The sequence below is a fragment of the Zobellella denitrificans genome (genome assembly GCF_002237365.1).
GTDB classification, from domain to species: Bacteria; Pseudomonadota; Gammaproteobacteria; order Enterobacterales; family Aeromonadaceae; genus Oceanimonas; species Oceanimonas denitrificans.
The window spans coordinates 1-41399 of record NZ_NMUO01000027.1 but is presented as its reverse complement, the minus strand read 5'-3'; the positions used below and the strand labels follow the sequence as shown (position 1 = coordinate 41399).

Genomic DNA, 41399 nt, shown 5'->3' with positions numbered 1-41399 from the left:
GACTTGCATGTGTTAGGCCTGCCGCCAGCGTTCAATCTGAGCCATGATCAAACTCTTCAATTTAAGTTTGATGCTCAATGAATTACTGAAGTGTTTGTGCACTTCGACAATCATTGAAAAACAATATCTTTTTTGTTTCCCAACCACTGCGAGTGCCCACACAGTTTGCTTGATAAATTGTTAAAGAGCGTTGACCGTTAGCGGGTCAGGGCTGCGTATTCTACGCCGTCCGTTTGATTCGTCAAGCAGTTTCAACCGAAGTTGTTAGTGCTTGTGACCACCGGCGTGTTCCGCCGTGTCAGTGAGGGCGCATTATAGGGAGCCGCGCTTTTTGCGCAAGGGCTTTTTTGTGAAAAACATCACTTTTACCACCAAGCGCCGATTAACCCAGCAATAGCACAGGTTAATCACAGACTTACCCACACCTCAGTGCATCTGATGCCCTTTGGGATTGATATTTTCCAACGTCAGCTCCTCGAACTTCAGTACCTGTCCACCAAACTTACTGGCGAATCGTTCAGCCACCGCCTGCTCACCAAAGCTGGCCAGGGTCGGTCCCATGGCGCCGGTCTGGGTCGAGCCCGCCACATACCAGGCAAGTTCCGCATCGATAAAATGCTCGTCATCCGGCTTGTCCCAGGGAGTCTGGCCCATGTCGTGTACCCAGATCTGCTGGCGGGCATGCCGATTTTCCGGATCCAACGCCCAGTTCAGCAGATCCCGGGTAGAGCAAAACTTGCGGATTTCCTCCGCACCTTGCTCGTAGGCCTCGCCCTTCGGGCCGGGAAAGCGACTGATCACCATGCCACACAGATGGCACTCGTCCCCCTGCTCTATCGCCACCGCCTGCCTGATCTGGGCCTCGACATGACGTTCACCACAACCGGCCAGCAGCAGCACCGAGAATAAAAGACCGTATAAACGCATGAGTTAAATCCTTAGCAGAGAACGTTGAAACAGGAACCGGGCCAGCCCCATCATGCAGCCGAGCCATAGCAGCAGCCCCGCCAGCAAGCCGGCCGATCCCAACCCCAGGCTGCTGCCGGCCGCCATCACTCCGGTTTTGACTTCCGCCGACGACAGCAGGCCGAGGTTAAAGATGCGGAAAATATCGGCCGGATTGAGCAGCATCAGGTAGGGCAAGGACGCGAAGTCCAGTCGTTCTGGCAACCCGATCAGCAATCCCAGCATCAGCAGGTCGAACACCACCACGAAGAAAAACCAGAGTATCAGCGAGGCGCCGGCCGCCTTGGCCTTTTCATTTACCCAGCCACTCAGGGCATAGGCCATGGCGAGAAAAGTCCAGCCAAGCAGTACGGCCGACAGGATCAGGGCGGCAAAGAGGTACAGCACCACTCCGGCGTCGAGCGCCGGGGTCAGCAGCAGCAGGGTCAGGGCGGCACTGCCGAAGCCCAGCGCGGTGGCTGCCGCCAGCATCAGTGCCTGACCGATGAACTTGCCCAGCAGCAGTTGCCCGGGTGTGATGGGATAGGTCAGCAACAGCAGCAGGGTGCCCCGTTCGGCCTCGCCGATCAGGGCATCATGGCCCAGCATCAACGCAATCAACGGCAGTATCACCACCGCCAGACTGGCCAGGCTGGCCAGGGTCGACTCTATGCTGGTAAAGCCGACCAGCCCCGAGGCGACACCACCGAAATAGGCCAGACCGACGGCCAACCCCCACAATATGAGGGCAATCGCCAGGATCCAGCGATTGCGGATGCCATCCAGCCACTCCTTACGAGCAATAGTCAGTAGTATGGCCATCGGCGGCTCCGTAACAGATATGTTGGTACAACTCGGGCAGGTTGGGCTGTTGCCAGTGGAAATGCTCCACCCCGGGCAAGCAGCAGATCAGCTCCGCCAGCACTCTTTGCTGTTCGGGCCGGGCCTGCAGCCTGATATGCCCGGCCCCCGCCTGTTGGACCAGACACCGGTATTGCTCGGGCAGGGCCGCCTGCAGATTGGAGCCGTGCAGGGTCAGGGTCACCGGCAGTTGCGACTGGGCCCTCAGGGTGGCGAGATCGCCGGCCGCCAGTACCCGTCCCTGCCCCATCACCGCGACCCGATCGAGATAAGGCTCAACCCCCGCCAGCACATGGGAGCAGAGAATGACGGCGCAACCCCGTTGGCGCAGTTCCTCGATCTGCTGGTAAAAATGCTGGGTTGCCAACGGATCCAGGCCGACCGTCGGCTCGTCCAGCAACAGGACTCGCGGCTCCCCCAGCAATGCCTGGGCCAGTCCCAGCCGTTGCCGCATGCCCTTGGAATAGGTCTTGACCCGTCGCCCGGCGGCCTCCTTCAACCCCAGTTGCTCGAGCAAGGTCATGCCTTGCAAGGGGGGCATGCCCTTCAAGCGGGCCAGGTAGCCGATCACTTCGGCGCCGGTCAGCTGGTCATAGAAGCTGACGTTTTCCTGCAGGAAACCGATATGCCTGCGCTGTCCGCGAAAGGCGGGCCTGGCCGGGTCCTGCCCCATCACCCGCACCTCGCCGCCGTCGGGCCGGAGCAGTCCCAATATCAGCTTGATGGTGGTGGTCTTGCCGGCCCCATTATGGCCGAGCAGCCCCAGCACCTCGCCTTCGGCCACCTCCAGCGATATCCCGTCCAGGGCAATCTTGCCGGCAAACTGCTTACTGAGCTGCCGCAGATGAATGATACTCATGGCTCCTCCTCGCTTCGGGCAGGCTCATCAGCGGAAACGAGTCCCGCACGCCAGGCCCCTTGAACACCGGAAACTGCTGCTGAACCCAGCGCAGCAGGCTGACCACGGGCGCATTCATCAGCCAGCGGGCCGCCGGGTACTGCCACAGCACCCGGTCCATGCCGTCATTGGGTTCGTAGGCGATATCGCCCAGGCCGTCCTGATTCAGATCCCAGCCCTGGTAATCCCCCCAGTAATTGCCGCGGCCATCCTGGGACCACTCCTGGGGCCGGTTGGAGACATAACGAACCTGGGTACGGTTGCCGACCAGGGCATTGCCGAAGATCCGGTTCTGCTCCGAGCCCGCCGTCATGTGGATGCCCAGATCGCTGTGGCCCAGCCAGTTGCCGCTGATCTCGTTGCCCACCGCATGGTAGGCGAACATCGCCTTGCCCTCGGCGCCCCGCGGGTTGAGCAGATGGCTGTTGGCCCTGACGCCCTCCACCCTGTTGTGGCTGATGGTGGAGTAGGTGATGTAATTCATCAGGATGCCGTAGTTCTCATCCTGCTCGGAAAGGTTGTCGACCACGGTGAGGAAGCGGGACTGCATCAGGGCATAGCCGGTGCGAGTCGCGCGGGTGACGTTGGCCACCACCTCATTGTGATTGGAATACATATAGTGAATGCCATAACGCAGCTCGCTCAGGTGGTTGCCGGCCAGCCGGTTATGGTTGCTGTAATCGATATAGATGCCGTCGCGGGTATGGCGGATCCGGTTGCCCACGATTTCACTGTCGCTGACATTGAACAGATGGATACCATTGCCCCTGTCCTGGGAGCGCAGCCGATGGTCTCCCTCGATGTCGTTAGCGTACAGCTGGATGCGGCTGACCCTGTCGGCCCAGATGCCGAAACCCGGGCCGCGCAGGCGCAGATGGGCAACTTCGGTACCGTCGGCGTTGTCGCTGATAAAAACCCCCGCGTCCAGCGTGCCCAAATCCTTACCCCAGTTGCGGATTTCAAGATGGGAAACCTGGATGCCGGGGGCATCCAGATAGAGGCCATGGCCTTGGCCACCGGCGTCGATCACCGCCCCCGGCTCGCCCAGCAGGGTCAGGGGCTGCCCGATGCGCAACGCCGGATAGATGCCGGGAGCCAAGCGCACGGTTTCCCCCGCCGGCACCTCCGCCAGCCCGGCCACGGAGGCCGGCGTCAGCCGGACCTCCGCCGCCAGCGGCCAGGCGAACAACAGCAAGAAAAGCCATAGCCTGTTCATGCCACTCCTTATGCCGGTTCGACGAACATGCGGCCCACCATCTCCATGTGCAGGGCGTGGCAGAACCAGTTGCAGTAATACCAGTGCACCCCGGGCTTGTCGGCAACGAAGGTGATGGAAGAGGTCTGCTGGGGACTGATCTCCATGCTGACGCCATGGTTGACCATGCAGAAGCCGTGGGTCACGTCCTCGATCATGTCCAGGTTGGTCACCACCACGGTCACCTCGTCGCCCTGCTTGACGGTGAACTCCTGGATGCCGAAGGTGGGCGCCACCGAGGTCATGTAGACCCGTACCTTGTTGCCATCGCGGATCACCTTGTTGTCCCGCTCCAGGGTCACGCCATCCCGGGCCGCCATGGCCACGGTCTCGGCGAAGAAGGGGTCCTGGCGGTCCCAGATCTTCTTGGGGTTGAGCATGTTGCGCTTGATCAGGATGCAGTCGTGGGGTTCGGCGAAGGTGGGGCCGTCGTGCACCAGCTTCATTTCCTCGCCGGAAATGTCGATCAACTGATCGTTTTCCGCGTGCAAGGGCCCCACCGGCAGGAAGCGATCCTTGGAGAACTTGCACAGCACGATCAGCCACTTGCCGTCCGCATCCCGGGCCTCGGTGTGGGAAGCGTGGTTATGACCGGGCTGGTACTGCACGTCCAGCTTCTGGCGGATATAGTTGACGTCTTCGCCGTTGTAGGCACGCACCGCGTCGGCCAGGTTCCATTTCACCACCTGGCTGTCGATAAAGAGGGTGGTGTAGCCGTTGCCGCGGCCATCGAAGGTGGTGTGCAGCGGCCCCAGGCCCAATTCGGGCTCGGCGGCGATCACCGCCCGGGGATCCTCGAACTTGTCGTCGAACAGCTCGTCCAGCTTGGCAATCTCGATCATGGACACCGTCGGCGACAGCTTGCCGTTGGCGATGAAGTACTTGCCGTCGGGCGAGGTATTGAGGCCGTGGGGGTTCTTCGGCACCGGAATGTACCGGGTCAGGGGAGAACCCTTGCGGCCGTCCAGCACCGGCACCTTGGCGTCACCCAGGGTGGTGAAGTTGCCCGCCTGGATCGCCGCCTCGATGCGCGGAATGTTGAACACCGTCACCCAGTCCCGTTCGTTGCGCATCATGCCGCCCAGATCGGTGGCACCTTCCGAGTTGTAGCAGGTGGAAGCGGCATACTTGCCGGTGTAGCAGGCATCGCAGTTGTCCAGGTTGCCGTCCACGATGACCTGGAAGGCCACTTCCATGGTTTCGGCGTCCACCGCGTTGAACATGGTGAACTTCTCGGCAGCATCCAGGTTTTTCAGGTTACTGCCGTCATTGGGATGGGGGATGATGAACTCGGCGTTGCAGAACACGTACTTGGTATGGGGCACCTTCTGCAGCCGCAGCCCGTGGATAGCCTGCACATTGGGGATGGTGACCATCTTGTCGCACTTCATGATATCCAGCCGGATACGCGCCACCCGGCTGTTGGCCTTGTCGTTGATAAACAGGTACTTGCCGTCGTAGTGGCCGTCGGTCATGGAGATATGGGGATGGTGGCAGTCGCCGTTGAGGTACTTGCTGCTCTCCCCCAGAACCCGCTTGCTCTCATCGGTCAGGCCCCAGCCGGTGGCCGAGTCCACGTTGAACACCGGGATGCGCATCAGCTCGCGCATGGAGGGCACACCCAGCACCCGCACTTCGCCCTGATGGCCGCCACTCCAGAAACCGTAGTATTCATCCAGCTCGCCGGGGGCCACGTGGCCATTCTGCGCCGCCGCCGCGGCCAGCGCCGGGGATGAAGCCAGACTCAGGCCACCACCCGCCGCCGCCGTGGCCAGCAGGGCGGAGGATCCCCCCAAAAACAGCCGTCGGCTCAGTTTGACGTGTTCGCTCAACTCTTCATGCTTGCTCATTAGACTCTCCTTGTAGTCCGGGGGTATCCACATTGGTCACTTTGATCCTGGCCGCGTCCCGTTCCAGCTCGCGCTGGCGGCGTTTCTTGGCCTTCATCACCAGAGGCGGACATTTACGGTGGTTGTAGTAGGTGATCTGGCAATCCAGACAGTGGTGGCATTCGTTGGCGTTGATGCGCCCGTCGGGATGAATGGCCTGCACCTCGCATTCCTTGGCGCAAAGCTGACAGGGCGTGCCGCATTCCTGCCGGCGCTTGAGCCAGTCGAACAACCGGAGCCGGGCCGGTACGGCGAGTGCGGCGCCCAGGGGGCAGATGTAACGGCAGTAGGCCTTGCGTACGAACAGCGACAGCACCACCCAGCCGAGGGCATAGGCTACATAGCCCCATTCGCGCATAAAGCGCAGCGTCACCGCCGTCTTGAACGGTTCCACTTCCGCCGCCTGCTCCGCAAGAGCCAGGGACTGCAACGACAGTCCGAACAGCCCCAACAAAATCAGATACTTGAGTGCCCACATCCGCTCGTGCAGGGCAAAAGGCACCGTGAACTGTGTTATTTTCAGCTTGCGCGCCGCTTCGTTGACCAGCTCCTGCAGGGCGCCGAAGGGACAGAGCCAGCCGCAGAAGATGCCCCGCCCCCACAGCAGCAGGGTCAGGGCGACGAAGCTCCACAGGATGAACATCATGGGATCGAGCAGGAAGGATGACCACTGGAAGCCGGTAAAGAGGGCGTGCAGAAAGGTGAACACATTGACGATCGACAGCTGGGCCAGGCTGTACCAGCCGATAAAGAAGAGCGTGTAGCAGAGATAGCCGATACGCAGCCGGTGCAGCAGGGTCGGATGCTGTACCAGCCAGTCCTGCAGGAACAGGATGATCACCAGCACCACCAGGCCCACGCCCAGCACGGCAATCTGCACCGCCTTGTGCTGCCAGACGCTCACCCACAGCGGGGCCTCGTCTTCTTCCCAGCCCACTTGCGCGCTTTCCATCAGGCTCGGCAGGTTCAGGTAGGCATCGGGCAATTGGTAATCGGCATAGAAGCTGGCAAATTCGCTGTCCAACGCCCCTACCTGGCGGCGCACCATCAGCTCGAATTGCCAGGGCCGGGTCAGGTCCAGGCTGTCTTCCCGGGCGATGAAAATGGCCAGCTCGCCAAATTCGGGCGTATCTTCGGCCAGCAGATCCGAGGGTGCCAGGCGCTGGTAGTCCATGTCGCGGAAAGCGATCTCCTCTGCATCCTGCCACAGCCGGATACGATCGAAGATGCCACCGCGCACGAAGCCGTTGCCGCGGAAGCTGTAGTCGCCGTTGGCCACCACCAGCACCGGCTGATCGCCAGGCGCCAGGCTCGCCATCAGGCGATCATACTGTTGCTGGCCCAGCAGGTTGATGCCGGCGTCCGCCATGCCCAGGGGCGCGAAATAAAGCTCCATGAACGCCTGCTCCGGATCGGCCGGCGGTGTACGCGAAGCCGCACGGGTACCGGCAAAGGCCTGTTCCACTTCCCCCTGAGTCAGGCGCAGCGAGCGGATTAACTGGCGTTCGTTCAGCGAGGTCCAGCCGCGCGGCTGCCACTGGTTGTTCAGGGTTGCTGCGGCGTCCGCCGATTCGGAGGTGGACGGTCCCTCGCCTTCGGCCAGGGCCGCCTGGGCCCCGCGCAGCGCCCGCATGATGGTCTGGTTGATCACCATGACGGTCACGGTGGCCCCGGTGACGCCATCCACCGAATGAATGTCGTCGCGCCGGGACAGACCGACCTGTACCCGCTCACGGGCATCGATGCCCCGGTACTGGTCGACGAATTCGGTCAGCTTGATCTCGGGAATGCCGATCAGCAGTATCGGCTCATGGTGCTCGACCACCAGGCTGTGCTCAAGCCGACCACGTCCGTCCATCGCCAGCAGCAGCTCCACCGGCTTGCCGGAATAGGCGGGGATATCGGCGAACTGACGGGAAAGAAAGGCGTATCGGGGCACCTTGTCGCCGGGGATAATGCGCCAACCGCTCAGGGGCGCATCGATGGGCTCAATGGCCGCCTGAGGATACCAGTCGGCCAGCAGCCCGGGCACATCGGCTCGGGGATCGGCATTGGCGGTGCCGTTCAACACCACCAACAGCAGCAGGGAAGCAAGCAGCAGTACCCGCGACATAGAGGAAAGCCATAATTGTCATTTCAGTTGCACAATATAATGTTAAAAAATGGCAACGATCGGATTGATCCAGATCAGTGGGAGGGAGAGAAGCCGGAAATAAACAACAAGGCGGGGAAATGCGGGACCAGGAAAAGAAAAAGCCGGGCTGGGCCCGGCTTTTGGTTTTTATTCTTCAGAAGCAACTGCTTCAGTGGCCTCGACGTCGCGACCTACCAGCTCGATATAAGCCATAGGGGCGTTGTCGCCGGCGCGGAAACCGCACTTCAGGATGCGGGTGTAACCACCCGGGCGCTCCTGGTAGCGGGGTCCCAGTTCGTTGAACAGTTTGCCAACCACTTCGCTGTCGCGAGTACGGGCAAATGCCAGGCGACGGTTAGCAACGCTGTCGCTCTTGGCCAGTGTGATCAGAGGTTCAACCACACGACGCAGCTCTTTAGCCTTGGGCAGAGTCGTCTTGATAACTTCATGACGAACCAAGGAGCTGGCCATGTTACGGAACATGGCCTGACGATGGCTGCTGTTCCGGTTCAGTTGACGACCACTCTTACGATGGCGCATGACCTAATCCTTCCTAACTAAATCTGTAAAACCCGTGATCCGGTTTATTCATCAGCGATGCTGGCAGGCGGCCAGTTCTCCAGGCGCATGCCCAGAGACAAACCACGAGACGCCAACACGTCTTTAATCTCGGTAAGAGATTTTTTACCCAGGTTGGGAGTCTTCAGCAGCTCCACCTCGGTACGCTGTACCAGATCACCAATGTAATGGATCGCTTCTGCCTTCAGACAGTTCGCAGAGCGAACGGTCAGTTCCAGATCGTCGACAGGACGCAGCAGGATAGGATCGAACTCAGGCTTGTCTTCTTTCTCTTCCGGTTCGCTCACGTCACGCAGATCCACGAAGGCTTCCAGCTGTTCGGCCATGATGGTGGCCGCACGACGGATGGCTTCTTCCGGATCCAGAGTGCCGTTGGTTTCCATGTCGATAACCAGCTTGTCCAAATCGGTACGCTGTTCGACACGGGCCGCCTCAACATTGTAGGCGATACGAACCACGGGGCTGTAGGCCGCATCCAGCAGCAGGCGTCCGATGGGACGCTCGTCGTCTTCGGTGTGGGCGCGGGCGGCGGCGGGAATATAGCCGCGGCCACGCTGCACCTTAAGACGCATGCTGATTTCGGCCTCGTCCCCTGTCAGATGACAGATGACGTGGTCTGGGTTAACGATCTCGACGTCATCACCGTGGGTGATGTCGCCTGCAGTTACGGGACCTGCACCAGTTTTGGTCAGAGACAGGGTCACTTCGTCCTTGCCTTCCAGCTTGACAGCAACCTCTTTGAGGTTCAGCAGGATTTCCAGGATATCTTCCTGGATACCTTCCTTGCTGCTGTACTCGTGCAGCACACCGTCGAGTTCGACTTCGGTGATGGCACAACCCGGCATGGAAGAAAGCAGAATACGACGCAGCGCATTACCCAATGTATGACCAAAGCCACGCTCCAGCGGCTCGAGAGTCACTTTGGCATGAGTCGGGCTGATCTGTTCGATATCAACCAGACGCGGCTTAAGAAAATCTGTTACAGAACCCTGCATTGTGTCCTCTCTTAGAAGCTAGCTTTACTTGGAGTAAAGCTCGACGATCAGCTGTTCGTTAATCTCGGCAGACAGGTCGCTACGCTCAGGCAGACGCTTGTAAACGCCTTGCATGTTGGTAGCGTCAACTTCTACCCAGGTCGGCTTTTCACGTTGACCGGACACTTCCAGAGCGGCTTTGATCCGGGCTTGTTTCTTAGCCTTCTCACGAACGCTGACTACGTCCTCGGGAGAAACTTGGAAGGAAGGAATGTTCACAACCTTACCGTTCACCAGGATAGCCTTGTGGCTGACCAGCTGACGGGACTCGGCGCGGGTGGCACCAAAACCCATACGGTAAACAACGTTGTCCAGACGACCTTCCAGCAGCTGCAGCAGGTTCTCACCAGTGTTGCCTTTCAGGCGGGCAGCTTCTTTATAGTAGTTGCGGAATTGCTTTTCCAGTACGCCGTAGATGCGACGAACTTTCTGCTTTTCACGCAGCTGTACACCGTAGTCGGACAGGCGCGGCTTGCGGGCGCCATGTTGACCGGGTGCGGTATCAATTTTACATTTTGAATCGATCGCGCGAACGCCTGACTTCAGGAAGAGGTCAGTGCCCTCACGACGGCTCAGTTTGAGCTTGGGACCCAGATATCTTGCCATGTTCTTTCTCCAACTATCCTACAAGAAGGGTTATACGCGACGCTTCTTGGGAGGACGACAACCGTTGTGCGGGATGGGAGTCACATCGGTGATGTTGGTGATGCGGAAACCTGCCGCATTCAACGCACGGATGGATGACTCACGGCCCGGACCCGGACCCTTCACCATTACTTCCAGGTTCTTAACACCGTATTCCTTGGCAATTTCACCAGCGCGCTCGGCAGCTACCTGAGCAGCGAACGGGGTGGACTTGCGGGAACCACGGAAACCTGAACCGCCGGCGGTTGCCCAAGACAGAGCATTACCCTGACGATCGGTAATAGTTACTATGGTGTTGTTGAAAGATGCATGAACGTGGGCAATGCCATCGCTCACCTGCTTTTTGATGCGCTTGCGTGCACTACGAGCCGGAGTTTTAGCCATGATCTACCTTCCCGTTATTTCTTGATCGGTTTACGAGGACCTTTACGCGTGCGGGCGTTGGTCTTGGTGCGCTGACCGCGAACGGGTAGGCTGCGACGATGACGCAGACCTCGGTAACAACCCAGGTCCATCAGACGCTTGATGTTCATGGATACTTCGCGGCGCAGGTCACCTTCTACGGTGAACTTGGCCACTTGTTCACGCAGAAGTTCGATCTGCGCTTCATCCAATTCTTTAATTTTCACATCCTCAGCGATACCGGCTGCAGCACAAATGGCTTTAGAGCGGGTACGGCCGACGCCATAAATAGCAGTCAAAGCGATGACGGCGTGTTTATGGTCAGGAATGTTAATGCCAGCGATACGGGCCACTATGCACTCCTACAAAATAACAAATAATAAGCCATTACAAAGCCCGTCTAGGATACGTAATGACTACACATACACCCAACAAAGGTGGCTGGCTACTTTAGCCAGCCTGCCTTCAACTTTCAAGTTAAACCGTAACTTTTTTAGCCTTGGCGCTGTTTGTGCTTGGGCTCAGAGCAGATCACCCGCACCACACCGTGGCGCTTGATGATCTTGCAGTTACGGCAGATTGCCTTAACGGAAGCACGGACTTTCATTGCTTAACTCCGTAAATAACCGAACCTTAACGGTTGTAGCCTTTCAGGTTCGCTTTTCTCAGGACATCGCCATACTGGTGGGACATCATGTGGGTTTGCACCTGAGCCATGAAATCCATGATGACGACCACAATAATCAACAGCGAGGTACCACCAAAGTAGAACTGGACGTTCCAGGCTGTCATCAAAAACTGTGGAACCAAACAGACAAAGGTAATGTACAGGGCACCGACCAGGGTCAGGCGAGTCATCACTTTGTCGATATAGCGCGCTGTTTGCTCACCCGGACGGATCCCCGGGATGAAAGCACCACTCTTCTTCAGGTTGTCTGCCGTTTCGCGCGGATTGAACACCAGCGCGGTGTAGAAGAAACAGAAGAAGATGATGGCAGCGGCATACAACATCACGTACAGCGGCTGGCCGGGTTGCAGCGTGAGCGACAGCTCCTGCAGCAGGTTGGCAAACCACCCCTGCCCCTGACCGAACCAAGAGGCTACGGTACCCGGAAACAGGATGATGCTGGATGCAAAAATTGCCGGAATAACCCCCGCCATGTTCACTTTCAAGGGCAGGTGTGTACTCTGTGCCGCAAATACCTGGCGACCCTGTTGACGCTTGGCGTAGTTCACCACGATGCGGCGCTGGCCACGCTCAACAAAGACCACGAAATAGGTTACCGCAAACACAATCACGGCCAGCAGCAACAGCAACAGAATGTGCAATTCCCCCTGACGCGCCTGCTCTGCCGTGGCACCAATGGCCGATGGCAGACCGGCAACAATACCCACGAAGATAATCAACGAGATACCATTGCCAATGCCTCGCTCGGTAATCTGCTCACCCAACCACATCAGGAACATGGTACCGGTGACCAGGCTCACCACCGCCGTGAAATAGAAACCGAAACCCGGGTTTACCACGAGTCCCGGCATCATGTTCGGCAGACCGGTGGCGATACCGATGGCCTGGATGGTGCCCAGAACAAGGGTGCCATACCGGGTGTACTGACTGATCTTGCGACGGCCTGATTCACCTTCCTTCTTGAGCTCGGCCAAGGCGGGGTGAACCACAGTCAGCAGCTGGATGATGATGGATGCCGAAATATACGGCATTATCCCCAGCGCCAGTATGGACGCTCGTTCCAGGGCGCCACCACTGAACATGTTGAACATTTCAATGATGGTGCCCTGTTGTTGCTGGAACAAGTCGGCAAGTACGGCGGCGTCAATCCCAGGAATAGGCACGTAGGAGCCGGCACGGAACACGATGATCGCGATCAGAACGAAAAGCAGACGGCTTTTCAGTTCACTCAGCCCGCCCTGTGCGTTTTTAGCATCTAATCCTGGTTTCTTGGCCATAGTACTTATTATTCCTCGATTTTTCCGCCGGCGGCTTCGATGGCAGCACGGGCACCCTTGGTGACGCCCAGACCAACCACAGTCACTTGACGGTCAATGGTGCCAGACAGAACCACTTTGGCAAACTGGATGTTCTTGGTGATCACGCCAGCTTGCTTCAGGGTGTTCAGGTCCACCACTTCGCCTTCAACTTTCGCCAGTTCGCTCAGACGTACTTCTGCACTGACCAGGCCTTTGCGCGAAGTAAAACCAAACTTCGGCAGACGCTGTTTCAGCGGCATCTGACCGCCTTCGAAACCGTTACGAACCTTGCCACCGGAACGGGACTTCTGACCCTTGTGGCCACGGCCACCGGTCTTGCCCAGGCCAGAACCGATACCACGGCCTACGCGCTTGGCAGAAGGCTTGGATCCGGCGGCAGGAGACAGAGTATTCAAACGCATGCGATTACTCCTCAACCTTAACCATGTAGTAAACCTGGTTGATCATACCGCGTACGCAAGCTGTGTCTTCCAGCTCGACGGTGTGACCAATGCGACGCAGACCCAGGCCACGCAGCGTTGCCTTGTGCTTAGGCAGACGGCCGATGGAGCTACGAGTCTGAGTTACTTTTACAGTCTTGTTAGCCATGGCGCATTACCCCAGAATCTGTTCAACAGTCAGGCCACGCTTGGCAGCGACTTGCTCGGGCGACTTCATATGAGTCAGAGCGTCGATGGTAGCGCGAACTACGTTGTTCGGGTTGGTGGAACCGTAGGTTTTGGCCAGTACGTTGTGTACACCGGCCACTTCCAGCACGGCGCGCATGGCGCCACCGGCGATGATACCGGTACCTTCGGAAGCGGGCTGCATAAACACGTTGGAACCAGAGTGACGGCCCTTCACCGGATGGAACAGGGTGCCGTGATTCAGTTCAACTTTACGCATGTTACGACGAGCCTGTTCCATCGCCTTTTGAATGGCGGCAGGAACTTCACGGGCTTTACCGTAACCAAAACCAATACGACCGTTACCGTCACCTACCACAGTCAATGCGGTGAAGGAGAAGATACGACCACCCTTAACTACTTTTGATACACGGTTAACTGCAATCAGCTTTTCTTGCAGTTCACCGGCTTGAGCTTCGATTTTTGCCATTTTCGACTCCACCCTTAGAACTGAAGACCAGCTTCACGAGCAGCGGCTGCCAGAGCGGCAACGCGACCGTGATATTGGAAACCGGAACGGTCAAAAGCGACGATGGTCACGCCTTTCTCAAGCGCGCGCTCAGCGATGGCTTTACCGACGACTGCGGCGGCCTCAACATTACCGGTATATTTCACTTGTTCACGAATTGACTTCTCCACGGTAGACGCGGAAGCCAGAACGGCTGAACTGTTCGGTGCAATAACCTGTGCATAGATGTGGCGCGGAGTACGGTGAACCACCAGGCGAGTCGCACCCAGTTCCAGCATCTTTTTGCGTGCTTTGGTAGCACGGCGGATACGAGCTGCTTTTTTGTCCATAGTGTTACCTTACTTCTTCTTGGCCTCTTTACTGCGCACCTGCTCGCCAAAGTAGCGAACACCTTTGCCCTTGTAGGGCTCGGGCTTGCGGTACGCACGAATATCGGCAGCAACCTGACCGATCAGCTGTTTGTCGGCAGACTTGAGAACGATCTCGGTCTGGGAAGGACATTCAGCGGTCACGCCGTCAGGCAGTGCATGCTCAACCGGGTGAGAGAAACCCAGAGACAGGGCAACGGCGTTGCCTTTCATCTGGGCGCGATAACCTACACCAACCAGCTGCAGCTTGCGTTCGAAGCCTTGGGTAACACCCACAACCATGTTGTTGACCAGGGCACGGGCGGTACCGGCCTGGGCGTCGGCGCCGGCGGCATTGCCACGGGGCACGAACTTCAACAGGTTGTCTTCCTGGCTGATTTCAACAGCAGCATTGATGGTACGATTCAGAGTACCCTTGCCACCCTTGACGGTGATTTCCTGACCGTTCAACGTCACTTCTACGCCGGCAGGAATTTCGATAGGTGCCTTAGCAACGCGAGACATATCCTACTCCTTAAGCAACGTAGCAGATGATCTCACCACCCATACCGGCTTTACGCGCGGCACGGTCGGTCATCACACCCTTGGACGTGGAAACGATGGCAACACCCATACCTGCCATAACCTTCGGCAGCTCGTCGCGCTTCTTGTAGATGCGCAGACCAGGGCGGCTGACGCGCTGCAGGGTTTCCACCACCGGCTGGCCCTGGAAGTACTTCAGGGTCACTTCCAGCTCGGCTTTGGTTTCACCAGCAACATTAAAGTCAGCAATGTAACCTTCTTCTTTCAGGACTTTGGCGATAGCCACTTTGACCTTGGAAGAAGGCATGGTGACAGCAACTTTGTTGGCTGCCTGACCGTTGCGGATGCGGGTCAGCATATCCGCGATCGGATCTTGCATGCTCATTGTGTATTACTCCCGTGTTCGCTTACCAAGAAGCCTTCTTCAGGCCCGGAATTTCACCCTTCATCATCAGTTCGCGCACCTTAATGCGGCTCAGACCGAACTTCCGCAGGAAACCGTGCGGACGACCGGTGATGTTGCAGCGGTTACGCTGACGAGAGGGACTTGCGTCACGGGGCAGTTGCTGCAGTTTCAGCACTGCATCCCAACGCGCTTCGTCAGAAGTTTTCACGTCAGAAATGATGTCTTTCAGTGCTTGACGCTTGGCTGCGTACTTGTCAGCCAGCTTTGCGCGCTTGACTTCGCGAGCTTTCATTGATTGTTTTGCCATAACCCTACACCTTACTTACGGAATGGGAAGTCAAAGGCAGCCAGCAGAGCACGACCTTCTTCGTCTGACTGGGCAGTGGTGGTGATGGTGATGTCCAGACCACGCACACGATCTACCTTGTCATAATCGATTTCAGGGAAAATGATTTGCTCGCGTACACCCATGGAGTAGTTACCACGGCCATCGAACGATTTCGGGTTCAGGCCACGGAAGTCACGGATCCGGGGGATAGAGATGCAAATCAGACGCTCCAGGAACTCCCACATGCGCTCGCCGCGCAGAGTTACTTTACAACCAATGGGGTAGCCTTCACGGATCTTGAAGCCAGCAACGGATTTACGAGCTTTGGTGATCAACGGCTTTTGACCGGAAATGGCGGCCAGATCGGCAGCGGCATTGTCCAGGATCTTTTTATCAGCCAGGGCTTCACCCACACCCATGTTCAGGGTGATTTTCTCAATCCGAGGGACTTGCATGATAGTCTTGTACCCGAACTGGCTTGTCAGTTCTTTTACTACATTTTCGTTGTAGTAATCATGCAGTTTCGCCATCGTATAAACTCCAATTACTTCACAAGTTCGCCGGTGGATTTGAAGAAACGGACTTTTTTGCCGTCTTCAATCCGGAAACCAACGCGATCAGCCTTGCCGGAGGCAGGGTTGAACAGCGCTACGTTAGACACGTCGATCGGTGCTTCCAGGTCGATGATACCGCCAGCCTGACCCAGTTGGGGCACGGGCTTCTGGTGTTTCTTGACCAGGTTGATACCTGCGACGATAACCTTACCTTCTTGAGTCAGGACTTTGGTGACGGTGCCACGCTTGCCTTTGTCTTTGCCGGTAAGAATGATGACTTCGTCATCGCGACGGATTTTTGCTGCCATCGTTGACTCCTTACAGTACTTCAGGTGCCAGTGAAACAATCTTCATGAACTTCTCAGAGCGAAGTTCACGAGTCACCGGTCCAAAAATACGAGTACCGATCGGCTGGTGATTGTTGTTCAAAATCACGGCCGCATTACGGTCGAAACGGATGACAGAGCCGTCCGGACGACGAACGCCTTTACGAGTGCGTACGACCACCGCGTTCATTACATCACCTTTCTTAACCTTACCGCGCGGAATCGCTTCCTTGACGGTAACCTTGATGATGTCGCCGATGCCGGCGTAACGGCGGTGCGAACCACCCAGGACCTTAATACACATTACGCTGCGCGCACCGGAATTGTCGGCCACGTCCAGCATACTTTGCATTTGGATCATGTTAGTGCTCCGCTAAAGTGACTACTTTAAAACCCTTTTCGGGATGTTGGCTGCCAAAGAAGGCGCGGCATTATATCACCATGAATCCGGAAAAGGTAGGGTAAAAAACAAACGGCCCATCGCTGGGCCGTTTGCGTGGCAAGTATACCAGAGATCGTCAGGCTTTCACCGGACGCTCAATGATTTTTACCAGGGTCCAAGACTTGGTCTTGGAGATCGGACGACACTCGCGGATGGTCACGACGTCGCCGGTCTTGCACTCGTTGTTCTCGTCATGAACGTGCAGCTTGGTAGTGCGCTTGATGTACTTCCCGTAGATCGGGTGCTTCACGAAGCGGTTGATAGCCACAGTGATGGACTTGTCCATCTTGTCGCTCACTACACGGCCCTGCAGAGTACGAATGTTTTGTTCGCTCATCTTAGGCACCTGCCTTTTGGTTCAGAACAGTCTTCACACGCGCGATGTCGCGACGTACCTTTTTGAGGTTGTGGGTCTGAGCCAGCTGACCGGTGCTTGCTTGCATGCGCAGGTTGAACTGCTCGCGCAGCAGGCCCAGCAGCTCCTGGTTCAGTTCTTCAACACTCTTTTCACGCAGATCTTGTGCTTTCATCACATCACCGTCCGAGTTACGAAAGTGGTCCTAACGGGCAGCTTGGCAGCCGCCAGTGCAAAGGCTTCGCGAGCCAGTGACTCAGGTACACCGTCCATCTCGTACAGGACACGACCCGGCTGGATCTGGGCGACCCAGTACTCCACGTTACCCTTACCTTTACCCATACGTACTTCGAGGGGCTTTTCGGTGATGGGCTTGTCCGGGAAAATACGGATCCAGATCTTGCCTTGACGTTTAACGTGACGAGTCATCGCACGACGGGCTGCTTCGATCTGACGAGCAGTGATACGTCCACGAGTAGTCGCCTTCAGACCAAAGGAACCAAAGGAAATCTGGTTGCCTGAGGTCGCCACACCGCGGTTACGGCCTTTGTGGACTTTACGGAATTTCGTACGTTTTGGTTGCAACATGTCCGAGTCTCCTTACTTACCGCGGCCTTTGCGCTTGGGCTTGGCCGGGGCTTGCGGCTCCTGGGCAACGGCCTGCAGGCCACCCAGTACCTCACCCTTGAAGATCCAAACCTTTACGCCGATGATGCCGTAAGTGGTAGATGCTTCAGAAGTTGCGTAGTCGATGTCGGCACGCAGGGTGTGCAGAGGCACACGACCTTCACGGTACCATTCGGTACGCGCGATTTCAGCGCCGCCCAGACGACCGCTCACTTCCACCTTGATGCCTTTGGCGCCGATGCGCATGGCGTTTTGAACGGCGCGCTTCATGGCACGACGGAACATCACGCGGCGCTCCAGCTGGGAGGCGATAGAATCGGCTACCAGCTGACCGTCCAGCTCAGGCTTACGCACTTCGGAAATGTTGATCTGAGCAGGCACACCAGCCAGGTTGGCTACGTGCTTGCGCAGTTTTTCCACGTCTTCGCCTTTCTTGCCGATCACGACGCCGGGACGAGCGGTGTGGATGGTCACACGGATGCTCTTCGCCGGACGCTCGATCACGATCCGAGAAACGGAGGCGTTTTTCAGTTCCTTGTTCAGGTACTGACGTACTTGAAAATCGCTGTGCAGGTTGTCAGCGAAGTCCTTGGTATTCGCAAACCAGGTCGAGTTAAAAGGCTTGGTGATCCCTAAGCGAATACCATTCGGGTGTACTTTCTGGCCCATTGCTTATCTCCTAGCCTCTTAGCGGTCGGACACAACCACAGTGATGTGGCTGGTACGCTTCATGATACGGTCCGCGCGGCCCTTGGCACGAGGACGAATACGCTTCATGGTGGGACCTTCGTCAACGAAGATCTTGGCCACTTTCAGCTCATCGATATCCGCACCTTCATTGTGCTCGGCATTGGCAATGGCAGATTCCAGAACTTTCTTCACCAGAACGGCAGCCTTTTTCGGGCTGAAAGCCAGGACATTCAGTGCCTTGTCTACGGACAGACCGCGAACTTGATCGGCTACCAGGCGCGCCTTCTGGGCAGAAGTACGAGCAAAGCGGTGTTTAGCTATAGCTTCCATCTGTTACCCCTTAACGCTTCTTGGCCTTCTTATCGGCGGCATGGCCACGATAAGTACGAGTCGGTGCAAATTCACCCAGCTTGTGACCGATCATTTCATCGGAAACGTAGACAGGTACGTGCTGACGACCATTATGGACAGCGATGGTCAAACCGATCATGTTCGGAATGATCATTGAACGACGGGACCAAGTTTTGATTGGCTTTTTATCCCCGCTTTCCACCGCTTTCTCTACCTTCTTCAGCAAGTGCAGGTCGATAAACGGACCTTTCTTGAGAGAACGTGGCATGGTGATACCTCTAAAAAACTATTACTTGTTACGGTGACGTACCACGAACTTGTCGGTACGCTTGTTTTTACGGGTCTTGGCGCCCTTGGTCGGTTTACCCCAAGGAGTAACCGGGTGACGGCCACCAGAGGTACGACCCTCACCACCACCGTGCGGGTGGTCTACCGGGTTCATCGCCACACCACGTACGGTCGGGCGAACACCACGCCAGCGCTGAGCACCGGCTTTACCCAATTGACGCAGCATGTGCTCGGCGTTGCCCACTTCACCCAGGGTAGCGCGGCACTCGGCCAGTACTTTACGTACTTCGCCGGAACGCAGACGCAGGGTGACGTAGTTACCTTCACGCGCCAGGATCTGGGCGTAGGTACCGGCGGAGCGAGCGATTTGCGCGCCTTTGCCAGGCTTCATCTCGATGGCGTGCACGGTGCTACCCACGGGGATGTTGCGCATCGGCAGGCAGTTACCGGCCTTGATCGGGGCAGCATCGCCGGACAGCAGCTGGTCGCCGGCCTGAACGCCTTTCGGGGCCAGGATGTAGCGACGCTCGCCGTCTGCGTACAGCACCAAGGCGATGTTGGCGGAGCGGTTCGGATCATATTCCAGACGCTCTACCTTGGCCGGGATACCGTCTTTGTTGCGCTTGAAGTCAACGATACGGTAGTGCTGCTTGTGACCACCACCGATGTGACGGGTGGTGATGCGGCCAGCGTTGTTACGACCACCGGTCTTGGACTTTTTGTCCAGCAGCGGGGCGAACGGCTTGCCTTTGTACAGATCCGGGTTGGTGATCTTGACCACATGACGGCGACCCGGAGAAGTAGGCTTACATTTTACGATTGCCATTACTGATTACTCCTCTCTTACTCGGCACCGCCGATGAAGTCGATGTCCTGACCTTCTTTCAGGGTCACGTAGGCTTTTTTCCAGTCGGAACGTTGGCCCATGCGGTTGCCGGTACGCTTGGTTTTACCCTTGACCAGCAGAGTGCGGACATCTTTGACTTCAACTTCGAACAGCTTCTCGACCGCGGCTTTTACTTCAGCCTTGGTAGCGTCCTTGGCGACCTTGAACACGATAGTGTTGGTCTTTTCGGCCACCATGGTGCTTTTTTCAGAGATATGCGGCGCCTTCAGAACTTTCAGAATACGCTCTTCACGGATCATGCCAGCATCTCCTCGATTTGCTTAACTGCGTCGGCAGTTACCAGTACCTTGTCGAACGCGATCAGAGAAACGGGGTCGATACCGGCCACGTCGCGCACGTCAACCTTGTACAGGTTGCGGGCGGCCAGGAACAGGTTCTCGTCCACTTCGGCAGTCACGATCAGAACATCGTTCAGATCCCACTGCTTCAGCTTGGCAACCAGTTCTTTGGTTTTCGGGGCTTCAACACCGAACTTCTCAACCACGATCAGACGCTCTTGACGTACCAGCTCGGAGAGGATGCTCTTGATGGCACCACGGTACATCTTCTTGTTGACCTTCTGGCTGTGATCCTGCGGCTTGGCCGCGAAGGTCACACCACCGGAACGCCAAATCGGAGAGCGGATGGTACCGGCACGGGCCCGGCCGGTGCCTTTTTGACGCCACGGTTTTTTACCGCCGCCAGACACTTCGGAACGGGTCTTCTGAGCACGAGTACCTTGACGAGCGCCTGCTGCATAGGCCACAACAACCTGGTGCACCAGCGCTTCGTTGAACTCACGCCCGAAGGTAGTTTCGGAAACTTCAAGAGCGCCTTGCGCGTCTTTCATTACCAATTCCATTACTATCTCCTCAGACGTTACGCTTTAACGGCAGGTTTAACGATGACGTTGCCGTTAGTCGCACCCGGGACTGCACCTTTGATGAGCAGCAGGTTGCGATCAACATCAACGCGGACCACTTCCAGGTTCTGAGTGGTAACCCGCTCAGCACCCATGTGACCGGCCATTTTCTTGCCTTTGAACACGCGGCCCGGAGTCTGGTTCTGACCGATAGAACCCGGAGCACGGTGAGACAAGGAGTTACCGTGGGTCATGTCCTGAGTGCGGAAGTTCCAGCGCTTAACGGCGCCAGCGAAACCCTTACCCTTGGAAGTACCGGTAACGTCTACTTTCTTGACATCGGCGAAGATGTCGACTTTCAGCTCGGCACCGACTTCGATGCTCTCGCCTTCGCCTGAACCCAGGCGGAATTCCCACAGACCGCGGCCCGCGTCAACACCGGCTTTGGCGAAGTGACCCGCCTCCGGCTTGGTGATGCGGTTAGCTTTCTTGGTGCCAGTGGTCACCTGAATGGCAGCATAGCCATCCTTTTCCAGTGTTTTCACCTGGGTAACACGGTTGGCATCTACTTCGATAACGGTGACCGGGATGGACACGCCGTCTTCGGTGAAGACACGGGTCATACCCAGCTTACGACCTACTAGACCGATTGCCATTGATAAAACCTCTTTCCGTTATTAGCCCAGGCTGATCTGGACGTCTACGCCAGCAGCCAGATCCAGTCGCATCAGAGCATCGACAGTCTTGTCAGTCGGCTCAACGATATCAACCAGACGCTTGTGAGTGCGAATTTCATACTGATCACGTGCGTCTTTGTTCACGTGTGGAGAAATCAGTACGGTATAACGCTCTTTGCGCGTCGGCAGCGGGATAGGACCACGAACCTGGGCGCCAGTGCGCTTGGCAGTTTCTACGATCTCCGCAGTAGACTGGTCGATCAGGCGGTGATCGAACGCCTTCAGGCGGATACGAATTCTTTGGTTCTGCATTACCAGAGCTCCAATTGGGTAAAGAACATAAAATCAGCACCGCCTGCCCTTCCATGCGAAAGAGGGGGTGTGATTTAACAACGGTGCCCACCATATCGGGGGCCTGTAAAGAGCCAGGAGCTACCTGACGTGAGCCTTATCGGCTCGCCTGGTAATAAACCAAGCGAGCGGCATTATACGGATCTGGCCGGCGGTTGCAAGCCGGCCGCGGACTTTTTAAGCAACTTTCGCCTTGCCGATCAGGCCGGATTTGCCCTTCAGCATGATCTCCAGCGCCACTTCGTCGCAGGCGTGCTGACGGGGGCAGAGATCGCAGTCCTTCATCACCTTCTCGGGCAGCAAGGTCTTGCTGGTGGTGGAAAAACCGAGCTTCATAAAGAACTCCGGCACCCGGGTCAGCACGATGACCCGGTCGATGGCCATGTCCTCGGCTTTCTTGAGGATTTTCTCTACCAGGGCCCTGCCCTGGCCCTGGCCCTGGAAGCCGGGCTCCACGCCCAGGGAGCGGATCTCCGCCAGGCCGGTGTCGTACACATAGAGGGAGGCACAGCCGCTGATCTGGCCCTGGGTTTCGGCCACGGCGAACTCGCCTACCGCCTGTACCAGCTCCTTGCGGGTACGGGGCAGGTTCTCGCCGATATTGGCCCAGTAGTTGACCATCCGCTCGATGGCGTCCAGATCGGTGAGGCGGGCGCTGCGCACATGGATACCGGAGGTATCACGCTGCGTCAGCCGGCGTTCGGCGCTGGTGAGGGCGAACTCCACCTGGGCCGGCGCGGCGCCGCCCAGGGCGCAGCGGCTGGCCAGGCTGGACTCCAGCGACAGCCGGGGATAGACGTCCTCCTCGATCACCGGGCTGAACTGCTTGAAGTCCTCCAGCGGCAGCTCTTCCATCGGCAGCTTCTTGCCGATGGCGTGCACCACTATGGCGCCGACGATATGGTGCGCCTCGCGGAAGGGAATGCCCTTGGACACCAGGTAATCGGCCATCTCGGTGGCGTTGGAATAGCCGCCCTGGGCCGCTTCCCGGGTTTTCTCCTCGTTGACTTTGATGTCGTGCAGCACCATCTCGGCCATTTCCAGGCAGTCGTACCAGGTATCCAGGGCGTCGAACAGCCCTTCCTTGTCTTCCTGCATGTCCTTGTTGTAGGCCAGGGGCAGCGCCTTCAGGGTCATCATCATGCCCGCGTAGGCGCCGAACACCCGCCCGCTCTTGCCGCGAATAAGCTCCAGGGCGTCCGGGTTCTTCTTCTGGGGCATCAGCGAGGAGCCGGAGGTGACCCGGTCGGACAGCTCGAGGAAGCCGGACTCGCCGGAGTTGTAGAAAATCAGATCCTCGGCGAAGCGCGACAGGTGCATCATGGAGTTGCAGGCGCAGTTCATCAGCTCCAGCACGTGATCCCGGTCGGACACCGAGTCCAGGCTGTTGCGGGTGGGCGAGGAAAAGCCGAGGGAGTGGGCCAGCTCGTGCCGGTCGATGGGGAAGCCGGTGCCGGCCAGGGCGCCGGAGCCCAGGGGGCAGGTGTCCATGCGCTTGTAGGCGTCCTGCAGCCGGGTGTAGTCCCGCTCCAGCATCTCCACGTAGGCCAGGCACCAGTGGGCGAAAGTGACCGGTTGGGCCCGCTGCAAATGGGTGTAGCCGGGCAGCACGGTGCCCTGCTGCTGGCGGGCCACCGCCACCAGTTGCTTCTGCATGGCGTCCAGCTTGGCCAGCAGCGGCGGCACCTGCTGTTTGCACCACAGCTTGAGATCGGTGGCCACCTGGTCGTTGCGGCTGCGGCCGGTGTGCAGCTTCTTGCCCAGGTCGCCGACCGCGGTGATCAGATGACCTTCCACCCAGGAGTGGATGTCTTCCGCGTCGGAGTGCAGGATCTGGCTGGGATCTTCCATCACCTTGAGCTTGAGATCGTTGAGCGCCAGCTCAATCTTCTGCTGCTCCTCGTTGGTCAGCACCCCGGTCTTGGCCAGGGCCCGGGACCAGGCGATGGAGCCGACGATGTCCTGCTCCGCCAGACGATAGTCGAAACGCAAAGAATCATTGAACTGCTTGAACTTGGCATCTGCCGCCTGGCTGAAACGCCCACCCCAAAGTGCCATAACCTTTTTACTCCTTGACGACATTACTGAATTCGGTCCTGTGACGGTTGCACAGGTGATAGACCGGCGGGCCAAATCGGCTCGGCCCGGGCTGCATATGCAGAGTGCGGCCATTATATAAACACAGGGGGCGTTATGCCCCCTTTATCTTTTGCTGCCAGATATCCTGGCCACAAGCGGTAAACCGCTCGCCTGTCTCTTGGTCAGCAATCTTCGTTGACTGTTGATCGAAGCAGTTGTCGACCAAAGGGCTCTCCTCCCTATCGCTCCGCTGCCGCCTGCTGGCACTACCATCAGACGGCGTCGGGGCTGGAAAGAGGCAACTGGGATTGCCTCCGCCGACCGTCACATGCCAGGGATGGCATGTGTCGAGCGACACAGGGATGTGCTTGAAGCGTGTCGGCGGAGGTAGCCCAGTTACCTCTTTATCTACGGTTACAGTCAAGCACCGGATCAGTGACCAAAGCGCCAGCCTGTCGACCTGTAGCTCTCTATTTAAAAGGGGGCCTCAGCCCCCTTTGTCATCTTTTGTTTATTTCTGCTGGTTTTTCAGCGCCTTGATCCGGCTGGCCAGGGAGTACAGGCGGATAAAGCCTTCGGCGTGGCTCTGATCGTACACCTCGTCCTCGCCGAAGGTGGCGAACTCTTCGGAGTACAGGCTGTTGGGCGAGCGCTTCTTGATGGCGGTAACCTGGCCCTTGTACATTTTCAGCACCACTTCACCGGACACGTCCTCGGCGATGGCTTCGGCAGAGGCCAGCAGCGCCTTACACAGCGGGGTGAACCAGCGGCCGTCGTACACCAGGTGGGAGAACTCGGCACCCACCTTTTCGCGCCAGGCGCGGGTCGGCTTGTCCAGCACCAGCTCCTCGACGGCGCGCAGGGCGGCCATCATCACGGTGCCGCCGGGGGTTTCGTAGCAGCCGCGCGACTTCATGCCCACCAGGCGGTTCTCGACGATGTCGACCCGGCCCACGCCGTGCTTGGCGGCACGCTCGTTCAGGGTCACCAGCACCTGGTAGGGGCTCATGGCCTGGCCGTCGACGGCGACCACGCGGCCTTTTTCCACGGTCAGGGACACGGTCTCGGCCTTGTCCGGAGCCTGCTCCGGGGAGACGGTCCAGGTCCAGGCCTGCTCGGAAGGCTCGTTCCAGGTGCTCTCCAGCTCGCCACCCTCGGTGGAGATGTGCCAGGCGTTGGCATCGCGGGAGTAGATCTTGGTGGCGCTGGCGGTGGTGGGGATCTTGCGCTCGGCCAGGTAGGCCAGCAGCTCTTCACGGCTGCGCATGGTCCAGATCCGCCAGGGGGCGATAATGGCCAGCTGGGGAGCCAGGGCGGCCACCGCGCCTTCAAAACGCACCTGGTCGTTGCCCTTGCCGGTGCAGCCGTGGGAGATGGCATCGGCGCCTTCGGCCAGGGCCACTTCCACCATCGCCTTGGCGATCACCGGGCGGGCCATGGAGGTGCCCAGCAGGTAGGTGCCTTCGTAGATGGCGCCGGTGGTCAGGGTCGGGTAGACGTAGTCGTTGACGAACTCGTCTTTCAGGTCCGCCACGATGCACTTGGAGGCACCGGAGGCGATCGCCTTCTGCTCGACGCCTTCCAGGTCTTCGGCGCCCTGGCCCACATCGGCCACGAAGGCCACCACTTCACAGCCTTCGTAGTTCTCTTTCAGCCACGGAATGATGGCCGAAGTGTCCAGACCGCCGGAATAGGCCAGCACGATTTTTTTGAATTGGCTCATTAATGAATATCCCTGTTAATCAGTGTCAGCAGCACGGCATTCTGGACGTGCATGCGATTTTCAGCTTGGTCGAGGATCAGGGAGGCGGGGCCGTCCATCACCTCGGAAGTTATTTCCCACTCCCTGTGGGCGGGCTGGCAATGCAGCACCTGTTTGGCTCCGGTTTTGTCGAGCAGGGCCTGGTTGACCTGGTACGGCATGAAGATCTCCTTCACCTGATCCAGGGGGGTATTATCGCCCATGGAAACCCAGGTGTCCGTATAGATCACGTCCGCGCCCTCGATATCGTCCAGGCTGTCGGTCACCCGTATTTTGGCGCCGCTGATCGCGGCCAGGGCCTCGGCCTCCTTCAGGATCTGGGCGTCCACGTTGTGCCCACGCGGGCAGGCGGCGGTGACGGTGGTGCCCAGGATGGCGCCGGTCAGCAACAGGGAGTTGGTGACGTTGTTGCCATCGCCCACATAGGCCAGGTGCACCTTGCTCAGATCATCGTGATGCTCGGCGATGGTCATGTAGTCGGCCAGCGCCTGGCAGGGATGATACAGGTTGCACAGGGAGTTGATCACCGGCACGGTAGCATATTTTGTCATTTCCACCAGTGTCTGATGGTCGAATACCCGGGCGACGATGGCGTCGCACCAGCGCGACAGGTTGGCGGCGAAATCCTGCACCGTTTCCCGCTTGCCCATGGCGCCGTTCTGGCTGTCCAGGTAGACCGCATGGCCACCCAGCTTGTTGATGCCGATGTCGAAGGTGACCCGGGTGCGCAGGGAGGGTTTTTCGAACAGGGTGACCACGCTCTTGCCCTTGAGGGCCTCGGCGTACTTGGCCGGATTGGCCTTGATCTCCATGGCCAGGGCAAGGAGCTGTTCGATCTGCTCCTTGCTGTAGTCCTTCATACTCAATAAATGCTGCATAAGGCCTCCTTAGTGGGAAATCCGGGTACCGTACTCGGATTCGCCCGCCAGCAGCGACAGCAGTTGCTCGGGGTAGCGCCAGCTGCCCACGGCCACCGGTTTGCCCAGGGTCTTGGTGGCCTTGAGCGCCGCCTTCACCTTGACTGCCATGCCGTCCTTGATAATGTCTTTTTCCATCAGTTCATTGGCGTCGGCCTCGGTCAGGTGGGCGATGCGCTGGCCCTTGCCGTCGAGGATGCCGCTCACGTCCGACAGCATCACCAGATCCGCGTCCAGGATCTCGGCGATGGCGGTGGCCGCCTGGTCCGCGTTCACGTTCATCAGCTTGCCGTCGAAGGTGATGCCGATGGAGCTGACGATGGGCAGGAAGCCGCCGGCCAGCAGGCTGTTCACCAGGGTGGCATCGCCGCCCTCGATCTGGCCCACGGCGCCCAGCTCGGGATCCAGCTGGCTGACCCGGCACAGGCCGCCGTCACCCAGGCACAGGCCGACCGAGGGGATTTCGTGGGCAATGGCCTGGGCCAGCAGCAGCTTGTTGGCGGTGCCGGCCAGGGCGCCGGCGATCACCGGGATCTGCTCGAAGGGGGTCACCCGCAGGCCGTTCTTCTTGGTAGAGGTCAGGCCCATGGCCTTGAGCTGGTTGTCCACCAGCACGCCGCCACCATGCACCAGCAGCAGGGGCCGGCTCACCTCGTCCAGAAAGGTTTTCAGGGTGGTGAACAGGGCCGCCAGGGCCTTGTCGCTTTCCAGCAGGGTGCCGCCCAGCTTGATCACCAGCGGTTGTTGATTTGCCATCTCTCGTTACTCCTTGATCAGACCCGCCACCGGCGAGAATCCCTGATGAATATTAATACACTGGATGGCCTGGCTGGCCGCTCCTTTCAGCAAATTGTCGATGGCCGACACCACGATCAGCTGGTTGCCGTCCCGTCCCCAGTGCAGATCGCAGAAGGGAGTGCCGGCCACGTCGTTGATCTGGGGCCACTGGCCGGCCAGGCGCACTATTTTCTGGCCGTCGTAGGCCTGGTGGTAGGCGGCGGCGATCTGCTGGTCGCTCACGCCGTCCTTCAACTGGACATAGACGGTGGCCAGGATGCCGCGGATAAAGTTGCCCAGGTGCGGCTGGAACACCACCTGCTTGCCCAGGTGGTGGCTGATCTCCGGCTGGTGGCGATGGTTGAACACCCCGTACGGCTTGAGGCTGACCTCGCAGAAGCTGTTATTCATGCTGGCCTTGCGCCCGGCCCCGCTGACGCCGGACACGGCGCTGATGATGGGGCGGGCACCTTCGGCGACAAGCCCCGCCTGCTGCAGCGGCTTGAGCGCGCTGAGCGAGGCGGTGGGGTAGCAACCGGGCACCGCTATCAGTTGGGCCGCCTTGATCGCCTCCTGGTTCCACTCGGCCAGGCCGTAGGCGGCCTTGGCCAGCCAGTCGCCATACTGGTGGTGGAAACCGTAGAACTGGTCATAGAAGCCTTCGCCGGGCACTCGGAAGGCACCGGAGAGGTCGAATACAGGAAGGCCCTTGGCCAGGAAGCCGGGCGCCAGGTCGTGGCTCACCTCATGGGCGGTGGCCAGCAGCACCAGATCCGCCTCGGTGTGGATGCGACTGATGGCCTCGTCGTCCAGGGGCAGCAGCGGCAGATCGATGATGCCGCGCCAGCGCGGATGCAGGCTGGTGAAGGGCTTGTGGGCATCCTGGCTGCCGTTGGACACATAGAGTCCGGCCAGGGTCAGGTGGGGGTGGCCATGGATCAGACCGGCCAGTTCGGCTCCGGTATAACCGCTGGCACCAATGATTGCAGCTTTTAACATGGTCGCGTCCGTAAATATCGATTCAGCTTGGTATAGATATGCAGGCCTCAGCCTAGCGCGTTTTCGGGCCCTGTGTCACCCTAGGGCAAAAGGATCAGGCGGGCTGTCGTCGTCGCTGTTGTGAGGAGGGGAAATGCATGGCCATCTGTTACGCTGGTTACCCGGAAAATGACAAGTCCGCAGCCTAGCAATAAAAACATATTTATGCAATTGTGTTGAATTTAAATTAGATAAAATCCCGACGGAGATCCCATGAAATCGCTCAACTTGCTGGACCTGTACCGCAGCATCATCGCCCTGCCCTCCATCAGCAGCACGGATCCCAGCTGGGACCAGAGCAACGAGCAGGTGATTCGTCTGCTGGCGGACTGGTTCAGCCAGCTCGGCTTTGAGGTGGAAGTGACCGAACTGCCCGATCTGCCCGGCAAGTTCAACCTGCTGGCCACCAAGGGCAGCGGTGACGGCGGCCTGCTGCTGGCCGGCCACACCGATACGGTGCCCTTCGACCCGGGCCGCTGGAACAAGGACCCCTTCAAGGTCACCGAGGAAGGCAACCGCCTCTATGGCCTGGGCACCATCGACATGAAGGGCTTCTTCGCCTTTATAGTAGAAGCGCTCAAGGATCTGGATCTGAGCAAGCTCGACAAGCCCATCCGCATCCTCGCCACCGCCGACGAGGAAACCACCATGGCCGGCGCCCGGGCCATCGCCGGCGCCATGGCCATCAAGCCCGACTACGCGGTTATCGGCGAGCCCACCGGCCTGGTGCCGGTGATGATGCACAAGGGCCACATGTCGGAAGCCATCCGCATCACCGGCAAGAGCGGCCACAGCTCGGATCCGGCCAACGGCCTCAACGCCCTGGAAATCATGCACCAGGTAATGGGCCGGCTGCTCGACCTGCAGCGCCAGCTCAAGGAGAAGTACGCCAACCCCCACTTCAAGGTGCCCCAGCCCACCCTCAACCTGGGCCATATCCACGGCGGCGACAGCCCCAACCGCATCTGCGCCTGCTGCGAGCTGCACTTCGACATGAGGCCCATCCCCGGGGTCGGCCCCGACGAACTGATGGGGCTGCTGCACCATGCCCTGGAACCCATCAAGGAACAGTACCCGGGCGCGGTGGAGGTGAGCCACCTGCACGAGCCCATTCCTGCCTACGGCACCGATCCGGAGGCCGAGCTGGTCCGGGCCGCCGCCGAGATCACCGGCAACCCGGCGGAGGCGGTGAACTACTGCACCGAGGCGCCCTTCATCCAGCAACTGGGCTGCCAGACCATAGTGCTGGGCCCCGGCCATATCGCCCAGGCCCACCAGCCCGACGAATACCTGGATCTGTCCTTCGTCACCCCCACCGTCCAGGTGCTGCAACATCTGGTCAAACGCTTCTGTTTCAGTAAATAAATTACAGAATTTCCGGTCAACCCCGAAGTGGGATTGACCGGAACCGGGAAAAATGGCTAGATAAGTGGCAGAAGCGTCATCATTTTGTAATAAATTAACAAAAGAGGCAGATATGGATAATCATGCAGCACTCAGGGCCAACGTCGGTCTGCTGGGGCAGTTGTTGGGCGATACCATCAAGGCCCACCACGGCCAGGCCTTTCTCGACAAGATCGAGACCATCCGCCAGTTGGCCAAGTCGGCCCGGCAAGGCAACCAGGACGATCAGCAGCAGCTGCTGAGTACCCTGAAAAACCTGAGTGACGATGAGCTGCTGCCGGTGGCCCGCGCCTTCAACCAGTTTCTGAACCTGGCCAACGTGGCCGAGCAGTTCCATACCATTTCCCGGGAGTACCAGCGCAGCGCCGGCCCCAGCCCGCTGCACCAGGTGTTCGAGCGGCTCAAGGGCGCCGACATCGACGACAACCGCATCAAGGAGGCGGTGGCCGCCCTGGACATCGAGCTGGTGCTCACCGCCCACCCCACCGAAGTGACCCGCCGCACCTTTATCCACAAGCACGTGCAGCTCAACGACTGCCTGGCCGCCCTGGAGCTGGATCTGCCCGAGCCGGAAAAAGCGGAGATCCTGGCCCGGGTCGAGCAGCTGATCGCCCAGGCCTGGCACAGCAACGAGATCCGCTCCCTGCGCCCCACCCCGGTGGACGAGGCCAAATGGGGCTTCGCGGTGATCGAGAACAGCCTCTGGCCCGCCCTGCCCCGCTTCATTCGCCAGCTCGACCAGCAGTTGCACGACCACCTGGGCGTGCGCCTGCCGCTGGACGCCGCGCCGGTGCGCTTCGCCTCCTGGATGGGCGGCGATCGGGACGGCAACCCCTTCGTCACCGCCAAGGTCACCCGGGAAGTGCTGCTGCTCGGCCGCTGGATGGCCAGCTCCCTGTTCCTCAACGACATCCAGGAGCTGGTGTCCGAGCTGTCCATGTCGGAAGCCAACCGCGAACTCTACATCCAGAGCGGCGAGAGCGACGAACCCTACCGGGCGGTGCTGCGCCGGCTGCGGGAAGATCTGCGCGAAACCCTGATGCACCTCAACGCCAGGGTGCAGGGCCAGAAGACCGACGCCCGGGATCTGATCACCAGCACCGAACAGCTGCGCGAACCCCTGGAGCTGTGCTACCGCTCCCTGCACGAGTGTGGCCTCGGCATGATCGCCGACGGCCTGCTGCTGGACGTGATCCGCAAGGTCGCCTGCTTCGGCATCCACCTGCTCAAGCTCGACGTCCGCCAGGACGGCGACCGCCACACCCAGGCCCTGGCCGAGATCACCCGCTACCTGGGCCTGGGCGACTACGCCGAATGGAGCGAATCCGACAAGCAGGCCTTCCTGCTCAACGAACTCAATTCCCGCCGGCCGCTGCTGCCGCGCCAGTGGCAGCCCTCGGACGACACCAAGGAGGTGCTGGACACCTGCAGGGTCATCGCCGAGCACCCCCGCGATGCCTTCGGCATCTACATCATCTCCATGGCCGGCGCCCCCTCCGACGTGCTGGCAGTGCAGCTGCTGCTGAAGGAAGCCGGCGTCGACTTCCCGCTGCCGGTGGCGCCGCTGTTCGAAACCCTGGACGACCTCAACCGGGGCGCCGAGGTGATCGAGCAGCTGTACGCCCTGCCCTGGTACCGCGGCTACCTGCAGGGCCACCAGTACGTGATGATCGGTTATTCCGATTCCGCCAAGGACGCGGGCATGCTGGCCGCCGGCTGGGCCCAGTACAGCGCCATGGAACAACTGGTGAACCTGAGCGCGAAAGAGCAGGTCAAGCTGACCCTGTTCCACGGCCGGGGCGGCAGCCTGGGCCGGGGCGGCGGCCCCGCCCGCCAGGCGATCCTGGCGCAACCGCCCGGCTCCACCCTGGGCGGCCTGCGGGTCACCGAACAGGGCGAGATGATCCGCTTCAAGTTCGGCCTGCCCCAGGTGGCCATCGACAGCCTGGCGCTCTACGCCAGCGCCGTGCTCGAGGCCAACCTGCTGCCGCCGCCGGAGCCCGAACCCCAGTGGCGCGAGCTGATGGACACCATGGCCAGGGTCTCCTGCGATCATTACCGCTCGCTGATCCGCGGCGAGCCCGACTTCGTGCCCTATTTCCGCGCCGCCACCCCCGAGCTGGAGCTGGGCAAGCTGCCGCTGGGCTCGCGTCCGGCCAAGCGCAAACCCAACGGCGGGGTGGAAAGCCTGCGCGCCATCCCCTGGATCTTCGCCTGGACCCAGAACCGGCTGATGCTGCCCGCCTGGCTGGGCGCCCACAAGGGGCTGGAGCGGGCCATCGAGGACGGCCACGAAAGCACCCTGGTGGCGATGAACAAGCGCTGGCCCTTCTTCCGCGCCCGCCTGGACATGCTGGAGATGGTGTTCCTCAAGGCCGACCTGGGCCTGGCCGCCTACTACGACAGCGTGCTGGTGCCGGAAGCGCTCAAGCCCCTGGGCACGCGCCTGCGGGAAGAGCTGAAGGCAAGCATGGATCTTATCCTGCAACTGAAGGAAGAGGCCGAGCTGCTCTCCGACCAGCCCTGGATCAAGGAATCCATCAAGCTGCGCAACCCCTACACGGATCCGCTCAACGTGCTGCAGGCCGAACTGCTCAAGCGTTCCCGCCAGCAGGGTGAGATCCACCCGGTGCTGGACCAGGCGCTGATGGTCACCATCGCCGGCATCGCCGCCGGCATGCGCAATACCGGCTAATATAAAAGGGTAAGAGGGCGCAGCCCTTGAGCTGACACTTGTCAACCGAGCCCGGTCGTCGCAGACTGGGCTTTTTTATATGCACGGAAATCACGCTCATGACCCCCGCCATCCTGTTTCTGGAACAGCAGAAGGCCGCCTTCAGCCTGCATCAGTACGACTGCACCGCCCAGGACGACTTCGGCGCCCATGCCGCCGAACAGCTGCGGGTGCCCCCGGTCCAGGTGTTCAAGACCCTGCTCACCGAAGGCGAACAGGGCGCCGTGGTGGCCCTGGTGCCCTCCTCCGGCAAGGTCAACCTCAAGCGCCTGGCCAAGGCCGCCGGAGTGAAAAAGCTCGACATGATGCCGCCGGCCAAGGCGGAACGGCTCACCGGCTACAAGGTGGGCGGCATCAGCCCCTTCGCCCAGAAGAAGCGGCTGACCACGGTGCTGGACGCCTCGGCGGCGGACTACCCCTATGTGCTGGTGTCCGGCGGCAAGCGCGGCCTGTCGGTGGGCCTGGATGCCGAGGCCATCATCACCCTGTTGCAGGCCCGGATGGCGGATATCGCCGAGCACGACTGAATCCGCCGCCGCGCTTGCCAGCGCCGAGGACAAATGATACAAGATTGTTAATTTTCATTTCCGCGATCAGGGATCGATAACATCTCCATGTTGAGAAATGCCAGAGGCCACTTCCTGGCCTTCTACTTCAAGCCGTTTTATTTGTCGGAGTGGTTCGACGAATAAGGCTTGCCCGCCTGGCATTCCGCAGCATCCTGCTGCGCCTTTTCTTACATTCGGAGATCTATCATGCAAGCATCTGTTATTGCAGGCGCCGTCGTCGCCTCCTTGTTGTCCGCCCAGGTCGCCGCCAAGGAGTGGACGCACATCCGCTTCGGGGTGGAAGGCGCCTACCCGCCCTTTTCCTACACCCAGCCCGACGGCACCGTCGCCGGTTTCGACGTGGAGCTGGCCCATGCCATCTGCGAGCAGCTCAACGCCCGCTGCGAGCTGGTGGCCCAGGACTGGGACGGCATTATCCCGGCCCTGCTGGCGCGCAAGTACGACGCCATCATCGCGGCCATGTCCATCACCGCCGAACGGGAACGCAGCGTCAGCTTTACCGACAAGTACGCCAAGATCCCCAACCGCTTCGTGGTGGCCAAGGACGCCGCCCTGGATCTCAGCCCCGACGGCATTAAGGGCAAGCGCATCGGGGTGCAGCGGGCCTCCACCAACGACAAGTTCCTGTCCGACAGCTATGGCAGCGGCGTCACCATAGTGCGCTACGGCAGCGCCGACGAAGCCTACCTGGATCTGCGGGCCGGCCGGCTGGACGCGGTGCTGAACGACGCCTCCGCCACCCAGCAGGGCCTGCTCGACAAGGAGGGAGGAGACCGGTTCGAGTTCCGCGGCCCGGAGTTCACCGACGAGAAATGGTTCGGCCGGGGCATGGGCATCGCCGTGCGCAAGCAGGACAACGAGTTGCGCGAGCAACTCAACGGCGCCCTCCGGGCCCTGCGCGACAACGGCACCTACCAGCAGATCAACGCCAAGTATTTCGAGTACAGCATTTATGGCGACTAACCAACCCCAGGGGAGCCCGGCTCCCCTTACCCTGATCGAAAACGCCCGCGTCTTCACCCCCGTCCCCGGCGAGCACAGCGCCCTGCTGCTGGCCGGCGGCCAGATCGTCTGGATGGGACGGGATCCGGGCGACATCCGCCTGCCCTGCCCGGTCGAACGGCTGGACGCCGCCGGCCGCTGGCTGATCCCCGGGCTGGTGGATCCCCTGGCCCATATCATCGGTGGTGGTGGCGAGGGCGGCTTCGGCTTTCGCACCCCCGAGCTGTATGCAGACGAAGCCATCCGTGCCGGGGTCACCACCCTGGTGGCGGCGCTGGGTACCGACAGCATCACCCGCAACCTGCCCCAATTGCTGGGCAAGGTGCGGGAGTTGCAGGCGGCCGGGCTGTCGGCCTATATGTACACCGGCTCCTACCACCTGCCCGCCAAGACCCTGAGCGGCTCGGTGGAACAGGATCTGATGCTGCTCCCGGACATCATCGGTGTGGGCGAAATCGCCATCAGCGATCACCGCTCCTCCATGCCCAGCCATCAGGCGCTGGCGGAAACCGTGGCCCATGCCAGGGTGGGCGGCCTGCTGGCGGGCAAGCAGGGCGTGGCCCTGTTCCACCTGGGCGACGGCCGGGAAGGGTTGACGCCCCTGCGCCGACTGGTCGAGCAGACCGACCTGCCCCGGCGCCAGCTCTACCCCACCCACTGCAACCGCAGCCGGCCGTTGCTGCAGGAGGCCATCGCCTGGGGCCGGGACGGCGGCTACATCGACTTCACCGCCTCCACCCTGCCCCAGTTGCTGGACGACGGGGAACTGGACGCGGCAGAGGCACTGGCCCTCTGCCTGCGCCAGGGCGTGGCGCCGGATCGCATCAGCTTCAGCTCCGATGCCAACGCCAGCCTGCCCCGCTTCGATGCAGAAGGCCGCCTGCTCGGCCTGGAGGCCGGCCGCATCGACAGCATCTGGCAACAGGCGGTACTGGCCATGACCCGAGAGGGCTTATCGCCCGAGCAGGTGCTGCCGGTGGTGACCCGCAATCCCGCCGACATCCTCGGGCTGGGCCGCAAGGGCCGGCTGGCGGTGGGCCTGGACGCGGATCTGCTGCTGGTCGATCCCGACACCCTGAACATCACCGCCACCTTTGCCATGGGCCGCCGGCTGTGGCACAGGCCGGACCCGGATTGACGCAGGAACCGGTTTGAATGGCTCCTTTTCCGTCCGTCTGGGCTATGCTGTCGGGAATATCGACATGGAAAAGGAGCTGAAGATGGGAATTCTGAGCTGGATCCTTTTCGGCCTGATCGCCGGTTTCCTGGCCAAGTGGATCATGCCCGGGCGGGACGGCGGCGGCCTGATCATGACCATACTGCTGGGCGTCGCGGGCGCCTTCGTCGGTGGCTGGGTCGGCACCCGGCTGGGCTTCGGCTCGGTCACCGGCTTCAACCTGGGCAGCCTCTTTACCGCCGTCATCGGCGCGATCATACTGTTGTTTGCCTATCGCATCCTCAAGAAACCCTAGAAAAAAACAGATGTGTCCTGTTCACCCAGGGTCGGCGTTATCGCCGTGGTCTGGCACCGGCACATCGCCCGCGAGCAGCCTGGCGCCCGCGCAGGGCAATCGCGCCGCTGCTATCCTAAGAGATACCCAAGGATCCATGGAGGCTGTTGTATGTCCGGGTTGTCTATTCTAGAGAATGAGTGGGTAGTGGTGTGCGATGGCGGCAAGGCGCTGGTGCTGCAGAATGACGGCGACGCCAAGTCGCCCAACCTCAAGACCATAGAGGTGTTCGAGCAGAAGGCCCAGCCGACGCGCGAACTCGGCACCGATGCCCCCGGCCGCAGCCATGCCGCGGGCCACATCCGCACCACCTTCGAGCAGACCGACTGGCACGATCAGGCCGAGCAGGAATTCCTGACCCGTCTCGTCCGGCATCTGGACGACGTCCTCGGCGCCGACAAGACCCGGTCGGTGATCATGGTCGCGCCGCCGCGCGCCCTCGGCATGCTGCGCTCGGCCTATTCGGAAACGCTGAAAAATGCGATCCGTGCCGAGCTGGACAAGGATCTGGTCAAGATGCCGGTGTACGAAATCGAAAAACTGCTCCTGCGCCACTGAGCCTGTGTCGCCACCCGAGGCCAGGAGCACAAAAAATCCGATGACGAGGCGTCATCGGATTTTTTCTTTTAAAGACGGGGATCAAACGATGTGGCCCAGGCGGGCAGCACCGGGCCACTCGCTCCCCTCAGTCGGCTCCTGGCCGCTTACAGCACGGCGTTGAGCACCAGCACACCGACCAGGCCGGTGGCCCAGGCCAGGGTGGTGGGGATGGACCAGACGATGATCTGCTGCTTCACGTCCTTGATGCCCATCATGCGGTTGACCACCCAGAACAGGCTGTCGTTGAAGTAGCCGAAGAACAGGGAGCCCATGGTCGCCGCCTGGGCCGCCACCAGCATGTTCACCCCGGGGATGGTGGCCAGGATGGGCGCCGAGATGGAGGCCGCGGTGACCATGGCCACGGTGCCCGAGCCCTGGATCAGCCGCACCAGGGTGGAGACGATAAAGGGGATCAGCACCGGCGGCATCGGCAGGCCGGCGATCTGCTCGCCCAGCATGGCGCCGGCACCGGACTCGCGCAGCACCGCACCCAGGGCGCCACCGGCACCGGTCACCAGCAGGATGATACCGGCGCTCTGCAGCCCTTCTTCCAGGTGCTCCATGGTGTCGTGCTTGTTCATCTTGGGCACCAGGGTATACACCGCCAGCAGCACCGAGATGGACAGGGCGATCACCGGGTGGCCCAGGTAGGTGAACAGCTGCACCACCGGGTTCTCGCTCAGGCCGTTCCAGCCGTCGATCTTGGCCAGGGTGCCGAACAGGGTATTGATGAAGATAAGCAATATCGGCGCCAGTATCGGCAGCAGCGACAGGAACAGGCTGGGCAGTGCCTTGCCGGCCTTGGAGGCCAGGTACTGGTTGTAGCTTTCTTCCAGCTCGGGGCTGTCCTGCACCACGGGGGCGTGGAAGTCCGGGTACTTCTTGCCCAGCCACTGGGCGTAGAGCACGATCACCAACACGCAGGGCAGCGCCAGCACCAGGCCGGTGAGCAGCATGGCGCCCACATCCACGCCGAACAGGCCGGCCACGCCCAGCGGGCCCGGGGTGGGCGGCACCGTGTGGTGGGTCACCACCAGGCCGCCGGCCAGGGCCACGCCCACGGTCAGCAGGTTGCGCTTGCCCTTCTGCGCCAGCGCCTTGGCGATGGGGTAGAGGATCACGAAGGCGGAGTCGACGAAGATGGGCACCGAGACGATATAGCCGGTGATGGCCATGGCCCATTCTTCCTTCTTCTTGCCCAGCCACTTGATAAAGCTGTAGGCGATCTGCTCGGCGGCGCCGGACACTTCCAGGATGCGGCCCATCATCACGCCGAGGCCGATGACGATACCTATGCTGCCGAGGGTGCCGCCGAAGCCCTTGGTGATCACGTTGACGATGTCACCGGCGGCCATGCCGCCCAGGGCGCCGGCGATGCTGGCCGCCGCCAGCATGGCGATCAGCGCATGCACCCGGGTCTTCACCACCAGGAAAATCAGTACCACCACGGCGACGGCGAGGCCGATCACCGGGGCCATTGAGCTTGCGTCTGTCATTACTTGGTTCCTTCCATATCATCGGCAATAAAACGGCGGATCACGCTGTCGAAGTCCGCGTCCTGTACAAAGCCCAACCCCTGGGCACGGGTAATGTTGAAACGGCCCGGCCAGCTGGCCACGATGCGCGATACCGCCTCGTCTTCTTCATAACGGATGCGGGCGCACACCTGGTCGCCGGCCACCCGGCGCAGGGCGTCGATCATCTGCTGCACGGTCACGGTGATGCCCGGCAGGTTGACGGTGCGGCTGGCGCCGAAGGCCTCGGCGGGCACCTGGGCGGCGCGCACGAAGTTCTCCACCACGGTCGCCGGGGACGACAGCCACATGGGCAGGCTCAGGGCCACCGGGCAGACGCTCTCCTCGCCCTGCAGCGGCTCGCGGATGATGCCGCTGGCAAAGGACGAGGCCGCCTTGTTGGGTTTGCCCGGACGCACGCTGATGGTGGGCAGGCGCAGCACCCGGCCGTCGACGAAGCCCTTGCGGGCATAGTCGTTGACCAGCAGCTCGCCCACCGATTTCTCCATGCCGTAGGAAGACTGGGGGCAGACTGCGGTGTGGTCCTGGATCACCTCCGGCAGCTCGCCGCCGAACACCGCCAGCGAGCTGGAGAACACGAAGCGGCAGCCGGGCGCCTGGTGGCGGGCGGCTTCCAGCAGGTAGCGGGTGGCGTCGATGTTGACCCGCACGCCCAGGTCGAAGTCGGCCTCGGCATGGCTGCTGACGATGGCCGCCAGGTGGTAGATCAGGCCGGTGTCCGGGGTCACCAGCGCCTGCACCGCGGCCTGGTCGCCCAGATCCGCCTGCACGCAGCGCACCCGCTCGTCCGCCAGCGGCGAGGTGGGGACTATGACGTCCGCCAGGGTGAGGCTGTCGAAGGCGATCTGCTGCTGTTGCAGCAAGGCCTTGGCCAGGCGCTGGCCGAGGAAGCCCGCACCACCGGTAATGATGATATTCATTTGATTCTCCTCGGTGCTTGAGGGCACCCGATAAGCTACAGAGGTTGGTTTGTAATAATCGTTTTCATGCCGAGCCCACCAGCCGGACCTGCAGGCCCTGGCCGCGCAGCTGTTCCGCCGTCTCTTCCGCCAGGCCGCCGTCGCTGATGATGTCGGTCAGCGCCTGCAGCGGGCAGATGCGGAACATGCCGTACTTGCCGTACTTGCTGCTGTCGCTCACCAGGATCCGGCGCCGCGCCACCTTCAGCAGCGCCTGCTTGACCATCACCTTGTTCTCGGTGGGGGTCGACATGCCCCGCTCCAGGTCCCAGGAGCTGGAGCTGATAAAGGCCAGGTCCAGGTTCAGGCTGGCGAGCAGGGTCGCCGCCGCCTGGCCCACGCAGGAGCGGTTGCGCACGTCCACCAGGCCACCGGTGTGGAACAGGGTGAGCTGGGGGTACTGCATCAGATAGTTGGCGATGGTGAAGTCGTTGGTCACCACCGTCAGGTTGGCCTTGCGGGCGATGCCCCTGGCCACCTCGAAGGTGGTGGTGCCGGCGTCCAGGTAGATCACCTGGCCGTCCTCCACCAGTTCCGCCGCCGCCAGGCCGATGGCGACCTTGCTGTTATGGTGGATGCTGGCCTTTTCGCTGTAGGCCAGTTCCTGCTTGACCGCGTCGTTGAGCCTGACCCCGCCGCTTACCGACACCACCTTGCCCTCGGCCTCCAGCTGCTGGATGTCCCGGCGCACCGTCATGTGCGACACGTCCAGCTCGGCGGCCAGCTCGTTGATGGACACCATGTTGCGCTCGTGCACATAGCGGTAGATGTAGTCGCGGCGTTCGGCGGGGATCATGGCTTACTCCTTGTCCGCCCAGGGGGCGAACCAGCCCAGGCCGGCTTCGGTTTGGCCGCGCGGGCGGTATTCGCAGCCCAGGAAGCCGTCGTAGCCCTTGGCGTCCAGGTAGTCGAACAGCCAGGGGTAGTTGACCTCGCCCTGGTCCGGCTCGTGGCGCTCGGGCACCGAGGCTATCTGGATATGGCTGAACTTGCCCCACAGCCGGTCTATGGTGCGGGTGAGATCCCCTTCCATGATCTGGCAGTGGTAGAGATCGAGCTGGATCCTGACGTTGGGCCGGTCGATCGCTGCCAGCAGCGCCTCGGCCTGCACCTGGGTGGAGAGGAAGTAGCCGGGCATGTCGCGGCTATTGATAGGTTCAATCAGCACCAGAATACCCTTTGGGGCCGCCTGGTCCGCCGCGTAGCGGATGTTGGCCACATAGGTGGCCTGCTGCTGCTCGCGGCTCAGCCCGGGCTGGCACAGACCGGCCATGGCGTGCAGCTGGGTGCAGCCCAGCGCCTCGGCGTAGGCCAGGGCGGTGGCCACGCCGGCGCGGAATTCCGCTTCCCGGCCGGGCAGCGAGGCCAGGCCGCGCTCGCCCGCCTCCCAGTCGCCGGGGGGCATGTTGAACAGCGCCTGGGTCAGGCCCCGGCGCTTTAACTCGGCGGCGATGGCGTCCTTGTCCTCGGCGTAGGGAAACAGGTATTCCACCGCGCGAAAGCCGGCGGCGCGGGCGGCCTGGAAGCGCGCCATAAAGGGCACTTCGGTAAACATCATCGACAGGTTGGCTGCAAATCGGGCCATGGTCCGCTCCTTACATCTTGCCTTTGAATACCTGCTCCAGCTCCGCCACCTGATCGTCGGTCAGGGTGCGCATGGGGCCGTTGCGCAGGATGAAATACAGCCGGGCGGTCTCTTCCAGCTCCTCGGCGTTGAACATCGCCTCGCGCAGGCTCTTGCCGCTGATCACCGGGCCGTGGTTGGCCAGCAGCACGGCGCCGTGCCCGGCGGCCAGCTTGCCCAGTTCCTCGGCGATGCGCGGGCTGCCGGGGCGGAAATAGGGGATCAGCGGGAGCTTGCCCACCCGCATCACGTAATAGGGGGTGATGGGCGGCAGGCAGTTGGCCGGATCCAGCCCGTCCACGCAGGACAGGGCGGTCAGGTAGGGCGAGTGCAGGTGCACTATGCCGCCGGCCTGGGGCCGCTGCTGGTACATGGCGATGTGCATCAACACTTCCTTGGAGGGCTTGTCGCCGTCCAGGTGGTTGCCGTTCATGTCCACCTTGCTCAGGCGGTCCGGATCCAGATCGCCGAAGCTGGTGTTGGTGGGGGTGGCCAGCAGGTTGCCGTCGGGCAGCACCAGGCTGAGGTTGCCCGCCCCGCCGCTGCTGTAGCCGCGCTCGAACATGGATTTGGCGATCTTCACCATTTCCAGGCGCAGGGAAAATTCAGTCATGGAAAAACTCCTGGGCGTTGCTGAAGAAGTGCTCGTCGCCGAAGTTGCCCGATTTGAGCGCCAGCGACAGCGGCTTGTCGAGGGCCCGCACCCAGGGCACGCCCGGGGCGATCTGCGGGCCGATGTGGAAGCCGGTCACCGCCAGCGCCTGGGTGACGATACCGGAGGTCTCGCCGCCGGCCACGATAAACTTGCCGAAACCCTCACCGGCCAGGCGGGCGGCCACGGCGGCGAACACCCCTTCCACCGCTTCGCTGGCCCGGGCCGCGCCATACTGGGCCTGGATGCGGGAAAGCTCGGCCGCGGGCTGGGTGGCGTACAGCATGGGCGCCGGGGCGCTGTCCTGGGCCGCGACCCAGTCGGCCAGCTCGGCGGCGTAGGCGGCGGGTGCCTCGATGCAGCGGGCCACCTCCACCAGCCGGTGCGGCGCCCTCTGCTTATAAGTCGCCACCTGGGCGT

The 41399-nt window shown here is 60.7% G+C and carries 52 protein-coding genes and 1 rRNA gene; 7 read left to right on the top strand and 46 right to left on the bottom strand.

What is annotated here, in order from left to right; all coding sequences use genetic code 11:
* The 40 genes from CGX12_RS08085 to argC form a co-directional block, all read right to left on the bottom strand.
* Window positions 1–63, bottom strand: a 16S ribosomal RNA gene (locus CGX12_RS08085); the annotation flags it as partial.
* A 363-nt stretch (window positions 64–426) separates the two neighbouring features.
* Window positions 427–927: a nitrous oxide reductase accessory protein NosL gene (locus tag CGX12_RS08080; protein ID WP_094039377.1), complete on the bottom strand. Its 501-nt coding sequence runs from the start codon at window positions 925–927 to the stop codon at window positions 427–429.
* Between the two features lie 3 nt (window positions 928–930).
* Window positions 931–1767: an ABC transporter permease gene (locus CGX12_RS08075; protein ID WP_094039376.1), complete on the bottom strand. Its 837-nt coding sequence runs from the start codon at window positions 1765–1767 to the stop codon at window positions 931–933.
* Window positions 1739–2665 carry an ABC transporter ATP-binding protein gene (locus tag CGX12_RS08070; protein WP_094039380.1) on the bottom strand — a complete coding sequence of 309 codons (927 nt, stop codon included), beginning with the start codon at window positions 2663–2665 and terminating at the stop codon, window positions 1739–1741. The genes CGX12_RS08075 and CGX12_RS08070 overlap by 29 nt, the downstream gene beginning before the upstream one ends.
* A complete protein-coding gene (locus CGX12_RS08065; RefSeq protein WP_094039375.1) occupies window positions 2634–3920 on the bottom strand; it encodes a nitrous oxide reductase family maturation protein NosD in 1287 nt (428 codons plus the stop codon). Before CGX12_RS08065 ends, CGX12_RS08070 begins: the two co-directional genes overlap by 32 nt.
* A gap of 8 nt (window positions 3921–3928) precedes the next feature.
* Window positions 3929–5809, bottom strand: a complete 1881-nt coding sequence (gene nosZ, locus CGX12_RS08060) for a TAT-dependent nitrous-oxide reductase (protein ID WP_094039374.1) — start codon at window positions 5807–5809, stop codon at window positions 3929–3931.
* Window positions 5796–7961, bottom strand: coding sequence for a NosR/NirI family protein (locus CGX12_RS08055; RefSeq protein WP_094039373.1), 2166 nt, complete (start codon window positions 7959–7961; stop codon window positions 5796–5798). The genes nosZ and CGX12_RS08055 overlap by 14 nt, the downstream gene beginning before the upstream one ends.
* 168 nt (window positions 7962–8129) lie before the next feature.
* A complete protein-coding gene (rplQ, locus tag CGX12_RS08050) occupies window positions 8130–8522 on the bottom strand; it encodes a 50S ribosomal protein L17 (protein WP_094039372.1) in 393 nt (130 codons plus the stop codon).
* Between the two features lie 44 nt (window positions 8523–8566).
* Entirely contained in the window at window positions 8567–9556 is a 990-nt protein-coding gene (locus CGX12_RS08045; RefSeq protein ID WP_094039371.1) for a DNA-directed RNA polymerase subunit alpha, read from the bottom strand.
* Between the two features lie 24 nt (window positions 9557–9580).
* On the bottom strand, window positions 9581–10201 hold the full coding sequence (rpsD, locus tag CGX12_RS08040) for a 30S ribosomal protein S4 (protein ID WP_094039370.1): 621 nt from the start codon (window positions 10199–10201) through the stop codon (window positions 9581–9583).
* A 30-nt stretch (window positions 10202–10231) separates the two neighbouring features.
* Window positions 10232–10624 (bottom strand): 30S ribosomal protein S11, encoded by a 393-nt coding sequence (rpsK, locus tag CGX12_RS08035; RefSeq protein WP_094039369.1) that lies wholly within the window; start codon window positions 10622–10624, stop codon window positions 10232–10234.
* Between the two features lie 14 nt (window positions 10625–10638).
* A complete protein-coding gene (gene rpsM / locus CGX12_RS08030; protein ID WP_094039368.1) occupies window positions 10639–10995 on the bottom strand; it encodes a 30S ribosomal protein S13 in 357 nt (118 codons plus the stop codon).
* 140 nt (window positions 10996–11135) lie between these two features.
* The gene (rpmJ, locus tag CGX12_RS08025; RefSeq protein WP_005319705.1) at window positions 11136–11249 is read right to left on the bottom strand and encodes a 50S ribosomal protein L36; all 114 of its coding nucleotides are present in this window, start codon (window positions 11247–11249) and stop codon (window positions 11136–11138) included.
* Between the two features lie 26 nt (window positions 11250–11275).
* A complete protein-coding gene (secY, locus tag CGX12_RS08020; protein WP_094039367.1) occupies window positions 11276–12607 on the bottom strand; it encodes a preprotein translocase subunit SecY in 1332 nt (443 codons plus the stop codon).
* 8 nt (window positions 12608–12615) lie between these two features.
* Window positions 12616–13050 carry a 50S ribosomal protein L15 gene (rplO, locus tag CGX12_RS08015; RefSeq protein WP_094039366.1) on the bottom strand — a complete coding sequence of 145 codons (435 nt, stop codon included), beginning with the start codon at window positions 13048–13050 and terminating at the stop codon, window positions 12616–12618.
* Window positions 13051–13054: 4 nt separating this feature from the next.
* Complete coding sequence (gene rpmD, locus CGX12_RS08010) at window positions 13055–13237, bottom strand: 50S ribosomal protein L30 (RefSeq protein ID WP_014290666.1); 183 nt, start codon at window positions 13235–13237, stop codon at window positions 13055–13057.
* 6 nt (window positions 13238–13243) lie between these two features.
* Window positions 13244–13744 (bottom strand): 30S ribosomal protein S5, encoded by a 501-nt coding sequence (gene rpsE, locus CGX12_RS08005; RefSeq protein ID WP_094039365.1) that lies wholly within the window; start codon window positions 13742–13744, stop codon window positions 13244–13246.
* Between the two features lie 14 nt (window positions 13745–13758).
* The gene (rplR, locus tag CGX12_RS08000) at window positions 13759–14112 is read right to left on the bottom strand and encodes a 50S ribosomal protein L18 (protein ID WP_094039364.1); all 354 of its coding nucleotides are present in this window, start codon (window positions 14110–14112) and stop codon (window positions 13759–13761) included.
* Window positions 14113–14121: 9 nt separating this feature from the next.
* The gene (rplF, locus tag CGX12_RS07995; RefSeq protein ID WP_094039363.1) at window positions 14122–14655 is read right to left on the bottom strand and encodes a 50S ribosomal protein L6; all 534 of its coding nucleotides are present in this window, start codon (window positions 14653–14655) and stop codon (window positions 14122–14124) included.
* A 10-nt stretch (window positions 14656–14665) separates the two neighbouring features.
* The gene (rpsH, locus tag CGX12_RS07990) at window positions 14666–15058 is read right to left on the bottom strand and encodes a 30S ribosomal protein S8 (RefSeq protein WP_094039362.1); all 393 of its coding nucleotides are present in this window, start codon (window positions 15056–15058) and stop codon (window positions 14666–14668) included.
* Between the two features lie 22 nt (window positions 15059–15080).
* Window positions 15081–15386, bottom strand: coding sequence for a 30S ribosomal protein S14 (rpsN, locus tag CGX12_RS07985; RefSeq protein ID WP_094039361.1), 306 nt, complete (start codon window positions 15384–15386; stop codon window positions 15081–15083).
* Window positions 15387–15397: 11 nt separating this feature from the next.
* Window positions 15398–15937, bottom strand: coding sequence for a 50S ribosomal protein L5 (gene rplE, locus CGX12_RS07980; RefSeq protein ID WP_094039360.1), 540 nt, complete (start codon window positions 15935–15937; stop codon window positions 15398–15400).
* A 14-nt stretch (window positions 15938–15951) separates the two neighbouring features.
* The gene (rplX, locus tag CGX12_RS07975) at window positions 15952–16269 is read right to left on the bottom strand and encodes a 50S ribosomal protein L24 (RefSeq protein ID WP_094039359.1); all 318 of its coding nucleotides are present in this window, start codon (window positions 16267–16269) and stop codon (window positions 15952–15954) included.
* A 10-nt stretch (window positions 16270–16279) separates the two neighbouring features.
* Entirely contained in the window at window positions 16280–16648 is a 369-nt protein-coding gene (gene rplN / locus CGX12_RS07970; protein ID WP_014290674.1) for a 50S ribosomal protein L14, read from the bottom strand.
* Between the two features lie 157 nt (window positions 16649–16805).
* The gene (gene rpsQ / locus CGX12_RS07965; protein ID WP_094039358.1) at window positions 16806–17066 is read right to left on the bottom strand and encodes a 30S ribosomal protein S17; all 261 of its coding nucleotides are present in this window, start codon (window positions 17064–17066) and stop codon (window positions 16806–16808) included.
* 1 nt (window position 17067) lies between these two features.
* Window positions 17068–17259 carry a 50S ribosomal protein L29 gene (rpmC, locus tag CGX12_RS07960; protein WP_094039357.1) on the bottom strand — a complete coding sequence of 64 codons (192 nt, stop codon included), beginning with the start codon at window positions 17257–17259 and terminating at the stop codon, window positions 17068–17070.
* Complete coding sequence (rplP, locus tag CGX12_RS07955; protein ID WP_094039356.1) at window positions 17259–17672, bottom strand: 50S ribosomal protein L16; 414 nt, start codon at window positions 17670–17672, stop codon at window positions 17259–17261. The genes rpmC and rplP overlap by 1 nt, the downstream gene beginning before the upstream one ends.
* Window positions 17673–17684: 12 nt before the next feature.
* Window positions 17685–18380, bottom strand: a complete 696-nt coding sequence (gene rpsC / locus CGX12_RS07950) for a 30S ribosomal protein S3 (RefSeq protein WP_094039355.1) — start codon at window positions 18378–18380, stop codon at window positions 17685–17687.
* Between the two features lie 18 nt (window positions 18381–18398).
* Entirely contained in the window at window positions 18399–18731 is a 333-nt protein-coding gene (gene rplV / locus CGX12_RS07945) for a 50S ribosomal protein L22 (protein ID WP_094039354.1), read from the bottom strand.
* 10 nt (window positions 18732–18741) lie between these two features.
* Window positions 18742–19020 (bottom strand): 30S ribosomal protein S19, encoded by a 279-nt coding sequence (gene rpsS, locus CGX12_RS07940; RefSeq protein WP_008486816.1) that lies wholly within the window; start codon window positions 19018–19020, stop codon window positions 18742–18744.
* A gap of 21 nt (window positions 19021–19041) precedes the next feature.
* Window positions 19042–19866: a 50S ribosomal protein L2 gene (gene rplB / locus CGX12_RS07935; protein ID WP_094039353.1), complete on the bottom strand. Its 825-nt coding sequence runs from the start codon at window positions 19864–19866 to the stop codon at window positions 19042–19044.
* A 17-nt stretch (window positions 19867–19883) separates the two neighbouring features.
* On the bottom strand, window positions 19884–20186 hold the full coding sequence (gene rplW / locus CGX12_RS07930; RefSeq protein WP_071473729.1) for a 50S ribosomal protein L23: 303 nt from the start codon (window positions 20184–20186) through the stop codon (window positions 19884–19886).
* On the bottom strand, window positions 20183–20788 hold the full coding sequence (rplD, locus tag CGX12_RS07925; protein ID WP_094039352.1) for a 50S ribosomal protein L4: 606 nt from the start codon (window positions 20786–20788) through the stop codon (window positions 20183–20185). The genes rplW and rplD overlap by 4 nt, the downstream gene beginning before the upstream one ends.
* 17 nt (window positions 20789–20805) lie before the next feature.
* Window positions 20806–21444 carry a 50S ribosomal protein L3 gene (rplC, locus tag CGX12_RS07920; protein WP_094039351.1) on the bottom strand — a complete coding sequence of 213 codons (639 nt, stop codon included), beginning with the start codon at window positions 21442–21444 and terminating at the stop codon, window positions 20806–20808.
* A 21-nt stretch (window positions 21445–21465) separates the two neighbouring features.
* On the bottom strand, window positions 21466–21777 hold the full coding sequence (gene rpsJ, locus CGX12_RS07915; RefSeq protein WP_013343788.1) for a 30S ribosomal protein S10: 312 nt from the start codon (window positions 21775–21777) through the stop codon (window positions 21466–21468).
* 216 nt (window positions 21778–21993) lie between these two features.
* The gene (argH, locus tag CGX12_RS07910; protein WP_094039350.1) at window positions 21994–23874 is read right to left on the bottom strand and encodes an argininosuccinate lyase; all 1881 of its coding nucleotides are present in this window, start codon (window positions 23872–23874) and stop codon (window positions 21994–21996) included.
* A gap of 532 nt (window positions 23875–24406) precedes the next feature.
* Complete coding sequence (locus CGX12_RS07905; protein ID WP_094039349.1) at window positions 24407–25618, bottom strand: argininosuccinate synthase; 1212 nt, start codon at window positions 25616–25618, stop codon at window positions 24407–24409.
* Window positions 25618–26535 (bottom strand): ornithine carbamoyltransferase, encoded by a 918-nt coding sequence (locus tag CGX12_RS07900; protein ID WP_094039348.1) that lies wholly within the window; start codon window positions 26533–26535, stop codon window positions 25618–25620. The genes CGX12_RS07905 and CGX12_RS07900 overlap by 1 nt, the downstream gene beginning before the upstream one ends.
* A gap of 9 nt (window positions 26536–26544) precedes the next feature.
* Window positions 26545–27330, bottom strand: a complete 786-nt coding sequence (gene argB, locus CGX12_RS07895; protein ID WP_094039347.1) for an acetylglutamate kinase — start codon at window positions 27328–27330, stop codon at window positions 26545–26547.
* Window positions 27331–27336: 6 nt separating this feature from the next.
* On the bottom strand, window positions 27337–28350 hold the full coding sequence (gene argC, locus CGX12_RS07890; protein WP_094039346.1) for an N-acetyl-gamma-glutamyl-phosphate reductase: 1014 nt from the start codon (window positions 28348–28350) through the stop codon (window positions 27337–27339).
* A 252-nt stretch (window positions 28351–28602) separates the two neighbouring features.
* On the opposite strand from argC, the gene argE reads away from it, so the two are divergent.
* The 7 genes from argE to CGX12_RS07855 all read left to right on the top strand — a co-directional run bounded on the left by argE (window position 28603) and on the right by CGX12_RS07855 (window position 36167).
* Window positions 28603–29754 (top strand): acetylornithine deacetylase, encoded by a 1152-nt coding sequence (gene argE / locus CGX12_RS07885; RefSeq protein WP_094039345.1) that lies wholly within the window; start codon window positions 28603–28605, stop codon window positions 29752–29754.
* Window positions 29755–29866: 112 nt separating this feature from the next.
* Window positions 29867–32488: a phosphoenolpyruvate carboxylase gene (ppc, locus tag CGX12_RS07880; RefSeq protein WP_094039344.1), complete on the top strand. Its 2622-nt coding sequence runs from the start codon at window positions 29867–29869 to the stop codon at window positions 32486–32488.
* Between the two features lie 98 nt (window positions 32489–32586).
* On the top strand, window positions 32587–33054 hold the full coding sequence (ybaK, locus tag CGX12_RS07875) for a Cys-tRNA(Pro) deacylase (protein WP_094039343.1): 468 nt from the start codon (window positions 32587–32589) through the stop codon (window positions 33052–33054).
* Between the two features lie 228 nt (window positions 33055–33282).
* A complete protein-coding gene (locus tag CGX12_RS07870; RefSeq protein ID WP_094039342.1) occupies window positions 33283–34059 on the top strand; it encodes an ABC transporter substrate-binding protein in 777 nt (258 codons plus the stop codon).
* Window positions 34049–35236, top strand: coding sequence for a beta-aspartyl-peptidase (gene iadA / locus CGX12_RS07865; RefSeq protein ID WP_094039341.1), 1188 nt, complete (start codon window positions 34049–34051; stop codon window positions 35234–35236). Before CGX12_RS07870 ends, iadA begins: the two co-directional genes overlap by 11 nt.
* 82 nt (window positions 35237–35318) lie before the next feature.
* Window positions 35319–35570, top strand: coding sequence for a GlsB/YeaQ/YmgE family stress response membrane protein (locus CGX12_RS07860; RefSeq protein WP_094039379.1), 252 nt, complete (start codon window positions 35319–35321; stop codon window positions 35568–35570).
* A 150-nt stretch (window positions 35571–35720) separates the two neighbouring features.
* Entirely contained in the window at window positions 35721–36167 is a 447-nt protein-coding gene (locus CGX12_RS07855) for a host attachment protein (protein WP_094039340.1), read from the top strand.
* Between the two features lie 146 nt (window positions 36168–36313).
* Here CGX12_RS07855 and CGX12_RS07850 read toward each other — a convergent pair whose 3' ends face one another.
* From CGX12_RS07850 to CGX12_RS07825, 6 genes are all read right to left on the bottom strand, one after another.
* On the bottom strand, window positions 36314–37705 hold the full coding sequence (locus CGX12_RS07850; RefSeq protein WP_094039339.1) for a GntP family permease: 1392 nt from the start codon (window positions 37703–37705) through the stop codon (window positions 36314–36316).
* Window positions 37705–38664, bottom strand: coding sequence for a D-erythronate dehydrogenase (gene denD, locus CGX12_RS07845; RefSeq protein ID WP_094039338.1), 960 nt, complete (start codon window positions 38662–38664; stop codon window positions 37705–37707). Before denD ends, CGX12_RS07850 begins: the two co-directional genes overlap by 1 nt.
* Window positions 38665–38728: 64 nt before the next feature.
* Window positions 38729–39499, bottom strand: a complete 771-nt coding sequence (locus CGX12_RS07840) for a DeoR/GlpR family DNA-binding transcription regulator (protein ID WP_094039337.1) — start codon at window positions 39497–39499, stop codon at window positions 38729–38731.
* Window positions 39500–39502: 3 nt separating this feature from the next.
* Window positions 39503–40288: a 2-oxo-tetronate isomerase gene (gene otnI / locus CGX12_RS07835; RefSeq protein WP_094039336.1), complete on the bottom strand. Its 786-nt coding sequence runs from the start codon at window positions 40286–40288 to the stop codon at window positions 39503–39505.
* Between the two features lie 10 nt (window positions 40289–40298).
* On the bottom strand, window positions 40299–40940 hold the full coding sequence (gene otnC, locus CGX12_RS07830) for a 3-oxo-tetronate 4-phosphate decarboxylase (protein WP_094039335.1): 642 nt from the start codon (window positions 40938–40940) through the stop codon (window positions 40299–40301).
* Window positions 40933–41399: nucleotide-binding domain containing protein (locus CGX12_RS07825; protein ID WP_303396179.1), on the bottom strand; the 467-nt coding region annotated here is incomplete at its 5' end. The genes otnC and CGX12_RS07825, both read right to left, overlap by 8 nt.

Coding starts and splice junctions, on each gene's coding strand:
- CGX12_RS08080 (WP_094039377.1), bottom strand. CDS start 927: ATGCGTTTATACGGTCTTTTATTCTCGGTGCTGCTGCTGGCCGGTTGT.
- CGX12_RS08075 (WP_094039376.1), bottom strand. CDS start 1,767: ATGGCCATACTACTGACTATTGCTCGTAAGGAGTGGCTGGATGGCATC.
- CGX12_RS08070 (WP_094039380.1), bottom strand. CDS start 2,665: ATGAGTATCATTCATCTGCGGCAGCTCAGTAAGCAGTTTGCCGGCAAG.
- CGX12_RS08065 (WP_094039375.1), bottom strand. CDS start 3,920: ATGAACAGGCTATGGCTTTTCTTGCTGTTGTTCGCCTGGCCGCTGGCG.
- nosZ (WP_094039374.1), bottom strand. CDS start 5,809: ATGAGCAAGCATGAAGAGTTGAGCGAACACGTCAAACTGAGCCGACGG.
- CGX12_RS08055 (WP_094039373.1), bottom strand. CDS start 7,961: ATGTCGCGGGTACTGCTGCTTGCTTCCCTGCTGCTGTTGGTGGTGTTG.
- rplQ (WP_094039372.1), bottom strand. CDS start 8,522: ATGCGCCATCGTAAGAGTGGTCGTCAACTGAACCGGAACAGCAGCCAT.
- CGX12_RS08045 (WP_094039371.1), bottom strand. CDS start 9,556: ATGCAGGGTTCTGTAACAGATTTTCTTAAGCCGCGTCTGGTTGATATC.
- rpsD (WP_094039370.1), bottom strand. CDS start 10,201: ATGGCAAGATATCTGGGTCCCAAGCTCAAACTGAGCCGTCGTGAGGGC.
- rpsK (WP_094039369.1), bottom strand. CDS start 10,624: ATGGCTAAAACTCCGGCTCGTAGTGCACGCAAGCGCATCAAAAAGCAG.
- rpmJ (WP_005319705.1), bottom strand. CDS start 11,249: ATGAAAGTCCGTGCTTCCGTTAAGGCAATCTGCCGTAACTGCAAGATC.
- secY (WP_094039367.1), bottom strand. CDS start 12,607: ATGGCCAAGAAACCAGGATTAGATGCTAAAAACGCACAGGGCGGGCTG.
- rplO (WP_094039366.1), bottom strand. CDS start 13,050: ATGCGTTTGAATACTCTGTCTCCTGCCGCCGGATCCAAGCCTTCTGCC.
- rpmD (WP_014290666.1), bottom strand. CDS start 13,237: ATGGCTAACAAGACTGTAAAAGTAACTCAGACTCGTAGCTCCATCGGC.
- rpsE (WP_094039365.1), bottom strand. CDS start 13,744: ATGGCAAAAATCGAAGCTCAAGCCGGTGAACTGCAAGAAAAGCTGATT.
- rplR (WP_094039364.1), bottom strand. CDS start 14,112: ATGGACAAAAAAGCAGCTCGTATCCGCCGTGCTACCAAAGCACGCAAA.
- rplF (WP_094039363.1), bottom strand. CDS start 14,655: ATGTCTCGCGTTGCTAAGGCACCTATCGAAATTCCTGCCGGCGTAGAA.
- rpsH (WP_094039362.1), bottom strand. CDS start 15,058: ATGAGCATGCAAGATCCGATCGCGGATATGCTGACCCGCATCCGCAAC.
- rpsN (WP_094039361.1), bottom strand. CDS start 15,386: ATGGCAAAACAATCAATGAAAGCTCGCGAAGTCAAGCGCGCAAAGCTG.
- rplE (WP_094039360.1), bottom strand. CDS start 15,937: ATGGCGAAACTGCATGATTACTACAACGAAAATGTAGTAAAAGAACTG.
- rplX (WP_094039359.1), bottom strand. CDS start 16,269: ATGGCAGCAAAAATCCGTCGCGATGACGAAGTCATCATTCTTACCGGC.
- rplN (WP_014290674.1), bottom strand. CDS start 16,648: ATGATCCAAATGCAAAGTATGCTGGACGTGGCCGACAATTCCGGTGCG.
- rpsQ (WP_094039358.1), bottom strand. CDS start 17,066: ATGAGCGAACAAAACATTCGTACTCTGCAGGGCCGTGTAGTGAGCGAC.
- rpmC (WP_094039357.1), bottom strand. CDS start 17,259: ATGAAAGCACAAGATCTGCGTGAAAAGAGTGTTGAAGAACTGAACCAG.
- rplP (WP_094039356.1), bottom strand. CDS start 17,672: ATGTTGCAACCAAAACGTACGAAATTCCGTAAAGTCCACAAAGGCCGT.
- rpsC (WP_094039355.1), bottom strand. CDS start 18,380: ATGGGCCAGAAAGTACACCCGAATGGTATTCGCTTAGGGATCACCAAG.
- rplV (WP_094039354.1), bottom strand. CDS start 18,731: ATGGAAGCTATAGCTAAACACCGCTTTGCTCGTACTTCTGCCCAGAAG.
- rpsS (WP_008486816.1), bottom strand. CDS start 19,020: ATGCCACGTTCTCTCAAGAAAGGTCCGTTTATCGACCTGCACTTGCTG.
- rplB (WP_094039353.1), bottom strand. CDS start 19,866: ATGGCAATCGTAAAATGTAAGCCTACTTCTCCGGGTCGCCGTCATGTG.
- rplW (WP_071473729.1), bottom strand. CDS start 20,186: ATGATCCGTGAAGAGCGTATTCTGAAAGTTCTGAAGGCGCCGCATATC.
- rplD (WP_094039352.1), bottom strand. CDS start 20,788: ATGGAATTGGTAATGAAAGACGCGCAAGGCGCTCTTGAAGTTTCCGAA.
- rplC (WP_094039351.1), bottom strand. CDS start 21,444: ATGGCAATCGGTCTAGTAGGTCGTAAGCTGGGTATGACCCGTGTCTTC.
- rpsJ (WP_013343788.1), bottom strand. CDS start 21,777: ATGCAGAACCAAAGAATTCGTATCCGCCTGAAGGCGTTCGATCACCGC.
- argH (WP_094039350.1), bottom strand. CDS start 23,874: ATGGCACTTTGGGGTGGGCGTTTCAGCCAGGCGGCAGATGCCAAGTTC.
- CGX12_RS07905 (WP_094039349.1), bottom strand. CDS start 25,618: ATGAGCCAATTCAAAAAAATCGTGCTGGCCTATTCCGGCGGTCTGGAC.
- CGX12_RS07900 (WP_094039348.1), bottom strand. CDS start 26,535: ATGCAGCATTTATTGAGTATGAAGGACTACAGCAAGGAGCAGATCGAA.
- argB (WP_094039347.1), bottom strand. CDS start 27,330: ATGGCAAATCAACAACCGCTGGTGATCAAGCTGGGCGGCACCCTGCTG.
- argC (WP_094039346.1), bottom strand. CDS start 28,350: ATGTTAAAAGCTGCAATCATTGGTGCCAGCGGTTATACCGGAGCCGAA.
- argE (WP_094039345.1), top strand. CDS start 28,603: ATGAAATCGCTCAACTTGCTGGACCTGTACCGCAGCATCATCGCCCTG.
- ppc (WP_094039344.1), top strand. CDS start 29,867: ATGGATAATCATGCAGCACTCAGGGCCAACGTCGGTCTGCTGGGGCAG.
- ybaK (WP_094039343.1), top strand. CDS start 32,587: ATGACCCCCGCCATCCTGTTTCTGGAACAGCAGAAGGCCGCCTTCAGC.
- CGX12_RS07870 (WP_094039342.1), top strand. CDS start 33,283: ATGCAAGCATCTGTTATTGCAGGCGCCGTCGTCGCCTCCTTGTTGTCC.
- iadA (WP_094039341.1), top strand. CDS start 34,049: ATGGCGACTAACCAACCCCAGGGGAGCCCGGCTCCCCTTACCCTGATC.
- CGX12_RS07860 (WP_094039379.1), top strand. CDS start 35,319: ATGGGAATTCTGAGCTGGATCCTTTTCGGCCTGATCGCCGGTTTCCTG.
- CGX12_RS07855 (WP_094039340.1), top strand. CDS start 35,721: ATGTCCGGGTTGTCTATTCTAGAGAATGAGTGGGTAGTGGTGTGCGAT.
- CGX12_RS07850 (WP_094039339.1), bottom strand. CDS start 37,705: ATGACAGACGCAAGCTCAATGGCCCCGGTGATCGGCCTCGCCGTCGCC.
- denD (WP_094039338.1), bottom strand. CDS start 38,664: ATGAATATCATCATTACCGGTGGTGCGGGCTTCCTCGGCCAGCGCCTG.
- CGX12_RS07840 (WP_094039337.1), bottom strand. CDS start 39,499: ATGATCCCCGCCGAACGCCGCGACTACATCTACCGCTATGTGCACGAG.
- otnI (WP_094039336.1), bottom strand. CDS start 40,288: ATGGCCCGATTTGCAGCCAACCTGTCGATGATGTTTACCGAAGTGCCC.
- otnC (WP_094039335.1), bottom strand. CDS start 40,940: ATGACTGAATTTTCCCTGCGCCTGGAAATGGTGAAGATCGCCAAATCC.